At 27.4% G+C, this 57,671-nt stretch carries 52 protein-coding genes (2 of these 52 cut by a window edge); 33 read left to right on the top strand and 19 right to left on the bottom strand.

What is annotated here, in order from left to right; genetic code table 11:
* Positions 1-1,072 carry the end of a hypothetical protein gene (locus H5J23_RS01810; RefSeq protein ID WP_185890729.1) on the top strand. 4,595 nt of this gene lie to the left of the window's left edge, so only the last 1,072 of its 5,667 coding nucleotides appear in the window; the start codon falls outside the window, past its left edge; its stop codon occupies positions 1,070-1,072.
* Between the two features lie 63 nt (positions 1,073-1,135).
* Here H5J23_RS01810 and H5J23_RS01805 read toward each other — a convergent pair whose 3' ends face one another.
* Entirely contained in the window at positions 1,136-1,381 is a 246-nt protein-coding gene (locus H5J23_RS01805; protein ID WP_185890727.1) for a GlsB/YeaQ/YmgE family stress response membrane protein, read from the bottom strand.
* A 497-nt stretch (positions 1,382-1,878) separates the two neighbouring features.
* On the opposite strand from H5J23_RS01805, the gene H5J23_RS01800 reads away from it, so the two are divergent.
* Positions 1,879-2,721 carry a hypothetical protein gene (locus H5J23_RS01800; RefSeq protein ID WP_185890725.1) on the top strand — a complete coding sequence of 281 codons (843 nt, stop codon included), beginning with the start codon at positions 1,879-1,881 and terminating at the stop codon, positions 2,719-2,721.
* Between the two features lie 12 nt (positions 2,722-2,733).
* Complete coding sequence (locus H5J23_RS01795) at positions 2,734-3,549, top strand: hypothetical protein (RefSeq protein ID WP_185890724.1); 816 nt, start codon at positions 2,734-2,736, stop codon at positions 3,547-3,549.
* A 32-nt stretch (positions 3,550-3,581) separates the two neighbouring features.
* Here the strand turns inward: H5J23_RS01795 and H5J23_RS01790 are convergent, their stop codons facing one another.
* From H5J23_RS01790 to H5J23_RS01775, 4 genes are all read right to left on the bottom strand, one after another.
* On the bottom strand, positions 3,582-5,135 hold the full coding sequence (locus H5J23_RS01790) for a bifunctional aspartate transaminase/aspartate 4-decarboxylase (RefSeq protein ID WP_185890722.1): 1,554 nt from the start codon (positions 5,133-5,135) through the stop codon (positions 3,582-3,584).
* 14 nt (positions 5,136-5,149) lie between these two features.
* Positions 5,150-6,865, bottom strand: a complete 1,716-nt coding sequence (gene aspT / locus H5J23_RS01785) for an aspartate-alanine antiporter (RefSeq protein WP_185890720.1) — start codon at positions 6,863-6,865, stop codon at positions 5,150-5,152.
* Between the two features lie 249 nt (positions 6,866-7,114).
* Complete coding sequence (gene fdhF / locus H5J23_RS01780) at positions 7,115-9,775, bottom strand: formate dehydrogenase subunit alpha (protein WP_185890719.1); 2,661 nt, start codon at positions 9,773-9,775, stop codon at positions 7,115-7,117.
* Positions 9,776-9,791: 16 nt separating this feature from the next.
* Positions 9,792-10,043, bottom strand: a complete 252-nt coding sequence (locus tag H5J23_RS01775) for a GlsB/YeaQ/YmgE family stress response membrane protein (protein ID WP_023052056.1) — start codon at positions 10,041-10,043, stop codon at positions 9,792-9,794.
* A 149-nt stretch (positions 10,044-10,192) separates the two neighbouring features.
* Between H5J23_RS01775 and H5J23_RS01770 the strand changes: the two genes are divergently transcribed.
* Complete coding sequence (locus H5J23_RS01770) at positions 10,193-10,957, top strand: autotransporter domain-containing protein (RefSeq protein ID WP_185890717.1); 765 nt, start codon at positions 10,193-10,195, stop codon at positions 10,955-10,957.
* 21 nt (positions 10,958-10,978) lie between these two features.
* Here the strand turns inward: H5J23_RS01770 and H5J23_RS01765 are convergent, their stop codons facing one another.
* The 8 genes from H5J23_RS01765 to H5J23_RS01730 all read right to left on the bottom strand — a co-directional run bounded on the left by H5J23_RS01765 (position 10,979) and on the right by H5J23_RS01730 (position 21,412).
* On the bottom strand, positions 10,979-12,397 hold the full coding sequence (locus tag H5J23_RS01765; RefSeq protein ID WP_185890715.1) for a GGDEF domain-containing protein: 1,419 nt from the start codon (positions 12,395-12,397) through the stop codon (positions 10,979-10,981).
* Positions 12,394-15,168 carry an EAL domain-containing protein gene (locus tag H5J23_RS01760; RefSeq protein WP_185890713.1) on the bottom strand — a complete coding sequence of 925 codons (2,775 nt, stop codon included), beginning with the start codon at positions 15,166-15,168 and terminating at the stop codon, positions 12,394-12,396. Before H5J23_RS01760 ends, H5J23_RS01765 begins: the two co-directional genes overlap by 4 nt.
* Entirely contained in the window at positions 15,165-16,874 is a 1,710-nt protein-coding gene (locus H5J23_RS01755; protein WP_185890712.1) for a GGDEF domain-containing protein, read from the bottom strand. The genes H5J23_RS01760 and H5J23_RS01755 overlap by 4 nt, the downstream gene beginning before the upstream one ends.
* A gap of 107 nt (positions 16,875-16,981) precedes the next feature.
* Positions 16,982-17,326 carry a hypothetical protein gene (locus tag H5J23_RS01750; protein ID WP_185890710.1) on the bottom strand — a complete coding sequence of 115 codons (345 nt, stop codon included), beginning with the start codon at positions 17,324-17,326 and terminating at the stop codon, positions 16,982-16,984.
* A 57-nt stretch (positions 17,327-17,383) separates the two neighbouring features.
* The gene (locus H5J23_RS01745) at positions 17,384-18,979 is read right to left on the bottom strand and encodes a HAMP domain-containing sensor histidine kinase (protein WP_185890708.1); all 1,596 of its coding nucleotides are present in this window, start codon (positions 18,977-18,979) and stop codon (positions 17,384-17,386) included.
* Between the two features lies 1 nt (position 18,980).
* Complete coding sequence (locus H5J23_RS01740; RefSeq protein ID WP_185890706.1) at positions 18,981-19,628, bottom strand: response regulator transcription factor; 648 nt, start codon at positions 19,626-19,628, stop codon at positions 18,981-18,983.
* Positions 19,612-20,367 carry a glycosyltransferase family 2 protein gene (locus H5J23_RS01735; RefSeq protein ID WP_185890705.1) on the bottom strand — a complete coding sequence of 252 codons (756 nt, stop codon included), beginning with the start codon at positions 20,365-20,367 and terminating at the stop codon, positions 19,612-19,614. Before H5J23_RS01735 ends, H5J23_RS01740 begins: the two co-directional genes overlap by 17 nt.
* Positions 20,368-20,395: 28 nt before the next feature.
* Positions 20,396-21,412, bottom strand: a complete 1,017-nt coding sequence (locus tag H5J23_RS01730; protein WP_185890703.1) for a polysaccharide deacetylase family protein — start codon at positions 21,410-21,412, stop codon at positions 20,396-20,398.
* Between the two features lie 214 nt (positions 21,413-21,626).
* Between H5J23_RS01730 and H5J23_RS01725 the strand changes: the two genes are divergently transcribed.
* The gene (locus tag H5J23_RS01725; protein WP_185890701.1) at positions 21,627-22,919 is read left to right on the top strand and encodes an ATP-binding protein; all 1,293 of its coding nucleotides are present in this window, start codon (positions 21,627-21,629) and stop codon (positions 22,917-22,919) included.
* Positions 22,920-22,986: 67 nt separating this feature from the next.
* On the opposite strand, the gene H5J23_RS01720 is transcribed toward H5J23_RS01725, so the two are convergent.
* Both H5J23_RS01720 and H5J23_RS01715 read right to left on the bottom strand, forming a co-directional pair.
* Positions 22,987-25,611: an autotransporter outer membrane beta-barrel domain-containing protein gene (locus H5J23_RS01720; RefSeq protein WP_185890699.1), complete on the bottom strand. Its 2,625-nt coding sequence runs from the start codon at positions 25,609-25,611 to the stop codon at positions 22,987-22,989.
* A gap of 21 nt (positions 25,612-25,632) precedes the next feature.
* The gene (locus tag H5J23_RS01715) at positions 25,633-26,577 is read right to left on the bottom strand and encodes an omptin family outer membrane protease (RefSeq protein ID WP_185890697.1); all 945 of its coding nucleotides are present in this window, start codon (positions 26,575-26,577) and stop codon (positions 25,633-25,635) included.
* Between the two features lie 211 nt (positions 26,578-26,788).
* On the opposite strand from H5J23_RS01715, the gene H5J23_RS01710 reads away from it, so the two are divergent.
* From H5J23_RS01710 to H5J23_RS01680, 7 genes are read left to right on the top strand one after another with little or no spacing between them, the layout of a single operon-like run.
* Positions 26,789-27,880: a glycosyltransferase family 9 protein gene (locus H5J23_RS01710; protein WP_185890695.1), complete on the top strand. Its 1,092-nt coding sequence runs from the start codon at positions 26,789-26,791 to the stop codon at positions 27,878-27,880.
* Positions 27,877-29,043 (top strand): glycosyltransferase, encoded by a 1,167-nt coding sequence (locus H5J23_RS01705; protein WP_185890694.1) that lies wholly within the window; start codon positions 27,877-27,879, stop codon positions 29,041-29,043. The genes H5J23_RS01710 and H5J23_RS01705 overlap by 4 nt, the downstream gene beginning before the upstream one ends.
* A 22-nt stretch (positions 29,044-29,065) precedes the next feature.
* Positions 29,066-30,154 (top strand): glycosyltransferase family 9 protein, encoded by a 1,089-nt coding sequence (locus H5J23_RS01700; protein ID WP_185890692.1) that lies wholly within the window; start codon positions 29,066-29,068, stop codon positions 30,152-30,154.
* Complete coding sequence (locus H5J23_RS01695) at positions 30,132-30,872, top strand: lipopolysaccharide core heptose(II) kinase RfaY (RefSeq protein WP_185890690.1); 741 nt, start codon at positions 30,132-30,134, stop codon at positions 30,870-30,872. Before H5J23_RS01700 ends, H5J23_RS01695 begins: the two co-directional genes overlap by 23 nt.
* 3 nt (positions 30,873-30,875) lie before the next feature.
* Complete coding sequence (locus H5J23_RS01690) at positions 30,876-32,066, top strand: glycosyltransferase (protein WP_185890688.1); 1,191 nt, start codon at positions 30,876-30,878, stop codon at positions 32,064-32,066.
* Between the two features lie 6 nt (positions 32,067-32,072).
* Positions 32,073-33,158, top strand: coding sequence for a glycosyltransferase (locus H5J23_RS01685; RefSeq protein ID WP_185890687.1), 1,086 nt, complete (start codon positions 32,073-32,075; stop codon positions 33,156-33,158).
* Positions 33,151-34,359: an O-antigen ligase gene (locus H5J23_RS01680; protein WP_185890685.1), complete on the top strand. Its 1,209-nt coding sequence runs from the start codon at positions 33,151-33,153 to the stop codon at positions 34,357-34,359. Before H5J23_RS01685 ends, H5J23_RS01680 begins: the two co-directional genes overlap by 8 nt.
* Here H5J23_RS01680 and H5J23_RS01675 read toward each other — a convergent pair.
* Genes H5J23_RS01675 through H5J23_RS01660 form a run of 4 tightly spaced genes read right to left on the bottom strand, consistent with a single transcriptional unit; the run spans position 34,356 to position 36,206 of the window.
* A complete protein-coding gene (locus tag H5J23_RS01675) occupies positions 34,356-35,276 on the bottom strand; it encodes a hypothetical protein (RefSeq protein WP_185890683.1) in 921 nt (306 codons plus the stop codon). The genes H5J23_RS01680 and H5J23_RS01675 overlap by 4 nt on opposite strands.
* 21 nt (positions 35,277-35,297) lie before the next feature.
* On the bottom strand, positions 35,298-35,705 hold the full coding sequence (locus H5J23_RS01670; RefSeq protein ID WP_185890681.1) for a hypothetical protein: 408 nt from the start codon (positions 35,703-35,705) through the stop codon (positions 35,298-35,300).
* The gene (locus H5J23_RS01665) at positions 35,692-36,006 is read right to left on the bottom strand and encodes a hypothetical protein (protein ID WP_185890679.1); all 315 of its coding nucleotides are present in this window, start codon (positions 36,004-36,006) and stop codon (positions 35,692-35,694) included. The genes H5J23_RS01670 and H5J23_RS01665 overlap by 14 nt, the downstream gene beginning before the upstream one ends.
* Entirely contained in the window at positions 36,006-36,206 is a 201-nt protein-coding gene (locus H5J23_RS01660; RefSeq protein WP_185890677.1) for a helix-turn-helix domain-containing protein, read from the bottom strand. The genes H5J23_RS01665 and H5J23_RS01660 overlap by 1 nt, the downstream gene beginning before the upstream one ends.
* 224 nt (positions 36,207-36,430) lie before the next feature.
* On the opposite strand from H5J23_RS01660, the gene H5J23_RS01655 reads away from it, so the two are divergent.
* The 21 genes from H5J23_RS01655 to rfbD form a co-directional block, all read left to right on the top strand.
* Entirely contained in the window at positions 36,431-36,742 is a 312-nt protein-coding gene (locus tag H5J23_RS01655; protein WP_185890675.1) for a hypothetical protein, read from the top strand.
* 4 nt (positions 36,743-36,746) lie between these two features.
* Positions 36,747-36,902 carry a hypothetical protein gene (locus H5J23_RS01650; RefSeq protein WP_185890673.1) on the top strand — a complete coding sequence of 52 codons (156 nt, stop codon included), beginning with the start codon at positions 36,747-36,749 and terminating at the stop codon, positions 36,900-36,902.
* Positions 36,903-37,068: 166 nt separating this feature from the next.
* On the top strand, positions 37,069-37,986 hold the full coding sequence (locus H5J23_RS01645) for a Wzz/FepE/Etk N-terminal domain-containing protein (protein ID WP_185890671.1): 918 nt from the start codon (positions 37,069-37,071) through the stop codon (positions 37,984-37,986).
* 14 nt (positions 37,987-38,000) lie between these two features.
* Positions 38,001-39,848 (top strand): polysaccharide biosynthesis protein, encoded by a 1,848-nt coding sequence (locus H5J23_RS01640; protein WP_370523805.1) that lies wholly within the window; start codon positions 38,001-38,003, stop codon positions 39,846-39,848.
* Entirely contained in the window at positions 39,832-40,452 is a 621-nt protein-coding gene (locus H5J23_RS01635; protein WP_185890669.1) for a sugar transferase, read from the top strand. The genes H5J23_RS01640 and H5J23_RS01635 overlap by 17 nt, the downstream gene beginning before the upstream one ends.
* On the top strand, positions 40,452-41,663 hold the full coding sequence (locus H5J23_RS01630; RefSeq protein ID WP_185890667.1) for a DegT/DnrJ/EryC1/StrS aminotransferase family protein: 1,212 nt from the start codon (positions 40,452-40,454) through the stop codon (positions 41,661-41,663). The genes H5J23_RS01635 and H5J23_RS01630 overlap by 1 nt, the downstream gene beginning before the upstream one ends.
* Positions 41,663-42,487: a glycosyltransferase gene (locus H5J23_RS01625; RefSeq protein WP_221892776.1), complete on the top strand. Its 825-nt coding sequence runs from the start codon at positions 41,663-41,665 to the stop codon at positions 42,485-42,487. Before H5J23_RS01630 ends, H5J23_RS01625 begins: the two co-directional genes overlap by 1 nt.
* A gap of 1 nt (position 42,488) precedes the next feature.
* Complete coding sequence (locus H5J23_RS01620) at positions 42,489-43,949, top strand: oligosaccharide flippase family protein (RefSeq protein WP_185890665.1); 1,461 nt, start codon at positions 42,489-42,491, stop codon at positions 43,947-43,949.
* Positions 43,946-45,106, top strand: coding sequence for a CDP-glycerol glycerophosphotransferase family protein (locus H5J23_RS01615; protein ID WP_185890663.1), 1,161 nt, complete (start codon positions 43,946-43,948; stop codon positions 45,104-45,106). The genes H5J23_RS01620 and H5J23_RS01615 overlap by 4 nt, the downstream gene beginning before the upstream one ends.
* Complete coding sequence (locus H5J23_RS01610; protein ID WP_185890661.1) at positions 45,103-46,194, top strand: glycosyltransferase; 1,092 nt, start codon at positions 45,103-45,105, stop codon at positions 46,192-46,194. Before H5J23_RS01615 ends, H5J23_RS01610 begins: the two co-directional genes overlap by 4 nt.
* Positions 46,188-47,309 carry an EpsG family protein gene (locus H5J23_RS01605; protein ID WP_185890659.1) on the top strand — a complete coding sequence of 374 codons (1,122 nt, stop codon included), beginning with the start codon at positions 46,188-46,190 and terminating at the stop codon, positions 47,307-47,309. The genes H5J23_RS01610 and H5J23_RS01605 overlap by 7 nt, the downstream gene beginning before the upstream one ends.
* Positions 47,309-48,307 carry a hypothetical protein gene (locus tag H5J23_RS01600; RefSeq protein WP_185890657.1) on the top strand — a complete coding sequence of 333 codons (999 nt, stop codon included), beginning with the start codon at positions 47,309-47,311 and terminating at the stop codon, positions 48,305-48,307. Before H5J23_RS01605 ends, H5J23_RS01600 begins: the two co-directional genes overlap by 1 nt.
* A gap of 26 nt (positions 48,308-48,333) precedes the next feature.
* Complete coding sequence (locus H5J23_RS01595; protein WP_185890655.1) at positions 48,334-49,659, top strand: Gfo/Idh/MocA family oxidoreductase; 1,326 nt, start codon at positions 48,334-48,336, stop codon at positions 49,657-49,659.
* Positions 49,660-49,747: 88 nt separating this feature from the next.
* Positions 49,748-50,665, top strand: coding sequence for a winged helix-turn-helix transcriptional regulator (locus H5J23_RS01590; protein ID WP_185890653.1), 918 nt, complete (start codon positions 49,748-49,750; stop codon positions 50,663-50,665).
* Positions 50,662-51,396, top strand: coding sequence for a phosphocholine cytidylyltransferase family protein (locus tag H5J23_RS01585; protein ID WP_185890652.1), 735 nt, complete (start codon positions 50,662-50,664; stop codon positions 51,394-51,396). Before H5J23_RS01590 ends, H5J23_RS01585 begins: the two co-directional genes overlap by 4 nt.
* Positions 51,397-51,398: 2 nt before the next feature.
* Positions 51,399-52,400, top strand: a complete 1,002-nt coding sequence (locus H5J23_RS01580) for a putative 2-aminoethylphosphonate ABC transporter substrate-binding protein (protein WP_185890650.1) — start codon at positions 51,399-51,401, stop codon at positions 52,398-52,400.
* Between the two features lie 11 nt (positions 52,401-52,411).
* Positions 52,412-53,356, top strand: coding sequence for an ABC transporter ATP-binding protein (locus tag H5J23_RS01575; protein ID WP_185890648.1), 945 nt, complete (start codon positions 52,412-52,414; stop codon positions 53,354-53,356).
* 8 nt (positions 53,357-53,364) lie between these two features.
* Positions 53,365-55,566, top strand: coding sequence for a putative 2-aminoethylphosphonate ABC transporter permease subunit (locus H5J23_RS01570; RefSeq protein WP_185890646.1), 2,202 nt, complete (start codon positions 53,365-53,367; stop codon positions 55,564-55,566).
* A 579-nt stretch (positions 55,567-56,145) separates the two neighbouring features.
* The gene (gene rfbA / locus H5J23_RS01565; protein ID WP_185890644.1) at positions 56,146-57,012 is read left to right on the top strand and encodes a glucose-1-phosphate thymidylyltransferase RfbA; all 867 of its coding nucleotides are present in this window, start codon (positions 56,146-56,148) and stop codon (positions 57,010-57,012) included.
* A 2-nt stretch (positions 57,013-57,014) separates the two neighbouring features.
* A complete protein-coding gene (rfbC, locus tag H5J23_RS01560; protein WP_185890642.1) occupies positions 57,015-57,596 on the top strand; it encodes a dTDP-4-dehydrorhamnose 3,5-epimerase in 582 nt (193 codons plus the stop codon).
* Positions 57,593-57,671, top strand: the start of a protein-coding gene (rfbD, locus tag H5J23_RS01555; protein WP_185890639.1) for a dTDP-4-dehydrorhamnose reductase. Its footprint extends 776 nt past the window's final position; 79 of the gene's 855 nt are visible here — the first part of the coding sequence; it begins with the start codon at positions 57,593-57,595; the stop codon falls past the right edge of the window. Before rfbC ends, rfbD begins: the two co-directional genes overlap by 4 nt.

Here is a 57,671-nt window from a genome sequence, read left to right as displayed (position 1 = left end):
TACAAAGCTTTATAGTGAGATAAAAGCTGGACTTAGTAATGCACTATCTCTAGGTGCTGAAAAAAGAATAAACGATAGATTAAAAGTTAATGGTAGAACCTCTTTTGGTGATTCAGGAAACTACTTTGAGCTTGGAGGAGATTATCAACTTTTCGATAACTACAATATCTATTCAGGGTATAGTTCAGATGGAGAGATATCTAGAGATAGATATACTGTTGGTCAAAGAGCTAGAGTTGGAGAGAGAACTAGTATTTACCAAGAGAACCAGTTTGTAAAAGAGCGAGGCAAAAATGCTACTCTTCAAGGATATGGTATAGATTATGACTTAAGAAGAGGAGTAACTTTAGGTGGATCAATTCAACATGGTGAGTTAATTTTACCAAATGATGAGAGAAGTCGTCGAAGAGGTGGGTCACTATATCTAAGAGCTGAGTTAGAGAGCTTAACTTTAAGAAATAGAGTTGAGTATAGGGAGGACAAAGGTTCAGAGGATATAGAGCAGTATTTAACAACGAACTCTTTTACATATAAGTATAATAAAGAGTATACTTTTGCAGGAAAAATAAATTACTCATTTACAGATGATAGTTATAAAACTAGTTATTTAGAGAGTAGTGTGGGACTAGCTTATAGACCTATAGCCAATGACAGATTAAACTATCTATCAAGATATACAGTGATACTAGATAAGGATAGTAAAACTAATAAGGATTTTAATGCTCATATAGGGGAGTTTGAAACAATCTACTCCTTTACAAGGGACCTTGATATATCTATGAAAAATGGATATAGACGTGAGAAGAATAACTATTTAAATGATCTTTATATGTTAGGATTTAAGGCTAACTACAGTGTAATGAATAGTTGGGAAGTTTTTGGACAATATCAGTGGTTAGTGGACCGAGCTAATGAGGATGTTTTAAGTGGGGCTATCTTTGGAGTTTATAAAAATATAGATAGAAACATGAAGCTAGGAGGGGGATATAACTTCTCTGGATTCAAGGACTCTTTGGGAGAACAGGACTATAAAACTACAGGGTGGTTTTTAAATATAATAGGAACTATGTAAAAAAATTTTTTAAATTAAAAAAAGAGAGATCTCGGGGAAGGGGCCGAAATCTCTCTTCTTTGTTTATCTGAATTTATTGAAAAGCCATAAAACTACAATGGCTCCAAAAGCTGCAGTAAAGATACTACCAATATTTAATCCATGAACAGAACCAATACCGATAACACTACCTAAAAATCCTCCAACGAAAGCTCCGACGATACCAAGTATCATAGTGGCAATTATTCCTCCACCTTGAGCACCAGGCATGATGAACTTAGCTAAAGCACCAGCTAAAATACCAAGGATAATCCATGTTAAAATTCCCATTTTACAACCTCCTTTTAAAACAATTCTATTTTCTAATCATTTATTCTGCGATACTTTAGGATTTCTTTTTTTATTTTAAAAAATAAAAAGGCAAGGTTTTATCCTTGCCAGAAACTAGGTGTCCAATCTAGTTTGTACAGTTTTTCTCTTTTCTAGTAGATATATTTAGAAACTAGAAAGAAAACTATAATAACAGAAATTTTTAACATTAGTAAACCTCCTTTCTACGAAAGGCTAGTTTTCCAAGAGTCAAACTGCTTTAATAGTATAACATCTAATGCAAAAAATAAAAAGAGGGCAACTGGACATGTTACTCCTCTTTTTGGTTTACTAATAATTTCTGTTAATTGAATTATACGCTTTTTCCGTACAAAAATCAAGTTATATAGGATTTCTTTTTTTATTTTAAAAAATAAAAAATAATTAAAAAATAGTAAATATGATACAATAAAAAGGGTTTAAACGGGTTTTAAGGGAAAAAAATTAAGGGAGAAAGCATGAAAAGAACAACGGGATTATTATTTTTACTACCACAACTGGTTTTAGCACAGGAGTATTGGAATGGAATTCCATATCCAATGAATCGTTGGGGTATATCGGGATTAGGAGTAACTCAAACAGAGGCTGGGAAGATAAGCAACATTGATATAAACATAAAAAAAATTCCCATTGGAAACAATGAGGTAGATTTGGAAATTGTAAATCCAGATTCTATAGAAGTAAAAGCTAAAGTTAAGGGAGTTAAGCTTGATTACTTTGTATTACCATTTTTATCTATTTATGGAATCTATGGACAACTAGAAGCAGATGTAGATATGAGAGCTGGAAACCCTAAAATAGGAATACCAGGAACAGGAAACAATTTTATAGATGGAATAATAGGTGGCTACGAAGATAAAATAAACAACCATTTAGAAAAAGTAAAATTAAATGGAAAGTTTAAAACAGAGGGAGATATCTATGGTATAGGAGGTATTTTAGCAGGAGAGTACAAAAATGTTTTTGGAATGCTTCAATATACTTATACGGAAATTCATATGAAAGATGGTTTAGCTAAGAAAAAAGCTGAGGTTTCAAATGCGAGATTAGGTTACAGCTTTAAGCCAAAAGATACCTTTATAACTAATATAACTCCATACTTAGGAGCTACTTATCAACTTATGGGAACACAAGTTAAAGCTGGAATTGGAGATTTAAATGCCACTATAGATTTAGAATTAGATGAAATATCTCCTGCAGCTGGAGTATTTATTCAACTTTCAAATAATATGACTTTAATGGTAGAAACAACTTGGGGAACAAAAGATTCAGTAGCCATAGATATAGGATATAGATTTTAGGATGGTGGTAAAATGCTAGGGCTTGTTTGTATGTTAGATGGAAAAGGTATGAAAAAGGGTGTAAATGCACTTAAAAATTTTAACTTAGAAAAAGTTAAAGAAGCAGCACTATTTAATTTAGATTACACTTTAGAGTGTATAAAGTTTTGCTTAAAAAACAACTATATCTATAGAGTTTCATCGTCTGTAATACCATATCCTGATCTTTGGAATTGGAGAGAGGATAGAGATATTTTAGAAAAATTAAAACTTATAAAAGAGTATAGTTCTAAGATAAGGCTCATAATTCATCCAGATCAATTTGTAGTTTTAAATAGTGATAGTGAAAAAGTTATAGAAAACTCCTTGAAAATACTGGAAAGCCAAGTACAGTTTGCAAAGCTTGCAGGGATAAGCGAGTTAATTCTTCATATAGGAAAAAAAGATGGAGTAGAAAAATTTATTCAAACATATAAAGAACTAGACAGCTATACAAAGAGCATATTAGTTTTAGAAAATTGTCACTACTATAAAGCTAGTGAAGTATTGAAGTTGTGTGAAAAAATAGAGACACCCATGGTCTTAGATGTACATCATGCAAGAGTTACAAAGGATGAGAACTATGATGTGGAAAAAATAAAAAATAGTTGGAAAAACAAAAAACCTTTAGCTCATATATCAAGTGGAAAAGACTATATAGATGATAAATCTCATAGTGATTACATCTCAGAGGAGGATATAAAAAAATATATCTGGCTTTTTAAAGAGTTTGACGTGGAGATTGAAGCTAAAAAGAAGGAGAAAGCATTGAAAAAAGCTGCAGATATGATAAATATCTACAGCTTATAGATGGGACTAGAGTTTAACTCTAGTCTTTTTTACTATTTAGAGTTTTCATATTGAGTATGGAACTCTTTTAATATCTGCTTAGTCTTTTTACCAATAGCTTCATATTGATACTCTTTTAAGTTAGCTAGAGAAACTCTTAAAGTTGGATGTGTGTCTCCAAATCCTTTACCAGGAAGTAGTACAACACCAGTTTCCTTAGCTAAAGCAAATAGAAAATCATTTATTTTATTGTTATCTTTAAACCACTGTGCAAACTTTTCATCAAAAAGCTCAAGAGCTATATCAGCTACATTTATAAGAGTATAGTAGCTTACAACATTTTCATCATCTTCAAAATGAGCTCCTAAAGATGAGTAAAGAAGTTTACATCTATTTCTAATAAGAGCCTTACAAGAGTTCTTGTAATATGAGTTTAAATCAACTAAAGAGTTTAGTGCAAATAGTGCCATCTGTAGTTGCTGAGGTGTAGATATACCTGCAGTATGATTTAAACCAACAGCTCTACTATCAGCAACAATTCTATCAATAAATGATAATGTTTTAGGAGTTGGAGTTATTATAGTATATCTGTTATTAACCTCATCGTCAGCTGCTTTTAAAAGTTCATCAAAAATACTATTGTGAGAGATAGATATAGTACCAAGTCTCCATCCTGTTGCTCCAAAATATTTAGAGAATGAGTAAACTAAAAGTGTATTTTTAGGGATTACTCCAAAACATGAAACAAAGTTATCACTAAATGTTCCATAAACATCATCAGTTATAATCATTAAATCTGGTCTATCTTCATCAACTAATTTTTTTAGTTTTAAAAGAGTTTCAGTACTTAATTTTGTTGATGGTGGATTGCTTGGATTAACAAGACATAGTAGTTTTATACTAGGGTCTTTAAGTTTTTCAAGCTCAGAAGTTGGAAGTTGCCAATCAGATTTAGGATCTAATTGTAACTCAATAATGTCTAAGTCATATTCAGATAATTTAGGTATCTCTAAATATGGTGTAAAAATTGGTGTAACAATGGCTATTTTATCCTTAGGTTTTATAAGTTTATTCGTAGCTAAAGAGTTAAAAATATAAAACATTGCAGCAGTTCCACCCTCTGTAGCAAATACATCAAAATCAGAGTCTAATTTATTTTGACACATCTCTTTAGTTAAATATTTTTTTACAATAATCTCTGTATTAACTAACATTCTAGGCGGAGTAGGATAGTGACTTCCTAAATAAGCTTCTACAAACTCCATTAAAACATCATCAATATTTAAACCAATTTGATCCTCTATATATGATAAATATGTTAAAATTCCATTCGCTTCAGCAGAACACTGCTCTTTTCTTAAAAATATTAGAAATCTAGTATAGATTCCCTCTTTTTTAGGAAAACCACCAATATGATTGTGAAGATATGAGTATGAAACTTCAGATTCTTCAATGGCAAATTTACCAATGAGATTGAAAACTCTACGAGGAAGAGTGGCTAAAAAATTTGGGTTTCCTCTACCAGCATTTAAAACTTCACCTTTAAAAGCTTCGTCAGCAAGTTTAATAAGTTGATCTTTTAGCTCAAATGGGCTTAACTCTTTCATAATAATACCTCCAATTAATTTTTAGTTATAATTCCAACAATAACAGGTCCCCACATAGTTAAAAATACATTTGCTACAGCATATCCAACTGAGAAGGGTAGTACTGGAGTAGAGTTTTGAGTTTTTCTAAGAACCTCAGCATAAGCGGGATTAGCACTTCTACCTCCAGCTATAATTGCCACTGAATCAACTGGATTTTTAATTTTTAAGATAAAGTAGTCAAATAGGAATGTAATAACCTGTGGAACCATAGTTACAAAAACACCAAGCCAGAATAGAGTCATACCATATTGTTCAATGGTAACAAGGGCACTCTTACCAGCATTTAAACCAACAATTACAACGAAAACAACTAGTCCAAAAACTTTAAGGAAAGAAACTGTACCAGTATCTATTCCTCCAACTTTAGGGAATCTACTTTTCAACCATCCAAAAATAAGACCTGAGAAAAGACATCCTCCACCAGTTCCTAAAGATATAGGAATACCAGCGATAGGTAGAGTAATCTCTCCAATCATGATACCTAAAATCATACCAATTGAGAAAGTGATATAATCAACAACATTTTTACTAGGAGTGGCATAACCTAAAAGTTTAAAAGAACTATCTATATTTTGTTTTCTACCAGTTAAAATAACTTCATCACCAACTTCAAATTTAAAGTCAGGTTTTAAAGGTAGTTCCTCATTCTCTCTATAAACTTGAGCTACAACAAAACCAAGAGTAGCAGCTGGAGGTAAAAGAGTTTTTATCTCTTCAATTGTTTTTCCAGCAAATTTTTTATAGTGGAAAATAATGGATTTTTTGTATTCAGTAGTAGTTGTAGAGAACTTAGTACAGTCAAAAATTTCAGTTCCTAAAACACCATCTAAACTAAGAAGTGCCTTTGTTTTTCCACCAATTACAACCCAGTCATTTTCCTTAAAAATATAGTTATCATAGTTATCAACCTTTATAGTAGAACCATTTTGAGAAACATCTAAAAGAAATATTTTTTCTTTAAAATCCTCTTCTAACTCACGTGCTGTTTTTCCTACATATTTAGAATCTTTAGTTATCTCATAAATTCTAGAAGAAACTTTTTCAAGAGCAAGAAACTCATTTTCACCTAAAACGATACCCTTAGATTGAGATTTTTCAAGTTCAATAGCTGATTTTCTAAGGTCCCATTTCATAATAAGTGGAAGAATAGTTCCAACCATAAGAACAGGCCCTAAAGTACCAAAAATATATGTAACAGAGTAACCTACAGCAACATTTGTTTGAAGTTGTTTAGTTAATTCTGGATTTAAACCTAAGTTTCCAATTGAGTTCCCTGCAGTACCAATAATAGCTGATTGAGTTAAACCACCAGCAGCAAGTCCAGCTGCTAATCCTCTATCTAAATCAAAGTAGTATGCACAAAAAAGAACACACAGTAAACCTATAACAGTCATAAAAAAGGATGAGATTACAAACTTCATAGAAGCTTTATTGTTTAGTGCTCCGAAAAATTTTGGTCCACCTTCATATCCACAAGCATAGATAAATAAAGCAAAGAAAGCTGTTTTTAAAATACCAGGAACATTAAACCCAAGTTGTCCAATTATAACTGCAATGATTAAGCTACCAGCAATTCCACCTAATTGGAATTTTCCGATTTTGATTTTTCCTATAGCATAACCAATACCAATAGATAGGAAGAGTGCAATTAAAACGTTAGAACGAATATAATCTGCAAAAATATCCATATATGATACCTCCTTAAAAAGATTTTTTAATTAAGTCAATCTGGCTCAAATATACTAATTAAAAAGAACAATTCCTTCAAATTTTTTCAAAAAATAGAAAAGAGATTAAAGTCTGGTCAGAACCCTTAATCTCTTTTCCATTTATTTAAATTTTACTTAACAGGCTACTCCAAAAATTACATCTAAAATTATATCTAAAAAATATATTCAAAGAGTTTTATAAAAATCCTCTTTAAAAAATTATTTTTTTTACATTAATTTCACTGGACAAATTTTATACTCAGGAGTTTTAGAGATTGGTTCTAAAAACTCGCTTCCAGTGAGCTCATTAACTAAAGCACTAGAGAAGTGGAATGGAACAAAAACTACTCCATCTTTAACTCCTTCACGCTCTTTTATTTTTAAAGTAATCTCTCCACGACGAGATCTAATTGTTATCATATCCCCATCTTTTTTAGATATTTTTTCTAAAAGATTGGAGTTCATTTCAGCATAAGGTTCAGGACATTTTTCATTTAATCCATCAACTCTTCCGCTCATAGATCTAGTGTGATACTGATAAAGTACTCTTCCTGTAGAAAGGTAGTAAGGATACTCATCATTTATAACCTCTACAGAGTTAACTAACTCCACAGGAATCAGTGAGAACTTTCTCTTTAAGTTTGAAAGATCCTCATATAAGAACTCAGTTCCTTTTCCATTTATAACTGGCCACTGAACTCCCTCATTTTCTATAAGTGAGTAACTAAATCCATTATAAAGAGGAGTAACTTCGCAAAGTTCATTGAAGATAGTTTCAGGAGTTCTATTAATCTGTTTGTATCCCATTCTATCCATTAACTCTAAAATTATATCTAAATCCATTTTAACCTCACCAGGAGGTGTAACCACTTGTCTAACTCTTTGAACTCTTCTACCTGTATTGACAAAAGTTCCAATTTTTTCAGCAAAACATGTAGCTGGTAGAACAACATCAGCCATAGCAGCAGTTTCAGTTAAAAATATATCTTGAACTACAAGGAGATCTAAGTTTTTAAGAGCACTTCTAACATGGTTTAAGTTAGGGTCAGTCATAAGTGGATTTTCACCCATAACATATAAAAACTTCATCTCATTTTTAGATATTTTATCTATCATTTCAACAACAGTTATTCCTGCAAAAGGTGAAAGGTTTTCCACATTCCAGAACTTTTCCATCTTCTCTTTAACTTTAGGATCATCAACTTTTTGGTACCCTGAATATATATCTGGGAATGCTCCCATATCGCAAGCACCTTGAGCATTGTTTTGCCCTCTTAAAGGGTTAACTCCCCCTCTTTCTTTTCCAACATTTCCACAGATTAAAGCTAGATTTGAAAGAGCAGTTACATTGTCAGAACCATTTATATGTTGAGTATTTCCCATACCTAAGTATGTTGTAGCAACATCGCTAGAGTAGATTCTAGCAGCTTTAATAACATCATCTTTTGAAACTCCACAAATTTTTTCAGCGTACTCAGGAGTATAATCTTTAACACTCTCTTTAAGTGCTTCAAAACCTTCAGTGTTCTCATCAATATACTTTTTATTATAAAGTCCTTCTGAAATAATAACATTTACCATAGCATTAGCTAAGGCTATATCAGTTCCAGGATTTATTTTTAAAAATACATCAGCAATTTCAGAAAGATCAATATCTCTAATATCTATAATTATAAGTTTAGCACCACTTTGAACAGCGTGCTTAACCTTAGCACCTAAAACAGGGTGTGTTTCTCTTAAGTTTTCACCACTTATTAAAATAACTTTAGATTCAAAACCTTCATGAACACTATTTGACATAGCTCCATACCCCAGAGTTTTACCAAGAGCTGCAGATGATGAACTATGGCAAAGTCTTGAGCAGTGGTCCACATTATTTGTTTTTACAACTCCTCTAAAGAACTTTTGAAACAAATAGTTTTCCTCTGTTGTACACTTACCAGATGAAAAAGCACCAATAGCCTGGCCACCATAGGCATTCATAGTATCACTTAATTTTTTAGTAATTAGTGAGAAAGCCTCATCCCAAGTTGCTTTTCTAAAGATACCATTCTCTTTAATAAGAGGATGAGTCAAACGATCAGGGTGATTTACATATGAAAATCCAAATTTACCCTTAACACAAAGTAGCCCAACATTTGGTTTAACTAAAGCAGGGTGGGCTTCAACGATAACATTATCTTTAACTTCAAAGTTAATTTGACATCCAACACCACAGTATCCACATGTAGTTTTTACAGTCTGAGTTTCCCAGTGTCTAAACTGATGCTTATACTTTGGAAGTAACCCAGCAGTTGGACAAAAGCTTACGCAGTTTCCACATGAAACACAAGTTGAACTATTTATATTATCAGCTTTATTGGCCCAAGTATGCATTTTTCCATTGGTATTTTTTAATTTTAAAGCGTGATTGCACTGAAGATTTCTACAAATCTGAGCACACTTTCCACACCCAATACATTTATTTGGATCTATTACAAAAAATGGATTAGAATCATCAACAGGTATTAGATCTAAGCTATTGGGAATAGTTTTATCTATTCCATATTTATAGCAATACTCTTGAAGTTTACACTGACCTGATTTTTGGCAAACAAGGCAGTTCACATGATGATTATCTATATATTTTTGAAGTAGTTGCCTTCGATTATTAATAACTTCAGGGTCTTGGGTATCTATAACCATACCTTCAGTAGGGAGAGTCTTACAACTCTTTGTAACAGTCCCATTAATTGAAACAGCACACATTCCACAAATACCAAGTTTTTCTTCAGATCTCTCATCTCTACAAAAAGTTGGAATCTCTAATTTTAGTGATTGTAAAATCTCTAAAACTGAGAGTTTCTCATCAACAGAGCAGTTTTTTCCATTAATAGTTATATTTACCATGAACCCCTCCCTAATCTTATCTTCCTCTAAATTTTATAAATAGGAACAGAACAACAAAAGCACCAATTACAGATAAAAAGATACTTCCAAGGTTAAGCCCAGTAACAGAACCTATCCCAAGAAGACTACCTATAAATCCACCTACTAATGCACCAACAATTCCAAGAATTGTAGTTGCAAAAAGCCCAGCTGTATATACCTCTGGCATCATAAGTCTAGCTAATGCTCCAGATAAAAGTCCTAAAATAATCCATGAAAATAATCCCATAGAACAACCTCCCATAAATACGTTTTCGTTACTTTTATATTCGTGATAAATTAAAAATTTCTTTTTAAAAAAATATATAAGAGAAAAAATTCAAAAGGTAAAATAAAAAAAATTTAGTATAAATAAAAAAAGTACAAAGGAGGGGTTAAGTGGTGAAGTTTTTTTTCCTATTTTTTATTTTAATTTTTCAGCTATTATATAGTTTTGAGAAAAATGAAAATAAACTATTTATTGGGAAAAGATATCCACTAAATCTAAAATTAGATTCAGGTTGGACTATGAGCTATATAAAAATGGATACTAATTTAAAAAGTGGTCTAAAAACTCCTCAGTTTAAAACAGACCCCAAGGTAAACATTGCATATCTAAAATATAGTGAAGATTTAATAGGATTTAATTGCCAAAATTTAGATGACGCTTTAAATTCTAACTTGAAGAATCATTTTTTTGGTGGAATGGGAAAGGTATCTAAAAAGATAGATATTGATTCAATATATTTTGAACCCATGGGAAAGCTTCAATCTGTAGCAGTTTTTCAAAGAAGTATCAATGAAAACTATGGAAATTATAATGTGAATTTAGATAATCTAAATGGAGTTTTAAATACACTGTATTTAGGAATGGGAGTTGGAAAACAATATTTTCAAGAGAGTCATATTGTTGATGTTTCTATGAGTGCTGGAGTAAAGCAGGAATTAAATAGAATAGATGAAGAAGTAAAATATAGAGCTCGCCTTTCAGAAGAAAATGATGAAGGAGATTTAAAGGATAAAAATAGTTTTTCTCAAGAGTTAGGACTTAATGGAGCTATTGGAAACCCTGCTACAGGAGTATCCTTTTATACTGGATATAAATATTTTTTTTCAGAAAATGAGTCATGGAAAGTAACTGCTGGAGTTAGCTATATATTTTAAAAGAAAAGTAGCATTCTAATTTTAGAATGCTACTATTTTATCTCTACCAGTTTTTTTAGCAGTATATAGATTTTTATCAGCTTTAGAAACAGTACTATAAAATGAGTTTTTATCTTCAATATCAGTGTAAATAACACCAAATGAAGCAGTTATTCTATAGTTATCAATAATATTTAAATCTTTAATTAGTATCTGAAGAGCATTAACTTTATTTAAAAGTTTTTCTTTATCAGTATCTTTAAAGATAATTAAAAACTCCTCTCCACCCCATCTAAAAGCGTCGGCACTACCAACTGAAACTAATTTTATACAATTACTTACAGCTTTAAGAACAAGATCACCTTTATCATGTCCAAAACTGTCGTTTATATTTTTAAAATGATCAATATCAAGTAGTACCACACCACAATTTTTAATAGGAAAAACCATCTCTTCTTGTAGAAAATATCTGTTATAAAGAGCAGTTAATGGTTCTCTTAAAAGTAGTTCACTTTTAATTTTATTTAACATTTTCAAAGAGAGTAACTCTTTTTTTAGTTTCTCTTTTTTATTTATATAAAAAATTAGAAGTATAATAAAAGTTAGTATAAAAATCTCTTTTGTTTTAATAAGTTGAAATACCCCCTCTTTTTCAATTAAGATTTTATAGTTAGTTTTTTCAAGGGGAAAAACATAAAAATCTTGAATGTTCTCTATAGTTTTAGAATACTTTTTATCTGTTGAATAAACAACTTTATACTCTCCATCAATAATATAAGCATTTAATCCTAAAATACTTTTTAATCTATTTGTATTTTTAGCAAAGAAGTTAGGATCAAAGTCAAAATACCAAAGAGCACGAAGTTTTTGGGAGTTATTAAAATAATCATATTCTGGAAATATTATTGTAAACATCTCTTTTTCATGAGCTCTATCAGTATAGAGATTATAAAGAGCAAATTCAGTGTTATTTCTAGAGATACTTCTCTTATTTTGGAAAACATCAAAACTTAGAGCTCCTTTTTGTAAAACTTTAACCCAAGTTTGACTAAAATCATCAGTATAAATAACTTTTCTATCGTTTTTTAAAGAACGTATATTATTATAAACAATGAAAAGAAGAGAGTTATTAAACTTAGAGTTCAGATTTTCTTTGGCTTCTTTTAAATTATAAAAATTAAATTGATTGGGATGTGAAGTAATATTTTTAAAATAAACTCCACTTCCATCTATATCAAAGTATATTATATTTTCAGCAACAGTGTAATTTTCAAAAGGTAAACTTTTTTTAGTAGCATCTAAAAAATCAATCTCATTTTTTAATGTTTGTATATCCTTATTAAAACGAATATTAAAATTATCAACAGATGAGTTTATGTCATTAAATAGATTATTTTTGTTGATAAAAGTTGAGATAAAAAATAAAATAATCAACAAAGGATAAACAAGTTTAAAAATCATAGTGTCTTAACCTCCGTAGTAAATTCATCTTTTGAAATAGGCTTACTAAAGTAATAACCTTGAGCATAATCAACACCTAGAAATTTTAGAAACTCTAACTGCTCTTTTGTTTCAACTCCTTCAGAAACAATCTTAAAGTTTAAATCCTTTATTAAAGAGGTTAAATTTTTATAAACAATCTTACCTTTTGATTTATTTACTTCAAGAGAATCTAAAAGAGATTTATCAAACTTAACTACGTCCATTGGTAAAAGAGGTAGAAGTCCTGCTGTAGAGTGTCCCGCTGTAAAATCATCAAGTGATATTTGAATACCTAAATTTTTAAGTGCTTTTAATTTAGTAATTAAGTCTTTCATATCTAAAATAAAGATAGACTCAGTAATCTCTACTTCAATATATTTTCCAGGAACTTTAAAGTAATTAAGAAGTCCAGTAAGTACAGTTATTAAGTCATCTCTTTTAAAAGTTTTCATAGAGATATTAAATGAGATTCTGAAATTATCTAAAGACACTTCATTTTCAAGAAGATCCCTAATAAAAACAATAGATTCTTTAGCAATTTTATAATCAACTTTATGTATAAAGTTGTACTTTTCAGCTATTGGTATAAATTCAAAGGGCCCTATTGGACCAAGTTCTAATGAACTATATCTAGCAAGAGCTTCAGCACCAATAATTCTATTGGTTTTAATGCAGTATTTAGGTTGAAACATAGGGTATATTCCACTGATATCCTCTTTTAATAGAGAAAGTATAGATGATTCCCTATCCATTTTTTCAATAAATTTATCATCTGCAATTTTATAAAATTTGCTTTTTTCTTTTTTAGTTTCAAGCATAGCTAAATCAGAGTATTTAAAACTAGTAGCAAGTGAAATATTTGCTGTTTTATGACTTACTCCTAAATTAAAGGTAATATTATATTTTAAAAGTGTAGGACAAAAATCTTTATATTTTTTTAATTTTCCAATAATCTCTTCATGACTTTCAAAAGAGAAACCATAGAACTCATCTCCAGAGATTCTAAAAATATGGGAATCTATAAAACTATTTTTTAAGAAGTTGGCAAACTCTTTTAAAATAACATCTCCAAACTCATGACCTAAAGAGTCATTTATATTTTTAAAGTTATTTAAATCTATAACAAAAGTAGAACCAGTAAGTGAGTTTTCCTCATTACAAAACTTATCAAAAATAAATCTATTGGGTAAGTTTGTTAATGAATCTTTTAGTAGATTCTTTTTATTTAGACGCTCTTTATATAAATTAACTGAAATAGCTAAAATTATAAAAATAAAAAGAACAGAGGAAAGAACAAGAATATCTCTAGTCTCTTTATTTTTTAAATAGATAGCTTTATTCTCAGCATCTCTTTCAAGTTGTGATAGTTCAGCAAAACCTTTTAAATCGATAGAGTATTCAAAAGCTTTATTAATAATATCTCTCAAAACTGTATTATTTTTGTTAAACATAAAGTTAACAGGAATAGTTTCAAAAGGAACAATATTATATTTATTAGAGTCAAAATCCTCTTTATTAGTAACAAGAAGATTTCCAACCTCACCATCATTTAAAGCGTTTACCATGGAATTAAAATCATTAAATACAATGATATTATTATCAACATCATATCTTTGAGCTAGATGCTCCTCTACATTATCTTTTAAAACTCCAATAGTTCTACTAGAAGCTGGGGAGTTATCTAGATTGATTATATAAGTTCCAATCTCATATATTTTTTTAGAAAATATAAAATCTTTACTACGTTTTTGCGTTTTAGAAAGAACTGTAGTATCAAAATCATTATTCTTAAGATCATTAATTGTTTTATAATCAGTATTTGTAATATCTATAAAATCAATTCCTAGGTTACGTTTTAAAATTTTAAAAATATTTGGAGCAATTCCCTTGTACTCTCCATCAATTTTAGACTTATATGAAACAAGAGAATCAGAATCTTTTTCATATGCAACTTTAATTGGTTTATGAGTTTTCAAATACTCTTTCTCCTCAGAAGTTAAAGAGGTATAAAAGTTATTATAAGATATAGAACGATTTAAAGAATCTAGTTCATTTAAAAATATTTTTCTATATCCACCACTTAAAGCATTGTTAATAAAGGGAAGTAGATCTTTATATTTATGAGATAAAGCTATAGTAATTCCAGATGAATGCCCTATTTTAATTCCATATTTAGGTTTATATAAAACAGGATTAGTTGTTAGAATATATTTATCATCATATTTTTTTAAATTCTCAACTGGAATAGGACAAGCATGTAAATCATTATTATCTAAAATAGCTTTTAGAATATTTGTATAGACATCGATATATGATGTATATATTATTTTATTATTCAAATCATTTAATGAATATATTGGTTCAGTTTTAGAAATAACATAAAGCTCTTCAGAGAAGATACTCTCACTAAAATCAAGTTTATTATCAAAAGATTTACTTTTAGGAGTAAAAGCTATTCCATCAATAACGCCAGAATTAATCTCAGATTGTAGATCTTTATATGTTACCTTTTTAAAAGTTATATCTAGTTGCATATAGTTTTTTAAAAACTTTTCTACAGTTGTATTTAAAGAGCTAGTCTTTGGATAACTTAGATTATAAAAAGGATCATCTACTAGTGCTATAGTTATTTTTTCTTTTTGTAACTTATTAAACTCCTCTTTTTCTTTAAGTGTTTCTGGTGTGTAAACTTCACTAAAAGCAAAGTTAAAAACTACAAAAAAAACAAGGATAAACAATCGGTAAATCATTTAACATCTCCTTCATTTATATCTTGATATATAATCATGTTTTTTCCAGAGCCTTTAGCTTTATAAAGTCTTTTATCACACTGAGCATATGTGTTTTCCGTAGCCTTGGAAAAACCGCCACTTATAGTAACTGTAATTGGGTACTTCCAGTGGATATTCTCTACACTTTTTCTGATATATTCGCAACTTTCCATAGCAAAACTTTCGTTAAAGTGAGTAAATAAAATAGCAAACTCCTCTCCACCAACTCTATATATAGAGATCTCTTTATTCTCAATAGTTTTAAGAATTTTACCAATGGTAGATAGCACTTCGTCACCAAATTCATGTCCATAAGTATCATTTATTTTTTTAAAATTATCTATGTCAAAAAGCAACATAGAGTATTCATTACTAGATTTTAAAGAGTTTATATCCTCTTTAAAAGCAAGCCTGTTTCCAATAGTTGTTAGCGCATCAATTTTAGCTTTTTTATCAAGGTAAAGCATACGTTTATATGCAGCACCTAAAATTAAAACCATAGAGATAATAAGGAAAGCTATGTTTTTATATAACTTTTCATTTTCTCTAGCAAAACGCTCATGTTCAATATTTTCAATAAGATACAAACTAAAAACTTTGTTGTTAGCTACACTGACTCTTTCTAAATACTCATCATAGTCTTTAGCTAAATCACTATAGGCTTTAAAACTATTAGTATCATAATAGTATTGAAATAATAACTTAAAAGCTATTTTTAAAAATGTAATATCTCCATAAAAATCAGAAGTTTCTATAAAGTTTTTCAGATTAGTTGGAGAAAATTTTTCAGGTTCATATTTTAAATAGTAGCTCTCTAAAGTTATTAAACGAAGATTTTCAAGATCAGTGAAAAAGGCTTTATCTAAGTTGTCTAATAGAGGATTAGCAATGTTTAGACAATTTAAAGCAGCTTCTTTATTGTCAGATATTAAATATAGTCTAGCTTCTAAAAGGTTTTTTAGAATTAAAATATTTTTTTGATAACTTTCAGGTTGATCTTTTAATAGAGGTGTAATTTTATTCAAATATTTAAATCCCTCTGTAGTGTTATTTAAAAAACCAAAATTTTCAACTAAATATAGATATATAGAGATTTTAGTTCTTGAAGCATTGGGAAAATCTTTATTTTCAATATCAATATCTTGAAGTATTTTAATAGAGGTATCATGTCCACCTAAGCTATTAAAAATAGAAGCTAATGATATTTTTGCTCTAATGACATCATGCTCAGAATGGAGTTCTTCAGCCAAATTTAGATATTCCATAGTAAGCTTTATAGAGTTAACTATATTTCCAGATGTAGCATCTAAAACTCTAAGTTTATTTAAAGTAAAAAGTCTAGCTTTAGGAGAGAGCTCTCCACTATTTAGAACTTTTTTTAGAATATAAGCTCCAATATTTTGTCTAGAACGAAGATTTAAAAGAACTCTATTATTTTCAGCAATCTCCTCATATTTAGAAGAGTATTGATTTTTAGGTATTTTTTGAAATTTATCCCATACCTCTTTTTCTAAAGGAATAAGTTTATCAAAATCAATAGAACTGTTACTAACAGTAATTCTTTTTAAAAAAGATGATTCTTCCTCTTTTAATCTATTATTTTTAATTACTAAGTAAAAAATTAGAGAGATAACTACAAGAACAACAGACAAAGCAGCAAAAATATTATAAGATTTTATTTTCATAGATAACTTAAAACTCCTTTAAAATTAGATAGTCGATTAGATTAGTATAGCATATTAAATAAAAATAGAAAACCCTCTAAATTGATTAGAGGGTTATAAAAAAAGTGTTATTTTTTAAAGTATTGAGAGAATAGAATTTTGTCTTCTCCCACAGCACTATCGTGCTTTATAACAATGTATATATCATCAATTGAACTGTCTGTTCCTAGGTTTTTTAAGATATCTTGTGCAACTTGATCAAAGTTTAATTTAGGAGTTGTAAGACTTTCAATCTCTACTTCGATATTCATACTGTTATTAACAATTGTAACATCATAATCAGCTTTTTTAATAACAGAAGCCATTCTAACTTTTAAATGATCCTCAATACGATCTTCTAAAACATCATTAGGTGAATCCTTTGCAAAAGATAGTGCTGAAACTATAGTCATTAAAAGTAATAATTTTTTCATAGGTAATCTCCTTTGTTAATATATTTTATATCTTATATTAACCTAGGAATATCTCTTTTATATCCCCTTTTTTAAAACTATGAAAAATCTAACACCAAGATCACTATTTTCAACTCCATAGTTAAAGCCATGAGCATCTAAAATCTCAGAGGATATATATAATCCAAGACCTCTATCACCACTATTAGATGAGAAAAATTTATTCCAAACTTTATCTAAATTATTCTCTAAAATATGTGGTCCATCATTTTCTAAAAATAAAACTACTTCACCATTACACTCTTCAATATAGATTTTTATCTCACTTTTAGCATACTCTAAAGCATTTTTTAAAATATTTAATATAACCTGCTCAAGTTTCTCTCTATCACCATAGATTAACATGTTTTTCAGATGAGAGATATCAATATTTATATGTCCACTTTCAGTTTCTAAAATCTTTAATGATAGTTCAATTAAAGATATTAAACTAAATGTTTTTTTATTTAAAATCATCTCACTTTGAGAGTGACGATTTTCCTCTAAAAGTGTGTTAGCCATTTTTAAAATTCTTTTACTTTCACTGTTTATAATTGCAATCTCCTCAGTGTGCTCATCCTCTAAAAGCATATCACTAAACCCAATAATAGCTGAGAGAGGAGTTTTAACTTCATGCATAAAGAGTTTTATACTTTCTTCTAACTTTATTTGAGCTTCCTTATTTCTAGATACTTTTCCTTTATATAGCTCAATTATATTTTCAAGTTTTTCACTCATTTTAAAAATATCTTTATAAAGAGTTCCAATCTCATCTTTACTTTTATAATCAATCTCCTTTATAAAGTTAAGATTAGCTATTTTTTCACTAACTTTAGAAAGATTAACAATGGGATTCACTATAATTTTTTCTAAAACTATTCCTATAAGCATCGTTAAAAGAATGATAATAATAGCTTTCATATAAAAATATAGCTTTAAAGATGGAAAGATATCTTTGATATTTTCAAAAGAGTAGAAGATAACAACCTTATAACCATTTCGATTAAGGGTAATAAGTTGAAACTCATCATCTCCATCTACATCTTTATACTTTTTTTTCTGAGGATTTAATACATCAATAGTTAAAAGAGATTCTAAAAAATCATCTCCTAAGCTAGATTGAGTGTAAGGAGTATTAACCTCTTCAACCCTACCATCTATATTATAGATATTTTTAGAACGATAACTAAATTTGTAATCTTTAAAAACATCATTATTTTTAATTAAAGTTGTAGGAAGATAGTAGTTATCTAAAACTTTAATAGCAGTTATCTCAACTAAATCTCTATTTTCAATTTTTAGAGGAGTATTTGAGTAAAGGTTATCTAAAAAGGCATCAAGTAGCACAAAGGCATCTCCAGTTTTAGTTTTAACCTTTATATAGTAAAAGTTTTCAAGATTTACAATTTTATCATCTTTATATATCATAACTAAAGCATTTTGAGTTTTTTCATAGTTTTTAAGTTTATCATAATCAACTTGATCACCATTTATAAAATCTATCTTTTCAAGTTGAAGAACCTTACTGTATCTAAAGTATTTTTCAAAATAAAGATTTCCAAAGAATCCCTCTAAAAATAGAAAAATTAACAGTACTAAAGATAGAATTAAAATTAGTTTATTTCTTAATTTCATATTAAACCTCAAACTTATAGCCAAGAGCTTTAACAGTTTTAATAAATCTGTTAGATTCTCCAAGTCTATCACGGAGTTTTGCTATGTGTTTATCAACAACTCGATCATTTCCATAGAAGTCATAGCCCCAAATAGCATCTAAAATCTGCTCTCTAGTTTTTATAACCCCTTTATTTTCCTCTAAATAAAACAGTAGCTCACGCTCTTTAGTTGGAAGGTGTATCTCCTTTTCATGAATGAAAACACCACGGCTAGATTTGAAAAGAGTTAGCTCATCATAATGCACTGGCTTTGATGATTTTTGCTCAAATCTTTTAACCATAGAAAGAAGTAGTGCTTTTGAAAAAGGCTTAGTCAAATAACCATCAGCACCATTTTCATAAGCAAGAACTTGACTACGTTCATCTGAAAGAGCTGTTATAAAAACAACAGGTACTTCAGAAAAAATTCGTAAATTTTTAATAAATTCCATTCCATCCATTTTAGGCATCATTATGTCTAAAAGTATAAGGGAGTACTTAGTTTCTCCACTTATCTTTTCAAGGGCAATCTCTCCATTTTCAGCTTCATCTACAGAGAAACCCTCTTTTTCTAAAATTTTTCTAGTGAGTTTTCGCAAACTCTCAGTATCTTCAACAATTAGTATCATTTTTCCTCTTCATCTCCCGAAGCTTTAAATACTTTACACTTGTGTAAAGAGCGCTAAAAGTTGAAAGAGCTAGTCCTTCAACACCATCTAAAAATCCAAATCTAAAAATATACATTCTAAGGAATTTAAATATAGGATTTAAAACTATATTAAAAAGTCCTGCACTTTTATTTTTATTAAAAGCAACAATAGCTCCTTCGCTAGTATATCTATTGAATTTATGAAGATAATCATAGTAATCTTCATACGTGTAGTGATCTATTCTGTGGTGAAGTTTTCCAATTTCATCACCAGTTAAAAACTGTTCGTGTACAGCATCTAAAGAGTAGTGACCACTAGTTTTTTTAAATAGTCTAACTCTAGAGCTTCCACTCCATCCACCAAAACGGATACGTTTTCCAAAACATACAGAGTTAAATGGAATCTCATAGACATAATAATCACCATGTTCCATAACCTCTTTAATCTCTTTTGCCAACTCAGGTGTAATAACCTCATCAGCATCTATAAGTAGTATCCAATCCTTAGTACATCTTTCAATAACATTGTTCTTTTGCATCCCATATCCAGGCCAAGATATCTGCTCCACCTTAGCTCCAAAAGACTGTGCTATCTCAACAGTACCATCTGTACTAAAGCTATCTACAACAACAATCTCGTCTGCCAACCCTTGAACTGCTTTTAAAGTTCTTTCTAATCTTAATTCTTCATTAAACGTTATTAGCCCCACTGACAACATCTAAAAATCCCTCCTGTTTCCCTTGTACCTACGAAAGCACTTGATAAATTTTTCCTAATAAGTAGTTTCTACAAATTAATAGGTTAAGTTTAAACTTTAAAGGTGAAAACACTCTAAGTTCAACTCTTTTAATATTTTCTAAATCCAGTTTTAAACCATTAGTTCCCTTACGAGTAGTTACAAATCCTGCAATTCCAGCACTTTTTAAAATAGCTATAAACTCAGGTGATTTGTGTCCCCAAGGCCAACAGAAAAAGTTTGGTTTGTATCCTGTATGTTCCTCAATAAGGGAGATATTTTTATTTAGATCATTTAAAACTCTAGTTTTAGCCTCATCTAATGTTTCAAAAATTAGATCTTTATGTAACTCACTATTTATAAAATCCTGAATAAGTTTCTTATTTCCTTTTTCTTCAGTTGATAGATTTTCATAGAAGTTTTTGAATTTTTCAGCAGCTTCTAAAGGAACAATAACTCCTGTGCTAGAGAACTCCCCTCTTTTTCCAAAAATAGGGAATCCAATTTGAGCGTTACCACCATAAAGGTGTTGAATATCTCTATCTAAAAGGTCGTTACTATCTGCAACTCTATCAAAAGAGGTATTTACAAAAATAGGCATATGTCTGTGAGAGTGTAGTTGGATATCGAAAATTCCAGAACCACTCATCTCTTCAATCTCTTTCCAGCTTAAATATTTAAAAGCTCTATTTTCCTCATTTTCCACATAAGCGGTATTAAGATATAGAGTTGCTTTCATCTTATATTTTTTAAGCAGTGGAAAAGCGTGCCTATAGTTATCATAATAACCATCGTCAAAAGTTAAAGCCACACTATTTTTAGGTAATTTTCCATGCTTATCAAGAGATTCTAACATCTCTCTATTTGTTAAAGTTTTCATATTTAAAAACCATATATTTTTTAGGTGCTCCTCAAACCAATCTGTGGGAACTCCAGATTCTCCAATGTGATGATATAAAAACCAGGGGTTTCCCTTTTTGTTGTAGTACACACATGCTATTAAAAAAGCATACATAAAAAATGACATATTAACCTCCTAGAATAACAGAATTTTTTATATTACATTGAAAAAGTATATCATATTTTTTACAATTCTGCATCTCTTTAGGTTCAAATAAGGGGGAAAGAAAAATTATGAGGTAGAATAAAAATTTTATTTTTATTTAAAAAATGTATTCAAGACACACTTTTTATTGTATAATAATGTGATATAAATACATTTTTTGAAAAGGAGTGGAGATATGGAAAGAAAAATAAAAACCAATCTTATAAATTGGAAGAGTAGTAATAATCGTAAACCTTTAATTATAGATGGAGCTAGACAAGTTGGGAAAACATATATAGCTTTATCTTTTGGAAAAGAGTTTTATAAAAATAGTGTTTACTTTAATTTTGAAAATTCCACTGAACTTCAAAAAATTTTTGATAAAGATTTAGAACCTGAAAGAATAATAAAAGAGCTTGCAATATTTGTAGGACAAACAATTTTAAAAGAGGATACCTTAATAATTTTTGATGAAATTCAAGCTTGTGAAAGAGCTTTAACATCACTAAAATACTTCTGTGAAAATGAACCTAATTATCATATAATAGCAGCAGGAAGTTTATTAGGAGTTGCTTTAAATAGAGAAAAATATTCATTTCCAGTGGGAAAAGTAGATATGATAAAAATGTTTCCATTAGACTTTGAAGAGTTTTTATGGGCTTTAAATAGAAAGGACTTATCTGAAGCTATAAAAGATCACTATGAAAGCAATGAGATGTTTAATCTTCATGAAATAGCAATGGATTACTATAAAAAATATTTGGTTATTGGAGGAATGCCTAGAGTTATCTTAGATTACTTAGAAACAGATGACTTTAACTTTGTTTTGGCATCTCAAAAAACAATAAATGATTCCTATATAGCTGATATGGCAAAATATGCTACTCCAATGGAGACAATAAAAATTTTAAATGCGTTTAATACAATTCCTAGTCAATTAGCTAAGGAAAATAAAAAATTTCAATATAAACTTATAAAAACAGGAGCTAGAGCTCATGAATATGAAGTACCAATAGAATGGTTAATTTCATCTGGTATAGTTAATAGATGTACTAAGATTACTGAAGGAAAACTTCCATTAAAAGCTTATTCTGAACCATCATCTTTTAAATTATATTTAGGAGATACAGGATTATTATGTTCAAAGTTAGAGATTCCAGCTAATCTTATAATAAGTGGAAATAGTAAGTTTAATGAATTTAGAGGAGCTTTAACAGAAAACTATGTTTGTGTTGCTTTATCATCAAACAACTATAGCTTATACTATTTAGAAAGAAATCAAAATATGGAGATAGATTTTGTAATTCAAGATAAAGAGGGAAATATTATTCCTATTGAAGTTAAAGCTAGTGAAAATGTAAGGGCAAACAGTTTAAATAGTTTTATAAAAAAATATAATCCAGCATATTCTATAAGAGTTTCTGGTAAAAATTTTGGATTTGAAAATAATATAAAAAGTGTTCCTTTATACGCAGCATTTTGTATATAATTGGATAAAAATATCCAAGTAAAAAGCCCACAGAAACTCTGTGGGCTCTTTACTATTTAGGGGGTACTTAAAATTTATAACCAATACCTAATGCTAGGTAGTTGTTATCTCTTTTTCCAAACTCTTTTCCAATTTCAAAAGTGATTTTGAAATCTTTAATCTCAGTAGATACTCCAGTATTTAACACTAAATTTGCCTTCTCTAAAGAGTCACTATTTAGTTTATAATTAACTTTATCTCCTAAAAGAGACATACCTTGTTTTTTATTCAGATCTCCTAATTCGTATGAATAGATAGCATTTGAGTAGATATCTACAAATTCAAAGTTTTTACCAACTTTAAATCCAACACTTGGTAATACAGAGAAATAGTTTTCCTCTTTAACAGTTAACCCTAAATCACCAGCATTTTTCTCAGAGAACTTTTCATATTTTCCATATCCTAAGTTTAACCCAAGAGTAGGTTTAATATATAATGAATCTCCGTAAACTCTACTAATTTCACCATTAGCTCCTAAAGTATATGAGTTATACTTTCCTTTAGCTTTTTTATCAAAGCTATCAATCTCTCTATTTGTTTCATGGAAGTTATACTCTCCATTTAATCCAAGTTTAATATCAAACTCATTTAAAAGTAGTTTTTTATAGATTCCAGTATGGATAGATTGAATAGACCCTTTAGAACCCTCATTATGTTTAACACTGCTATTCTCATAACCAATTGTTGCATATATATCATTTTCAAATCTCTTTGTTCCTACAAACCCCTCTGATGTAGTTTTATATCCAGAGATATCCCCCTTATCTTTAACTGATGATTTATCTCCAAAGAAGTTAAAGTTATAACTATATTCATTTAAGTTATCTATAAGCTTACCATCCTCTTTTATAAATCTATCTTGAATATCAAAAATCTGTCTAGGAAGGTTAGCGTAAATCTCTCCAGATAAATCTTTTACAACTTTTTTAATCTCATTAACATTGTCAGATTTTAAAATTTTATCTACAACTAACTTTTCATCCTTAGATAGTTCCATTCCTTCAACATCTAAGTAGCTATCTAAAGAGTTAGTTAAAGAGCTAAACTCTGTACTTTCATAACTTTCTTCAATAGTAGTTTCATTTCTATAAACAACCATATCTACATTTTTACTCTCATTAAGCTCTAGCTTAGAGTTATAAAACATAGAAACAGCCTTTGAATCTGTACTTCTAGCTAACTCAATTTTTGGAGCAGAGAATACATCTTTATAGATAATCTCTTTTTTGTTATCCTCTATTAAATCTTTAGATGCTACAACATCTCCATCTATTTTTAAACTTCTTTTTGATCTAACTCTAGAAACATCTCCAGAAGCCTCTTTTCCAACAATAAATTTACCTTTATCCTCAGTTTTTATCTCAATACCATCTTCACCAAGTATTTTACCTTTGTTAACATAAGTACCATTATCAGAAGCCCAAATAGCAATTTTATATGGGTTTGAATCACTAAATATAATCTCTCCTTCGTTAACAATAGTACTAGTTTCATATTTATCAGAGTTTACTCCAACGTTTCCAGCATACATACCAATAGATTCACCATTTAAAAATATTTTACCTTTATTTATAACTTTACTTCCATTTGTAGCACTCATAGCAAAAGCATTTTTACCATCTATTTTAATAGTACCTGTTGTTTCATTTATTCCAACAGCACCTTCAGTTACACTAATTCCATGTGAATACGGTCCTGTAACATCAATCGTACCTTCATTTATAACTTTGATATTTTCACCTGAAGCTCTCATACCATTACTATCTTCACCGTTAGTTTTAATAGTTCCCTTATTGACAAGAGTTATATTTTTACCATTGGCAACCATACCAGCACTATGTCTTCCACTTACATTTATATTTCCATTATTCAAAAGGTTATCCATTACCGTAGAATCTTTTGGAGTAGTTATACTCATACCTTGGATATACATAGATGATACAGCAGTTGGATTTAAAAGATGAAAATTATTGTAATGGATATCTATATCTCCATTGTTAATTAAAGTTGCTTTTTCTTCAACATCATCTTTTTTCATGTATTTAATAGCTTCCATACCAATAAGGCTAGTAAAGTATAAGCCCTCTTTATTTTCAATACCATTTAATACAATTTCTCCATCATTTGTAGCATTAATCTCTTCTCCGTGATATGAACGATTAGACATTGCACTAATGGCAGAACCAGTTCCTTTTAAGGTCCCAATGTTGTGTAATCTTCCTCCGTAGATTCCCTCCATTAATTTCATATCCGTGTTAGGGTCTGTTTGAGTACCATTTATAGTTCCGTGATTAACTCCAAGAGAGTTTTTTCCCACAGATAATACTCCAGTGGCATATTTAGAATTTATATTAATAGTTCCATTAATTTCATTTGTTGCCATTTTCCCATCAAGAGCTACAACACCAACCTCTCCTTCATTATCAAGAGAGATAGTTTTATCATTTTTAGTTGGTGGTTCTGGCATTGGAGGATGTTCTTCATTGTCACTTTCTTTTGAAGAGGGTACAATTGCGGGAAGCTCTGGTTTAGCAATGTTCGTTGTAGGTGCAGGTGAAAAACTACTACCACCGCCACCTCCTCCACTTCCACATGCTGTTACTAATGCAGAAAGAATTCCGATAAATAGATATTTTTTATTGTATATTTTCATTTTTAATTTTCCTCCAAATTTTTAGAATTTATATGTAGCACCAATGGATACTACATAACTACTATTTTTAATACCTGATAGATTTTTAATACCACTGATTTTTTCTCCATCTTCAGTTGTGAAATCAGTAGTAGACTTTTTCTTATGGAAATACTTTGAGTATTCTAAAGTACCGTTTATATCGATAGATTGAGTTAATGGGTATGTAGCCACAAGTTTAACTCCTAGATTTTTAACATCCTTATATTTTTCATTAGATTCCATAGGTCCTCTTTCAAGGTGTTTATCGTTAGCTTTAGCTTTTCCATAGAGACTACCTTTAACTTCTAAATCTAAAACTAGTTTTCCATAAGTGTAAGTAGCTCCATAACCAATATATGGTGTGAAAAATTTCTGAGAGTACTCAATACTTTTTTTAGAGTAATCATCCTTATATATAGTAGTAGAACCATCTAACATATAGTTATATTGATTTCCACCTTTAGCATAAAACTTAAAATAATCATATTTAAAACCTAACATAGGTCCAGATTTTAAGTTTTCAGTGTGAGCAAACCAGTATTTGATATTTGTATCAAACATTAAAAGATCTTCTACATAGTTTTTATTGTCACTGAAGTTTGAGAGCTTACCATAATCATTAGAGGTAGCTCCATCTTCAGTATCTTCAGATGAGTACCAGTCATAATCTTTCATAGATCCACTTGATGTAGAGTTGAAATTTTTCTTTAATCCCATCTGAAACTCTATATTATTAAATGTATGTGTGTAACCAAGTATAAAAACAGGAACATTTTTAATTTTCCAATCTAAGTAACTAATTTTTTCACCAGTTTCTGGGACGTATACATACTCCCCAGCTTTGCCATTAACAGTTCCCAAAGAAAAATTAAAAGCATTAGATGTTTGTGCAAAAATTCCAGTAGAGGTAGCAGTAAGCAGAATTAAAAAATTTCGTTTTAACATAAAAAACCTCCTAAGTCTTATAAATTTATTTTCTAAAAACATTTTAGTATACAGAATGCAAAAATTATTTTTTATAACATGAATTCTTAAAAAAAATACATGAAAAAACAAAAAAAATTTAATTTGGAAAAAGGTTGGAATATTATAATGTTAAAATTAAGGTTGAGATGTGTTATAATTAAAATAAAATGCAAATATATGAGGGGAAAAAATGATCCGTAAATTAAATAGGATAGTTCAGGATTTTCTAAGACCAATAAGGCTAAATATAGGTAGAAAACTTTGGGATAGAAAAGATGAAAAGCATCCAGAGTTACTAAAAAACAGTAGAGTAGATATGAGTAGAGTAAAGTCTATTCTTTTTTTACGTTATGATGGGAAAATAGGGGATATGGTAATAAATACTCTTATGTTTAGGGAGATACAAAAGAGATATCCAGATATTAAAATAGGGGTAGTAAGTAGAGGTGCAGCTACAGATATTATAAAATTCAACCCCCATGTGAGTGTGATTTATAACTATAAAAAAGGAAAAGAGAGTGAATTAGCTACTGAAATAGCTAAGGAAAACTATGATGTATTAGTTGACTTTTCTGAGATGTTAAGAGTCAATCAGATGAAATTTATAAATCAGTGTAAGGCGAAAGTAAATATAGGATTAGATAAAAGTGATTGGAATCTTTTTGATATAAGTTATGAAAAAAATTATAGGCAACATATAACAGATATGTATAAAAATATTCTAGGTATTTTTAATATAGAAAATCCAGATCTGAGTTATGAGATACATACAGGAATAGTTGTAAAGGATGAGCTTAAAAGAAGATTACGTGAACTTGGAAACCCTGAGAGCTTTGTAGTTTTAAATCCATATGCAGCTAGTAAACATAGAAGCTTTAATAAAGAGAAGATTTTAGAGATAAGTTGTAAAGTCTTAAAAGAGAGTAAAAGTATGCTGATCTTTATTGGTGAATCTAGTAAAAAAAGTGAGATAGAAGAGATTATAGATGTTTTAGGTGATAGAGATAGAGTTAAATATCCAACTCTTTCTGGAATATTAGAAGTAGTAGAACTAATAAGACATGCTGATTATGTAATAACTCCAGATACTTCAATTGTACATATTGGTGTAGCAGAAAAACTTCCAATGACAGCAGTTTATAGACTTGATACAGGAGATAATAACTCGGTAGTTTGGGGACCAAACTCACCGTTAGTTAAGCAGGTATTTTCAACTGATGTACCAGCAACTGGAGAGGAAGCAGATATAAACAAGTTTGATGTGAAGGAGATAGGGGTATGAAAAAAAAGATAGCTATATATAATGGTCAACTATATATGGGTGGAATAGAGAGAGTTCTAATAAACTATTTAGAAAAATTAAGTAAAGAGTCAGAGTTAGATATAACCTTAATTATAAAGCAAAATATACCTGAGGATAATGTTTTTTTACCAGAAGTTCCAAAAAATATAAAGATTGTTTATGTTAAATCTGAAGAAATGTGTAGAAGAACTGATCAGTTAAGAAAAGATAAGAAAAATATAATTTCAAGACTTCAATATCAATGGGCACTTTTTTATGAAAGAATTGTAATGAAGCAATGGGTAAAATCGTTTTTTGAAGAAAATAGATTTGATGTTGTAATAGATTTTGATATGAGTTTAATGAAATATTTAGATTGTATAAAAGCTCCAATAGTAGGGTGGTTACACTATACATTAAAAGGAAGAAAGACTAAAAAAATAGACTTATATAGAAAGACTTTTAAAAATTACAGAAATATTGTAGTAATATGTGATGATATGAAAAAAGAGTTAGAAGAAATATTTCCAGAGTATGCTGAAAAGACTGTAAGAATCTATAATCCAATGGATTTTGATATAATAAAAGCTAAAGCAGAAGACTATTCAGACATTACTTTAGAAGATGAAAAGTTTTTAAAAGAGGATTTTTTTATAGCTGTTTCAAGATTAGTAGGGGTAAAAAATAGGGTTGGATTAGTTGAAATATATGGGGAGCTTAAGAAAAAAGGAATTAAAGAAAAACTTTATATATTAGGAGAGGGTGAGGATAGGACTAATATAGAAAGAAAAATAAAAGAGCTTAATTTAGAAGATGATGTAGTACTTCTAGGTCAAAAGAAAAATCCATTTCCATATATGAAAGCAGCAAAAATGTTTTTACATACTTCAATGGGCGAGGGATTACCAACTGTTTTTATAGAAGCAATGTTATGTGATACAATTGTTGTAGCCTATGATTGTCCTACTGGGCCAAGAGAGATTTTGGAAGATGGTAAAGCTGGAGGTTTAATACCATTAGGAGATCAAAAAACTTTTGAGAAAATTGTTGTAAATATATTAAATGATAAAAATTTAGAGGACTCAATAAAGAGTGAGATGTATAAAAAAATGGATGAATTTACTTATGAATATATAAGAAAAGATTTGTTTAAATTGTTTTAAATATATAAAAGGGAGAGGGATTATGGTTAGGGGATTAGCTATAAAGTTAATAGGTAAAAAAAAGAGAAAAGAGATTAAAAAAGAGAATATTAAAAGAATAATTATAGATGGGGGAAGGATAGGGGATATTGTTGTAAAAACTCCTATGCTTGAAGCATTAGCAAAATTAAATAGTGATGTAAAAATTGATATTAGTATAGTTAAAGGTGCAAGAGATTTAGTAGAAAATATACCTTATATAAATGAAATTATAGAGGATCAAAGTAAACCAACTAGAAATAAAATTATAAAGGGGTATAGAGAATTAAAGGGAGCTTTAAAAAATAGAAAAAAATATGATTTATACTTTGATTTTACAAATAATAATAGATTTATTCACACTTTAGCTTTAAAACTTATGGCACCAAAATATCTAATTGGAAGATATAGATTAGAAAAGTTTGGTATAAAAAAGGATGAGCTAACACTCTTTGATAGCTATATAGATGTAAAAGATGATGCTCATGCGGTTGATATAAATATGGATTATTTAAAGCCTTTAGGATTACATAAAGAAAATAAAAAATATAAATTATACTTAGGTGAAAATGAAACAAAGTATAAAAATTATTTTGAAAATCATAAGATAAATATTATTGTTAACCATAAAGCAAGTTCAGAACCAAGAAGCTTAACATTAGAACAATTGGAGGAATTAAGTTTAAAGCTAATTAAATTAAATAAAGATATTGTTGTGTATTTAATTAGTATTCCAAGCGAATATGAAATTTTAAAAGATTTGGTAGATAAAATAGATGAAAAAAATATTAAATTACTTCCAAAAACAAATGGAATTGGAGCAGCAGCAGGATTATTAAAATATAGCGATATGTTGGTAAGTGTAGATACAGGTATAATACATGTGGCATCAGCATATAATATACCAATTGTCGGAATATATCCTTTAACAGAGAATAGTGCAAAGCTTTTTGAACCTAAAACTGAAAGATATGAAATTGTAAGGGGTACAAAAAATGGATATACAATAGAAGGTGTATCTTTAGAAAAAGTTGCAGAAAATGTAAAAAAAATTTTAGAAGAGAGAATTTATGATAAGAGATGTGTTGTATAAAGAGTTTAAAATATATTATAAAGATGAAGAGAGCAGAAGGTTAGCGGAAATAGTTTTAGATAAAAACTATAAAGTTATTGAAGAATATAAAAATACTGAAAGAAACTATGTAGCAAAAATAGAGATAGGTGGGAGATTTTATGTTTTAAAATCTCCAAAGGCTGAAACGATTATACCTCAAAGAAAGATACAAACAGCTTTTAAAAAAGGAGAGGGATTGACAAGCTTTATAAATATAAATTTAGCGAAAGAGATGGGGCTTGACTTCTTTATAGAACCATTAGCTGTAATGGTTAAAAGAGGTCTTTTTCTAAAAGAAAGCTTTATACTCATGAAGTATGTCTCTGGAGAAGCTATAAAAACTATAGAAGATATAGATATAATTATGGATATGGTAGAAAAAATTCATGAAAAAGGTATTTATCATGGAGATTTGAATACATCAAACTTTATAAAAACTGCAGATGGTATAAAAATTATAGATACTCAAGCTAAAAGAGAGAACTTTTGGCACTTTAAAAGAGGATATGACATATTAACAATGAAAAATGATCGTTTGACAATAGAGTTAAATTATGAAGTAGAAAAAAGATATAAAGTAAAAAGAGATATTGGATATCTGTTAGCATATACTATAAAAAACTTTAAAAAGCTTCCAATTGTTGAAAAAATAAGAGGTCTAAAAGTTAAATTAAGAAATAAGGGGTGGAAGATATAAGTTATGAAAAAAAGATTTGTTCATATATGCGAAGAATTTGAATACACTTGGATAGGTAAAGACAATGGTATGTTTCCGATATATGCCCATGAAGTATTAGGCTATGAAAGTAAGATAATAACTTGTAACTTAAAAAATGACTTACCAGATGAAGTTAGAGGGATTGAGATTGTTAAAATCCCTAGGTGGTTTAAAAAAGTTAAAAATTTTCTTCCTTTTATAATTCACTTAAAAAGGATACCTTTATATAGATATATTTGTAAAAACGCTAAAGATATAGATATATTAATGTTATTTCATATAACAAAATGTAGTTATTGGAGAGCATATTTTTATAAGAAGTTTAATCCAGCTGGAAAAGTTTATATAAAGGCTGATTTTAATTTAGATGACTATAAAAAAGAGATTGCTAGAACAGAGATGAAGCCAAAAAATATAAGAGAGTTTTTTAGAAAAAGTAGAGAAACAAAAGAATACGCCAAAAGAAAAAAGTTAGTTCAAATAGCTGATTTAATTAGTTATGAAACGGAATATGCATATGAAGTTATGAAAGACTCTTATGCAGGAGTTTCAACTAAAGGAAAAACAATGTATCTAGCAAATGGATATGACGATTTATTAATTGAACAAAAATATAAAATTAAAAAATATGAAGAGAAAGAAAATATATTTTTAACAGTAGGAAGATTGGGGACTTTTCAAAAAAATACAGAGTTTTTATTGAAAACTTTAGAAACTTTAGATTTAAAAGATTGGAAGTTTTATTTTGTTGGATCTATTGAAAAAGATTTTAATAAAGAAATCGACATATTTTTTGAAAAATATCCAGAAAAAAAAGAAAAAGTTATCTTTACTGGAGAGATAAAAGATAGAGATATACTATATGATTATTTTAATAGATCAAAGGTTTTTGTTTTACCATCTAGATGGGAAAGTTTTGGAATAGTTATGGTAGAAGCTCTAGCTTTTAATAACTATATATTAACATCAAATACAGCAGCAGCAGAGGATATAACAAATAAGCAAGAGGTTGGACAGATATTTTCAATAGACAAAACAGATGAATTGGAAAAAATGATGTTAGAGGTAATAGGCGGAAAAATAGATTTAAAAAATAAAGAGGAACAGATATTAAAGCAAAAAAATAGATTCAAATATAGTCAATTAATAAAAAAGATAAAAGATATAGGGTAGGATTCTATGAAAAAGATATTATTTTGTATAAATTCATTGACAGTTGGTGGTGCAGAAAAGGTTTTAGTTCAAGTTGTTAAGATGCTATCAAAAAATAAAGAGTTTGAAATTGAGGTTTTGACAATGAAAGAGACTAAAAATTTTTTAGTGGACGAAATAGAAAAAGTTGCAAACTATGATTTTATTTTATCAAATGAAGAACTAAAAAAAGGATTTAAAATTGTTAATTCTTTAAAGAAAAAATATAGAATTGAAAAAAAAATAAAAGAGTTTGATATAGTAATAGATTTCTTAGATGGAGATTTTTATAGATATTTAAAAAATATTAATAAGAAAAAAATAGTGTGGTTACACTCTTCATATAGTTCCCTTTTAAAAAGAAAAAGAGATATAGCTAAAAAAATAAGAGGGTATGATAAAATTATCACAATATGTGAAGAGATGAAAGAGGAACTATTAGAAATAGAAAAAGATTTAGATAAATCTAAAGTAGTAAATATATATAATCCTTTTGATTTTAATGAGATTTTAGAAAAGTCAAATGTAGAGTTTTTACCTGAAGAGTTAGAGGATAGTAAAAGAAGGTACTTTGTGACAGTTTGTAGATTAAAAGAGGATGAAAAGGATGTAGAAACACTGCTTAAAGCCTATAGTAAATATAAAGGTAAAGAATACTTATATATAATTGGAGATGGCCCAGATAAAGAGAAATTAGAAAAATTATCAGAAGAGCTATGTTTAACTGAAAAAGTAAAATTTTTAGGAATGAAAAAAAATCCATATAATTGGGTAAAAAATTCAGAAGCTTTTATATTATCCTCTAAATTAGAGGGATTTGGTTTGGTTTTAATAGAAGCTTTAACTTTAAATAAAAAAGTGATTTCAAGTAGTTGTAAAACTGGGCCTAAAGAGATTTTAAATAATGGTGAGTTTGGAATGTTATTTGAAGTTGGAAATGAAAAAGAACTGTTAAAAAAAATAGAAAATGTAGATAAATTAGATTTAAATTTGGAAAAATTGAGTAAGCATTTAGAAAAATTTGAAGAAGAAAAAATAAAATTAAAAGTGGAGAGTTTACTAAAAAATGAATAGCATATTAAAAAAAATAACATTAGATAATATAATTTCAATTGTAGGCATAGTTTATTTATTTCTTCTTTTTAGAAGAGGGGGAGATAGCAAGTATTTATTTTCAATTTTATTAGTTATATTATCTGTATTTTATTTATTTAAAAATAGATTTGAAATGATAAAAAAGTATAAATATATGTATATTTCAGGATTTTTTTATTTAATATTTCTTGGGATTATATTTAAAATTTCTGTAAATAAAGAAAATGAAAGAATAGAAGACTTGTTAGGGATGACTCTGTATTCTGTGCTCTTTTTTTTAAGCACTATAAATATCAGCTTAGATTTGAAAAAATATAAAAAAATTATTCCAATAATAACACTATTTTCCTTAGATGCTTTATACAGAGGAATAATGGATATCTATATTAATTGGAATCACCTAAGTTGGTATAGAATAAGCGGAAAAACTTATACTACAATATATGCAGGTGAAATAGGAATTTATGTTGTAATTGGTATAATCTCAATATTTATATATAAAAATATATATTTAAAAATAGGATATACAGTATACGCAGCTATTTCTATTTTTGTTTTATTTTATACAAAATCAAGGAATAGTATGTTAATGATTCCATTAGCTCTAGCTTTAACATATTTTATAAAAAATATTAAAAAGGGAAGTATAGTAATATTTTTAACACTATTATGTTCCATATTGATAATAAAAAATGCAGATAAAATAGAAGGTTTAGAGAGATTATCAACAATATCAACAATAAAAAAAATAGAAGAAGATGCAAGGGTTGATATATTTAAAAAAGGGATAAAAAATGGGATTGACAACATTTTTATAGGAGAGGGATTTTATAAATATAAAGAAGGTACATTAAAAGTGATTAGAAATGCAGAAGAATTACATCCACACTACCACAATATATTTATAGAAACTTTTGCAACACAGGGCATATTAGTTTTAATATCTTATATATTGTTTTTATTTTCGTTTTTTTATTATATAATTAAGGACTATATTTTTGAAAAATCTAGTAAAATAAAAGAAGTAAAGTTATTAGTTATAGGAGTAACAATATTTACTCTTCTTTATGGTTTGGCTGAACCTATATTTTATTTCACAAAACTTTACATGGTTTTATTTACAATAATGACAGTTGGGTTTATTCAAGTTAAAGAAGAAGAAAAGCTAGAGTCAGATTAAGACTCTAGCTTTTCTTTCAACTCCTGGTAATAAATATCAACTAAATCTTGATTATATTTTTGACATTCATTTAAGAATTTTCCTAAAATCTCTTCTTTAGATGGACTAGCTATTTTGTAATAATCTACATAGTAATTGAGTTTCCCCTTTAAAACTCTATGAACCTTTAATTCGTCGTTATTAACAATGTTATAACGAAAGCTCCATTTTCCACTTGCAGCTTTAACTAAACAAGCATTTACACTATTACAAAATCCTCCTTTAAACTCAAGATTAGCCATTTCATAGAGATTTTTAAACTCATCAATAGTTAGATCAGGTTTAACTCTAAGTAGATTAACAATTGTAGTATCATCTAGAATTTCTTTTAAATAGGTTCTTATAGAAAGATTATTAGTTAGTATAGTTTCTTTTTTATTATCTTCTTTTTCTATAATATCTTTATAATTACTAGTATTATTATGTGATGTATTTTCCATGCTAGGAGTTTCCACCACTGGAATATCCAGTGATGGAGTTAGCATGCTAGGAGAATCCACAGTGGGAAAAGTGGACAAGTGTAGCTGCGGGGTAGTTGCAACACTTCTAAAAGGTTCGGTAGTCTTATTTAGAAGTTCCTTGTCATCAGAAAAATAATATATATTTTTAAGTTCACCTCTACGAACAAAGGCAATCTCTTTTTTATGGCGATACATATATCCAAGTTCAATCATACAATTTATAAGTCTTAGCAGCTTATCTTTTCCAATGGTAAGTTCATACGATAGGTGATTTATGTTGATAACCCAGTTTGGTGGTTTATTAAGAAGATAGGTTCCTAACCCTAGTAACTCTAAGTTTAAATTCTTATCTTGTATAAACTTATTATAAATCACTGTATAGTTACTCTTATGTTGATTTTTTATTATAAAATCCATAAATACCTCTCTTTTGTAGTTTTATAATTTTATTAAAGTTAATAAAGTTCTCATACAAATAAATTTTTTTAATCCTACTTTAATAGATGATTTCATTAAAAAAAGTTTGTTGTTTAAAGGTGTAGAAAATGTAGATGGTATTAATTTTTTGAAAGTATTATATTCGGGATAAAAACCGAAAGTTGAAAAACTTTTTAAAAGATTTTTTTCGCAAGGGGGAGTAAAGTTTAAAATTAAACTATCAACATGAATAAGATGAGTATTACTAGTAAACGTAGAATATATACAGTTTCTTTTTAAATACCTGCGAATTGTTTTAATAGACACATTAGATATAATAGAAAGATTTTTAATAGGAATAACATACTTATATCTTTTTTTTATTTTGTTATAGAATTTCAAAAAAGGATATCTTCTACTTAAAGTCATTGCACACCTCTAAAAATCTCTTATATTGAGAAAGTATTAGAGGAGCAAAACAAGAGGTTTTAACAGAGATTCTATTTCCTATTATTAAAAAGGGAAACTCACCTGATGTTATAGAGTTTTCATATTTATAAGGTTTTATTTTAAAAATTTTTGAAACATAGTATTTAGGAATCATAGTTCTATAGTTTTTATTTAGAATTTTTTCTAAAACTTTAATTTGTTGTTCTTTATTTTTACATCTAGTTAAAATAGAATAGTTATTTTTTAAGATATCTTCAATTGCAGGAAACTTATGAGACATTAAACTCCTCCTTTAATAAGTTTTTTAGCACTAGATAGTTTTATAGCATAGTAACCTCCGATTTTGAAACTATCAACTTTGTTACTTTTAATCATTCTATAAACTGTTTTTTTTGAAATAAGGAGAGCATTAGAGAGTTCTGTAACTGTAATTAAACCATTTTTACCATTTAAATGTTCTTTAATAAACCTTTTTTCCATAAATTCCTCCAGTTTTTTTATTTTGTTAGTATATTTGTACTATTTTAATTGAAAAAAATCAATATCTAGGCGTAATATTTATAAAAGTAAGTGGACAAAAAAATACTAAAAATATAGTAAAGTAAGTGGACAAACGCACTAAAAAATTTTTTTTGTTTATGTTATCATAAAATCATCTCGAGATAAGTGTGAAAAATAAAAAATAAAAATCGCAGGAGGTAATTATGAGTATGACAGTAGCAGGAGCAAAAATAGCGTTAGAAGGAGTTATAGCAAAAACAGAGAAGAGTATTGAAAGAGAAGTTAGTTATTTAAAGGAATTAGCAGATGATAAGGCAACACTTTCTCACATTGAGCAGTTACAAGCTGATGGAGAACCATTACCAGCAGAAAATCCATATGGATCATATTCAGAGTGGAGAGATCAAGTTGAAAAAGAGATAAAAACAGGACAAAACTCACTTGATAGAATAGAGATTGAAAAAGCTGAGCTAATGGCATTTAACTACTTCATGGAAAATGCACCAGAGGCGTAGGCCTATGATAAAAACTATAAAAATAATTTATACTGTTTTAACTCTCATAGGAATGTTAGTAACAGGAAATAATACCCTCGTTTTAAGAAGTGTAGGTAGCAAAATTGAGAGAATGACTATCCCCCAAGTTACATCTCATTCACAAATAAATATAAATTAAAATTAAAGGTCTAGATGTTTTCTAGACCTTGTCTTATTATAAAAAAAAGCATTTTAAATATATACACTTTTGAAGAAAATATAAAAAAAATTAAAAAAACTTCTACTTTTTTTCACATTAAAAAAGTGATATAATAACATGGATAAAAAATATATAGGGGGATAGAATGAGCAAGGAGTTAAGAGTAATGGAACCAAAACAATATGATGATGAGATTGATCTTTATGAATTAATTGAGATACTAGTGAGACATAAATGGAGTATAGTAATAACTACAATACTTTGTATTATCTTATCACTAGGAGCAGCCCTTTATGTACGTAGTAATACACCAAATTACCTGATAAAGAGCATTCTTATACAACAAGATGATTATGGATTAAAAGGCGTAAACAGGATAAATGTTGATACTATTCTGCTTCAAGATAGAAATGTTGAGAGAATTTTAGAAATAGAACCTATAAAAAAAGAGTATTTAACAAGAGTTTCAAAAAATATGCAAAATATGGCATCAGAGAGAAAATTTTTACAAGACATAATAACAGTATCTAAAAATGAAAAAAATCTAGAAGAGGTATCAGTAAAAACAGAGATAATAGTTGATGAAAACAGTAGTAGAGATGTTATAAATAGATATATAGATATTTTAAGAGAACAGGATAATCTATCTGATATTGTAGAAAAAGAGAAAAAGCTAAAAAGTGATTCATTAGAAAAAACTAAAATAGAGATTGAAAATATTCAAAATGAGATTTTAGACATTTTTAAAAATGATGGTGATTTAAGAGCTTTAAAACCAGAAGAGAAAATGAACTATATAGCTTCTAAATATCCAGAATTAAATTTAAGAAAAAGTGAGCAGGAAAGATATTATAACACTTATGTTAATGAATTAGTAAGACTTGGTTCATTAAATGATAGAATAGATGTTATTAAAGAAACTACAGATATATATTTTTTAAAAGGTCAAAGTAAAGCTAAACTTATTTTAACAGTTGGAATAGTGATAGGACTGTTTTTAGGAGTGATGGTAGCGTTTTTAAAAGAGTTTATAGATGGATATAAAAAAAGATATAAAAAATAACAGGGGGAATAAAGGTGTTTAGAGAGAATGCAATAACAGAGCTATTTTCTAATAGAAGAAATATAGTTAAGTTAATAATAGACCTAGGATCAGTATTTGCTGGTATCTTTCTAGGCCTTTTAGTAAGATTTGAAGGGAAATGGGAGGAAAATTCATATAGTAGTTATTTCATTGTGTATGGAATAGCATTTTTGTGTTTTTATCTATTTCGTAAAAACTCTATGAAAAGTTGGAGTTATACAAACTCTTTAGATGTTTTAAATCTGACTTTTACAAACTTAATAGCGCTTATGGTAACATTGGCATATTATGCAGTTACAAGGGAGCAATATTCAAGGACAGTTGTATTAGTAGGATTTGTATTGGTAGTTATGTTACAACTTCTTTGGAGATTTTTCTTTAGATTAAATAGATCATATAGAGTTGTGCTTGGAAAAAGTAAGCCAAGACCAAATACACTAGTTTATGGTGCTGGTGAGGCAGGAGTTGCTTTACTTCGTGATGCCTTAACTAACCCAAACTATCCATATCATATTACAGCTATTATAGATGATGATAGACGTAAGCGTGGAACATATATAAATGGTGTAAAAGTTTATGGAGATTTTTACGATTTAGAAACAGCTATAAAAGAGTTAAGTATTGAAACTGTGGTTATAGCTATACCAACTATAAAAAGAGCTCGTATAAAAGAGATAATCGATTTAACAAAGTGTTGTAATAATGTAAAAGTAAAGATATTACCTGGACTTGATGAGATATTACAAGATGAGAATATAGCTAATCAAGTGCGTGATGTGAGTATAGAGGATCTTTTAGGAAGAGAGCAGATACTTGTTAATGGAGACAATATAAAAGAGATAATAGAAAATAAAACTGTATTTGTAACAGGTGGAGCTGGAAGTATAGGAAGTGAACTTGCTCGTCAAATAGCTAAGTACAATCCTAAAAAGTTAGTAACAATAGATGTTAATGAAAATGATCTGTATTTTTTAGAACTAGAACTAAAAAGAACATTTAAAAAGTTAGACTTGCAAAGTGAGATTTGTAATATAAGAGAACAGGATAAAGTGGAGCTGCTATTTGATAGATATAAGCCAAATATTGTATTCCATGCAGCAGCTCATAAGCATGTGCCACTAATGGAGCATAATCCTGAGGAAGCTATAAAAAACAATATTTTTGGAACTAAAAAAGTTGCAGAGATGGCTATAAAATATGGTGTAGATAGATTTGTACTTATATCTACAGATAAAGCTGTAAATCCAACTAATGTTATGGGAGCTACTAAAAGAGCTTGTGAAATAGTTGTAGAAACTATGAATAAAAAAGGTAAAACAAAGTTTATGGCAGTGCGTTTTGGAAATGTACTTGGAAGTAATGGTTCAGTTATACCAATATTTAAAAAACTTATTAGTGAGGGGAAAAACCTAACATTAACACACCCAGATATAACAAGATACTTTATGACTATTCCTGAAGCAGCTCAACTTGTAATAGAAGCTGGAGCTCTTGGAAAAGGTGGAGAACTCTTCATTTTAGATATGGGAGAGCCTGTAAAAATAATAGATCTTGCTAAAACTATGATAAAGTTATCAAATGCTAATGTTGATATTGATATAGTAGGACTTCGTCCTGGAGAAAAACTTTACGAAGAGCTACTTTATGATGTAAATGCAGCACAAAAAACAGAGAATAATAAGATATTTATAACTCATATAGACGAAACAGACGTGAATTTGGAAGAACATTTAAAAGTGTTAATGGAAGCTGTAAAATATCCTCAAAAAGATGAGTTGAAAGAGTTAATGAAAAAATTTGTAGTGACATATAAGGAGGCAGTAAATGAAAAGACTATTTGATTTAGTCTTATCTATCTGTGGAATATTGTTTTTATTACCATTTTTTATAATAGTTTCAATTTTAATAAAATTAGATTCAGATGGAGATGTAATTTTTAAACAAATTAGAGTAACTAAAAATGGAAAAGAATTTAAAATATTTAAATTTAGGACAATGAGGCCAAACACAGAGAAACAGGGACAGATAACAATAGGAGCAGATAATAGAATTACATCTATAGGTAGATTTTTAAGAAAAACAAAATTGGATGAGTTACCTCAACTTTTTAATATAGTTATAGGGGATATGAGTTTTGTTGGGCCAAGACCAGAAGTTCCAAAATATGTAGCAATGTATACTGAGGACCAGAAAGAGATATTAAAGGTAAGAGCAGGAATAACAGATTATGCGTCAATATATTTTTCTAACGAAAGTGAGATACTAGGAAAACAAAGAGAGCCAGAAAAATTTTATATAGAAAAAATAATGCCTTATAAAATTGAACTAAATAAAAAATATATAAAAGAGGCGGGGTTAATAACAGATATAAAAATAATATTTTTAACAATATTCAAAGTAGCTGGACTAATAAAAAATGATAATAAATTTGAGGAGGAGTTTTAATGGAAAAAAGAAAAATTTTATTTTCACCACCAGATATATCACAAGCAGAAATAGATGAAGTAGTAGATACATTAAAATCAGGTTGGATAACAACAGGACCTAAAACAAAGTTATTTGAAACAAAATTATCAGAATATTGTGGAACTCCAAAGACTGTTTGTTTGAATTCAGCAACTGCTGCAATGGAGTTAGTTTTAAGACTTTTTGATATAGGGCCAGGAGATGAGGTTATAACATCAGCGTATACTTATACAGCATCAGCATCAGTTATTCTTCATTGTGGTGCAACTCCAGTTTTAGTAGATGTAAAACCAGGAGAGTTTAATATAGATCCTAAAAAAATAGAAGAGGCTATAACTGAAAGAACAAAAGTTATAATTCCTGTAGATATAGGTGGAATGCCTGTAGATTTTGATGAAATATTTGAAGTTATCGAAAGAAGTAAAGACAAGTTTAACCCTAAAAAAGGAACTTATCAAGAAAAGTTAGGAAGAGTTTTACTTTTATCAGATGCAGCTCACTCTTTAGGTGCAAAATATAAAGGGAAAATGATAGGAAATATAGCAGACTTCACAAGTTTTTCATTTCATGCTGTAAAAAATTTAACAACGGCAGAAGGTGGAGCTATAACTTGGAAAGAAAACTCTAATTTTGATAATGAAGAGATATATAAAGAAATAATGCTTTTAGCTTTACATGGGCAAAATAAAGATGCATTAGCTAAATTAAAACCAGGAGCTTGGGAATATGATATTGTTATGCCAGGATATAAATGTAATATGACAGATATAAATGCAGCAATAGGTTTGGCTCAGTTAAAAAGATATGACAGTGAAATTTTAGCTAAAAAAGAGCAAATTATAAAGTGGTATGAGGAAAATTTAGGAGATATAAAAGACTTAGAGTTACCTAAATTTGAGACAATGAATAGAAAAAGTTCACTACATCTTTATATGATAAGAGTAAAAGGAGCGGATTCCAAAAAAAGAAATGAAATTATCCAAAAATTAGCAGAAAAAGGAGTTTCAACAAATGTTCATTTCCAACCCCTACCATTGTTAACAGTATATAAGAATATAGGGTTAAAAATAGAAGATTATCCTGAAGCCTATAAGATGCATGAAAATCAAATCTCCCTACCATTACATAACTTTGTAAGTGAAGAGGATGTAAGATATATAGCTACTATATTAAAAGAGGTATTAAATTAATGGAAAAAATAAAATTTTCAGTACTCTTATCTATATATAAAAATGAAAAACCAAATCATTTAATCGAATGCTTTAAAAGTATATATGATAATCAGGAATTAAAGCCAGATGAAATTGTTTTAGTTCAGGATGGGCCTTTAACAGATGAATTATATGAAGCGATAAAAAATTTAAAAAATCAATTAAATGATATTTTAAAAATAGTTTCGATAGAAAAAAATGTTAGATTAGGAAACGCTCTAAGAATAGGTGTAGAAAAATGTTCAAATGAGATAATTGCACGGATGGATACAGATGATATAGCTTATCCAGATAGATTTAAAAAACAGATAAAATATTTAGAAGCGAATCCTGAAATAGATGTTCTTGGAAGCTATATGAGTGAATTTATAGATAATATAACTAATATAGTAGCATTAAAAACAGCACCATTAGAAAATTTTAAAAATTATATGAAATTAAGAGATCCCGTAAATCATCCATCAGTAGTGTTTAGGAAAAGTAGGGTTATTGAAGTGGGAAATTATATTGAAATACTTTATAATGAAGATTCATATTTATGGGGACGAATGTTAGCAAATGGATGTCAGTTCGCGAATATAGATGAATCATTAATTTATTTTAGAGTAAATGATGATACTTATAAAAGAAGAGGAGGACTTCAGTATGTGAAAGCTGAAATTCAACTTCAAAAGGAATTATTAAGACTAGGAATAGTTAATAAATTCGAGTTTTTAAGAAATATAACTTTGAAAAATATTATTAGAATAATACCAAATCAATTAAGAAAAATATTTTACATTAAGATTTTAAGGAAGAGTTAGAATGAAAAAAAATAATTTAGTACATAATACAGGATATAAGTTTTTATTAAATATATTTAGATTTACTCTTCCAATGCTAATTTTACCATATATATATAGAATAATGGGAACGAAAAATATGGGAATTATAAATTTTTCAGAAACAATTTACTCATATTTTAATATTTTTATAATTATGGGTGTATATGAATTTGGAATAAGAGAAATTAGTAAAAATCAAAATGATGAAGAAAAGAAAAATAAAATTTTTTCAAATTTGATGATATTGATGTTTATAAATACTGTTATAGGGACAATATTTTATATAATATTGGTAAAAAATTATTTTTACACAAGTGATATACATAAAATTTTAATGGTTTTAGTAATAAAACTTATTTTAATTCAATTGAATGTTGAATGGGTTAATGAAGGAATGGAGGATTATAAGTTTATTTCGATTAAGACAATAATCTGCAGATCGATTTCTCTAATTTTAATGTTTTTATTGATAAAAAAACAAAGTGATTTGATGATATATATATATTTAAATATATTTTTTGATTTGATTAGTAATATTTCAAGTATTATTTATATAATAAGAAAAAATTATGTAAAATTAACATTTAGAACCTTAGAATTAAAAAAATATTTTAAAATAATAGTCATTATAATGATTATGACTCATTCAAATATACTTTATTTTCAATTTGATAAGATTATTTTAGGAATTTATTCTTCTGAAATAGAAGTAGCTTATTATAGTTTATCAGAAAGATTAATAGTAATAATTGCTTCTTTAATGTTAACTTTTAATCAAGTACTTTTTCCAAGATTATCAAATTATATAGTAGAAAAACGAGAAAAATATGAAGAATTATTACAAAATGCAATTGATTATGGAATTTTATTAGTAATTCCTTCAATAGTAGGTTTAATAACATTTTCTAAAGAAATAGTTGTACTATTTGCAGGAAAACAATTTAGTGAAAGTTCAAAAGTATTTATTTATTTTACAATTTATATAATAATATATTTTTATATGAATATATTATCAAAACAAATTTTATTCTTATTTTCAAAGGAAAAAATAATTATATTTGTTACGTTAATTTTAGGTGTTGTAAATATTTTATTAAAATTATTTTTAAAAACAAAGTTAACGGCTCAAAATTCAATTTTGATAACGTTAATATGTCAATTATTAATAATTGCTATAATGTATTTTTATATAAGATTAAAACTAAAATTAAAATTAAAATTTTTAAAGAAAAAATATATATATTATTTAATTTATTCATTAGTATTTCATTTTTTTTGTAAATTACTTTTAGTTAAATTAAATATGTCTTTAATTATATATATACTAATAGGAGTGTTATGTTCAGTATTTATTTATATTATGTTATTACTGATATTTAAAGATCAGATAATATATAATTTGATAAAAATGATAAAGGGAAAATGGAGAGAAGAAAAGTGAGAAAAATATTAATACAATTATTAGCTATATTATTATCTTTATTTATTAGGAAAAAAGAAGAGAAATTAATAGTTTTATATTTTGATGGAGAAAAATTTTTATTTAATACAAGAATTTTTTTTAAGTATCTAATAAATGTAAGTAAATATGATGTAAAATATATTATAAATGATAGAAAAAAAAGAGAAGATTTAGAAAAAAAATATGGAAAAAAATTTTTATCAATGGATAATTTGAAAGAAATAAAAAAAATATTAAAAGCAAAAGCTTGGCTTGTAGATGGTGGATTTCCAATCAAAACTCCATTTAATCACAAAGATAGAGTATTAATAAATTTTTGGCATGGATCACCAATAAAACATATTGGATTAGATGGGTATAGTGGTATAAATAAAATGAGAGTTTGGTTACAGTTGAAAATGTTCAGTTCAAGATATAATGGATTTTTTATTATTTCACCAAGAGTTAAAGAAATTTTTAAAAAAACTTTTTTATTAGAAGAAGATAAAATAAAATTATTAGGGCAGCCGAGAAATGATTTATTATTTAAAAAAAATGATAGAAAGATTATTTTAGAAAAATTATATTTAAACTTACCTGAGTATAAAAAAGTTATTTTATATGCTCCTACATATAGAGGAAATTATGGAGGGAAAATAATAGAAACAAAGTATTTTCCATTTGAAGATTTCGATAAAGAAAATTTCGAGCTTTTCCTAAAAGAAAATAAAATTTTATTTTTAGTAAGAAATCATCATTTAGATAGAATAAAATTTGATGAAACAGAACAAATAAAACTTTTAGGAAATGAAAAGGTTGAAGATATTTCAGAAATATTAAATATTTTTGATATTTTAATAAGTGATTATTCTGGTATGGTATTTGATTACTTACAATTAAAAAAACCTATGCTATTTTTACCGTATGATTTAAAAGAATATGAAAAAAATACAGGAATTTATTTTAATTATGAAAAAGTTTCCCCAGGACCTAAACCAAAAAATTATTTTGAATTTAAAAATGAAATTAATAAGTTACTTAATAATAAAAAATACTATCTTAAAGAACGTAGAGAAATGGAAAATTATTTTAATCAAATTGGAGATGGAAATTGTAAAAGAGCGTTTGATTTTTTAGAAAAGGAGCTTAAAAAATGAAAAAAATAGTATTTTTAACAGAGTCAATGGTTGAGGCAGGGGGAGTTGTAAGAGTTATAACAACGTGGTCTAATTATTTGGCTAGAGAAAATCAGATAGAAATTGTTTCAGTAAAGGATGGGAAACCATTTTTTACATTAGAAAATAATGTTAAGTTTACTATAATAGAATTTGATTTTAAAAATAGAATTTTAGGGTTATTAAAAAATATTTATTTAATGTATAAATTTTTAAGTGAATATAAAGATACAGTAGTTATAGTAAACAAATCATTATATATAGAGCCAATTTATTTTTGGAGAAAATTAGGTTTTTTTAGAAAAAATAAAATTTATTATTTTGTTCATGGTGGGAATTCAGATTTTAAAGATTTTTATAAGAAAAGATTGTTTACAAAACATAGAGTTAGAATGATATTTGAAAAATTTGATAAAATTATTTGTTTATATAAAGATAGAGAAAATATGGAGATGCCTAAAGAAGTTGATGCAAAAAAGATATATTATTTATCGAACCCTATTCCTTATTGTAAAAACACAGAAACAGTATTAAAAGAAAATATTATTCTTTTTTTAGGTAGAGTTACAAAAGAAAAAGGTGTTGATTGTTTAATAAGAGCTTGGAGTTTTATAGAAACTAAGTATCCTGATTGGGAGGTTCAAATTGTAGGAGAAGGAAAAGATAAAGAAGAGTTTATAAAATTAAGTAAAAATATAAAAGTAGAAAATATAAAATTTTTTAATGCGACATATGAACCAGAGAAATATTATAAAGAGAGTAAAATTTTTATACTTCCTTCACTATTTGAAGGGATGCCAATGGCAATTTTAGAAGCAAAATTTTTTGAAAATATAGTTATATCAAGTAAAACAGCTGGTGGAATTAAATTAATTACAGATAATGAAACCGGTTATTTATTTGAAATTGGAAAGGAAAAGGAATTATCTGAAAAAATTGAAGAAGCAATATTTGAATTAAAAAAATATAATCATAACTCAGAATGTAAAATAATAATAAAATCAAATATTGAAATTGAAGAATATGAAATAGATAAATTAGGAAAAAAGTGGGTTGAATTATTGTGTTAAGTTTAAAAATATTAAATTTTTATATCATAATTTTTACAGCTACACTATTATCTGCTTCTTCGAAAAAAGCAATAAGAATTTTAAGTTTCTTTTTTTTAACAATAATTGCAGGAATAAGATATAATTCTGGAAGAGATTATATGAATTATTACCAAATTTATTTAGAAAATGCTAGTGGAAGTACGCGCTTTTTAAATAATGAGTTTGGCTTTTATTATTTAATGAAAATATTAAATAATTTGGGAGTTTCTTATAATAGTTTATTGATGTTAATAGCTATATTTTTATTATTTACAATATATATATGTTTTTTTAGAAATTATTCTAAAATATATATGGGAATTTTTATATTTTTAGTTATTGAAAAATTATATTTTAATATTATTGCAGGATCAGCTATTCGACAAGGAATTGCGATTGGTTTTTTTATATTGGCGGTTGAGAATTATTTAAATAGAAAAATAATAAAGTATTTAATTTTTTGCTATATAGCTATATTATTTCATAGAAGTGCAATTATTGGAGTCTTTATTCCAGCAATATTTTTAATATCGAAAGCATTTTTTAAGTATATTCCATTAATTGCCACATCTTTAGTAATATTTCATAGATATTTTATAATGATATTAATTTTTATTTTAAATATTTTAAATTTGGATGAATATTCTAAAGCATATCTTCAAGTAGAAAGTTCATCTGATAAAATGTCAATAATTAAAATTATTTATTATATGTTATTTATATTTCAGTATTATTTTTTATATTATAATTTTTCAAAATTAGAAGGAAGAAGAATAAAAAAATATGCAAAATTACTTTTAATAGGAATGATAATAAATTTTTTATTAATTTCAAATATAGGGATATTTCATAGAATATTACCGTATTTTCAAATCTATTATATACCTATTTTACTTTCATTTAAATATAATAGAAAAGTAAAAAAAATTTATTTTATAATATTTTTTTTATTTTTATTTATAGGGAATCATTTGAAACAAGTGATGTCAAAAACAGAATTATCTAAATATTATATATATTATCAAACTTTTTTTGGAAAAGATTTAAAAAAAGATTTAGAAAGATGGAGATTAGAAGAGGAAAGGATAAATTAATGAAAAAGATAATAACATGTACTGGATATGGAACAACGGGTTCTAGTGTTGTAACGGATTTATTGAAAGAATTTGACGATGTAAGCTCTTTAGGAGATTATGAATATAGATTTTTATTTGATCCAAATGGAGTTAAAGAGCTAGAAATAGCATTAAAATACTTAAACAATAGACAGAATAGTGATTTTTATATTAAACAGTTTTTAAAATATATAGATTATCTTTCTAAAAGTCCGATGTATAAGTATTATGAAAAAACATTTGATAATAAATTTAAGATTGAAAGTGAGAAGTTTATATCAAATATTATAGAGATAAAATGGGATGGTTATTGGCATAGAGATATAATGAGCGAAAATATTTTTATAAAATCATTATATTATTTAGAAAGAGCAATACAGAAGAAAATATTAAAACAAAATGAATCAAGTGCAGTAATTTATAAAAATACAATGTATTATAGTTATTATGATGAAAAAAAATTTGTAAAAAATGTAAAAGAATATTTAAATAATTTAATATTATTATTAAATAAAAAAGAGAATTTTATTGTATTTGATCAATTAGTTCCTCCTGAAAATATAAAAGACTTTTCAAAATATTTTGATGATATAAAAGTTATTATAGTAGACCGAGATCCCAGAGATATCTACACTTTGGAGAAGTTTAAATATAAAGAAAAATTTGGGCCGTATAAGGATTTAAATAGTTATATAGAATGGCATAAGCTGATTAGAAAAAGCAGGGATAAAGAAAATGAAAATGAAAATGTATTAGTTCTAAATTTTGAGGATTTCATTTACTTTTATGAAGAAACAGTTGATAAATTATTAAAATTTTTATCAATAGAGAAAGAGAAATGGATAATGAAAAAAAAATATTTTAATCCAGATATTTCAAAAAAAAATACAAAAGTATGGGAGCAGTATAGTGAAATAAAAAAAGAAATTGAGATTATTGAAACAGAATTATCAGATTATTTGTATAGTAAATATTAAAAATATATAAATAAAGGAGAATGAGGATGAAAAAAGTTTTAACTTATGGAACTTTTGACTTATTTCATGAAGGACACTATAATCTTTTAAAAAGAGCAAAAAATCAAGGCGAATATTTAATTGTGGGTGTAACAACAGAAAATTATGATAAAACTAGAGGCAAATTAAATGTTCAAGATTCTTTGATGAAAAGAATAGAAGCTGTAAAAGCTACAAAGTTAGCTGATGAAATAATAATAGAGGAATTTGAAGGTCAAAAAATACAAGATATATTAAAATATAATATTGATAAATTTGTTATTGGTTCAGATTGGAGGGGAAAATTTGATTATTTAAAAGAGTATTGTGATGTAATTTATTTAGAAAGAACAAAAGGAATTTCTAGTACTGATTTAAGAGCTAAAAAAAATAATATTTTGAAATTGGGAATAGTTGGATGTGGAAGAATAGCAAATAGATTTATTCCAGAAAGCAAATATGTAAGTGGAATTAATGTAGAAGGAGTTTTTTCATTAAATGAAGCTAAAACAAAAATATTTCAAGAAAAGTTTGAACTGGAGTTTATGGAAATTAATTATGACAAATTTTTAGAAAAAGTTGATGCTGTATATATAGCATCTCCACACAAAACACATTTTGAATATGCTAAAAAAGCATTGGAAAGCGGTAAGCATGTTTTATGTGAAAAACCAATAACAATGGAATTGAAAAAAGCAAAAGAATTGTATGATATAGCATTTAAAAATGGTTTAGTTCTTTTAGAAGCTATAAAAACAGCTTTTTCACCAGGATTTATACATTTAATAAATATTGCTAAATCTGGAATAATAGGAGAAATAAAAGACATCGATGCGACTTTTACTAAATTATCTGTTGGAAATTTAAGAGAATTAGATAAAAATCAAGATGGTGGAAGTGTAACAGAATTAGGAACATACCCACTATTAGCGATAATAAAATTATTAGGAAAACCAAAAGATATAAAATTTTACTCTTATAAAAAAGATGAAATTGATTTATATACAAGAATATTTTTAGAATACCCAAATGCAATAGCAAGTGCTAAGGTTGGACTAGGAGTGAAGTCTGAGGGTGAATTAATAATATCTGGAACGAAAGGATATATTTATGTGCCAGCACCTTGGTGGAAAACAGAATATTTTGAAGTTAGATTTGAAAATCAATCATTTAATAAAAAATATTTTTATAAATTTGAAGAAGATGGATTAAGATATGAAATTTCAGAATTTTTAGAATTGATAAATAGAAATAGTATAGAAACATATAAATTAACCTCAAAAGAAAGTCTTATAATATGTGAAATTATAGAAAAATTTAGAGAACAATTCTAAAGTGAAAAAGGAATATTTTATTCCTTTTTTCTTTACAATAATCGTTCACTAAATTACACTTTAATTGTTCATAGGTGGAGAGTGGGTAGTGATAAAGAAAATATTAAAATTAATTTCAAATAAAAATTTAATAACCCAACGGGAAATTGCTGAATATTTAAACATATCCTTAGGAAGTGTTAATAAAAATGTAAAGATTGCTTTATTACAAGAGTTAATATTAGTTGAAAGGATTTCATATAGAGAATCTAAATATATTTTAACAGAGGAAGGGAAGAGTTTTTTAAAACAATATGAAGATGTTTTGATGGCAATTGTGTTGTTGGCTGGAAAAGTTAAAAGTTTAAATAAATCTTTAGGTGAAGTATTTTTAGAAGATCAAACCTTGATAGAAAGACATATAAATATTTTAGAAAAAAATAAAGTAAAAAAAATAATATTTGTTGTGGAAGAGAAAAATGAGTATTATTCTAATTTAGAAAAAAAATATAAAGGTATTCAATTTATTGAAAATAAGCTTTATAAAAAAACAGGAAATATGTATTCTTTATATTTGACTAGAAGCCATATTCAAGAAGATTTTTTATTGCTAGATGGTGATTTGGTTTATGAATCAAAGGTAATAGATGAAATTCTAAAAAATTCAAAAAAAAATATAACTGTAATTGACAAAAATATTGATAAAAGAGATGATATTTTATATGTTGATACAAAAGAAAATAGATTAAAGAATTTATCTAAAGATAGATTAAGCTTACAAAATATATCTGGTCAACTTATAGGAATTAGTAAAATTGAATATAAAAATTATTTAAAAATGATTAATAAATTCACTAAAATAAATAATAGTATGTATTTTTATGAATATTTTTTTTCTGATAGAGATGTATTTGAAGAGTTTTATACTTTAGAAAAAAATAATATTATTTGGGGTGAGATAGATAATTTAAAGCAATATAAATATTTACTAAAATATGTATTACCAAAACTTAGGGAGGAAAAATGAAAGTAAAAACAGCAGTAATCTTAGTTGCTGGTATGGGAACTAGATTGAGAAGTGTTACAAAGAATGAGATACCAAAACCTTTTTTAAAAATTAATGAAAAATCATTAGTAGAAAGATCTATCGAAAAATTACAAGCAGAAGGAATTGAAAATATAATATTAGTAGTTGGTCATTTAAAAGAATTTTTTAAAGAACTTCAAGATAAGTATAGAGGCATAGAATTTGTGGAGAATGCAGAGTACGCAACAACGAGTAGCATGGCTAGTTTTTATTGCGCAAAAAATCTAATAAAAGAAGATATACTTTTATTAGAAGGAGATCTGATATATGAAAGTTTAGGAATAAAAGAACTTTTAAAATTTGAAGAAAAAGATGCTATTTTATTGAGTGAAGACAAAAAAAATTCAGATGATTATTATTATGAGTTATTAGGAGATAGAATTACTCATATTTTAAAATATGAATTAACAGGAAAAGAGAAGAAAATAGGGGAATTGACAGGAATAAATAAAATATCTTTAGATTTGTATAAAGATATGTGTAATTATTTTGAAAAAATGAATAATCCTAAATTAGGTTATGAATATTGTTTAGCAGAGCTAGCAAAAAAAAGAAGAATACCTTATTTATTATTAGAAGGATTTTTATGGTCAGAGATAGATGATGAATATCAGTTAGAAAAAGTAACAAAAACAATATATCCAGAAATTTTAAAAAAAGGGGAGTTTTAATTATGAAAAAATTATTAGGAATAGTAGGAATTGGATTAGGGTTAACTTTAGTAGGTTGTGGACAAAAAGAAGAAAAAAAAGAGATAGTAGTTTACTCATCTTTCGAAGAGGATTATGTACCTAGTTATATAGAAGCATTTAATAAAGAATATCCAAATATAAAAGTAAATTTAGTAAGAGATTCAAGCGGAATAATTGCAGCAAAATTTGACGCAGAAAAAGCAAATCCTCAAGCTGATGTTATGTGGGGAGTCGCTACAACGGGAATAATATTAAATCAAGATTATTTACAACCTTTAAATTATGACATAAAGAATATAGATACTAAGTTTTATGACACGAGTTCAAAAGAACCAAAATGGGTTGGAATAAGTGCATGGATGACAGCTTTTTCATTTAATAAAATAGAAGGAAAAGAACTACAAATGCCATTAAGTTATGAAGACTTATTAAAAGATGAATTTAAAGGGAAAATAGTAATGCCAAATCCAGCATCATCAGGAACAGGATTTTTAACAGTTTCAGCATGGTTACAGTTAATGGGAGAAAAAAAAGCTTGGAATTATATGGAAAATTTAAATAAAAATATAGATATGTATGTTCATTCAGGAAGCGCTCCAACAAAAATGGCATCTCAAGGTGAAACTGTTGTTGGAATAGGAATGGGATTTGAAAGTTTAAAGGAAGAAGCAAATGGAGCACCAATAGCAACAATTTTTCCTAAAGAAGGATCTGGTTGGGAGATGGAGATAGTAGGAGTTGTAAAAAAAGAAAAAATAAAGCCAGCAGCAGAAATTTTTGCTAAATGGGCGATATCAGAAAATGCAATGAAAATGTATGCTAAAAACAGAGGGGTGGTAACTGATTCAAGAGTAAAGCCAGAGTTAAAAGGATATCCAGCAGATGTTTACGCTCAAATGATAAATAATAATTTATTGTGGGCAGCAGAAAATAGAGATAGAATTTTAAAAGAGTGGGAGAATAGATTTGGAAAGCAAAAGTAGTGGAGGATTCAATGTCTTACTTGAAAATAAATAACATTAGAAAAAAATTTGGTAAAATAGAGGTTTTAAAAGATATAAACTTAGAAATTGAAAAAGGTGAGTTCATATGTTTCTTAGGACCATCAGGTTGCGGGAAAACAACACTTTTAAGAATAATTGCTGGATTAGAAAAATGTGACAGTGGAACTGTTTATTTAGGAGATAAAAATATAACTAATGCATCTCCATCTCAAAGAAATTTAAGTATGGTATTTCAATCGTATGCTCTTTTTCCAAATATGACAGTTTATCAAAATATAGAATATGGATTGAAAAACAAAATGTCTTCTAAAGAAAAAAGAGCACAAAAAATAAAAGAAGTATTGGGACTAGTAGGGCTTCTTCATATAAAGGATAAGTATCCTGATGAAATGAGTGGAGGGCAACAGCAAAGAGTTTCATTAGCAAGAGCTCTAGCAATGGAGCCAAATATTTTATTATTAGATGAACCTTTATCAGCTTTAGATGCTAAAGTTAGAGAAAAGCTTAGATTTGAAATTAAAGAGCTTCAGAAAAAAATAGGAATAACAACAATAATGGTAACTCATGATCAAGAGGAAGCACTGACTATGGGTGATAAAATTATAGTTATGAATGGTGGAGAAATTGTTCAAAATGACACTCCCGAAGTAATTTATAATAAGCCTAAAGACATATTTGTAGCAGATTTTATTGGAAAAATTAATTTTATAACAAAAGAGAATGGGGAAGTTATTTCGATTAGACCAGAACAAATTTTATATTCAATAAATTCTAAAGAAAATTATGTTTTAGCAAAAATAGAGGATATTGAATTTAGAGGTGCTTTTTATAGAGTAACTTTAAAATATGGTAAAGAAAAAATTATTTTAGATATTATATCCAAAGACATAGAAAAAGTTAAAAACCAAAGTGAGCTATATATCAGCTTAAATTAGGAGGATTAATGAAGAAAGAACAAATTTTAAAATACCTTCTAATACTATTTGGAATTATATTCTTATGTATTGGAATTATTTTCCCGCTAGGAACATTGTTTATAAAAGCATTTTATAGTAAGGATAATATTTATATAGGAATGCAAAATTTTAGTGAGTATATAAATAATCCTAATAGTTTTAGTTCTTTAATAAATAGTTTTAAAGTAGCAGTAGTTGTTACACTTATAACAACTATTATTGCTTTACTTTTTGCATATGGATTAAATAGAAGTAAAATAAGAGGAAAAAGATTTTTAGAAGTTTTAGTATTACTACCATTATTTTCACCAACAATGACTCATGGAATTGGATTAATTTATATATTTGGAAGACAAGGATTAGTTACAAGATATTTAGGTATTAATCTAGAAATCTATGGTTTTTTAGGAATTATATTAGCTGAAATTATATTTATATTTCCAGTATTATTTTTGATGTATTCTTTAGGTTTTAAAGTAGAAGATTATAGAACTTATGAAGTAGCTGAGTTAATGGGAATAGGAAAAATAAAGCAATTTTTTACAATAACAATTCCAAATATAAAATATAGTTTAATAACTGGAATTTTTACAGCTTTTACATTGAGTTTTACAGATTTTGGAGCTCCAAAAGTTATTGGAGGAAATTTTAATGTTTTAGCAACAGATATTTTTAAACAAGTTATAGGTCAACAAAACATGTCTATGGGAGCAACAATAGGAATAATTTTATTAATACCTGCAATTATAGCATTTTGCGTAGATTTGATTTTTCAAAAAAAACAAATTAAAATTGACACAAGAGCAACAAAGTATCTGATAAAAGAAAATAAAAAAAGAGATGTTTTTTATACTATTTTTAATTATGGGATAATAATAATTAATTTAGTTTTTTTAGGAGTTATATTATTATCTTCTTTAGTAAAAAATTGGCCATATAATATGTCACTGACAACAAAATCTTATAATTTTACTATTATGGGGGAAAGTGTTTGGACAATACTATTAAACTCAATTTTTGTTTCAGTATTTACAGCAATTCTAGGAACAGTTATTTGTTTTAACATAGCTTACTTTATTGAAAGAGAAAAAGAAAATAAAATTTTAAGAAAGGTTGCATATTTTTTATCAATTTTACCTAATGCAATACCAGGATTAACAATAGGTTTAGCGTATATATTTTTCTTTAACTCAAAAAATAATCCACTAAACTTTTTATATGGAACATTTGGAATATTAATAATAGCAAATATAATTCATTTTTTTGCAACTCCATTTTTAACAATAACAAGTAATTTAAAAAAACTAGACAAGGAATACGAAGTAATATCGGATTTAATGGGAGTTTCATGGTATAAAACGGTTTATAAAGTTATAGTTCCACTTTCATTAGAGGCTTTACTAGAAAGTTTTTCATATTATTTTATTAATTCAATGATAACAATATCAGCTGTTATATTTTTATATACAACAGACACTAGATTAATTTCAGTTATGATGATTAGTAAAAGTGATTCAGGAGATATAAGTGCAGCTTCTGCTATTGCGATTATGATTATAATTATAAATATATGTTTTAAACTTTGTTTTAAAACTTTGGTAAAATACATAAAAGATATGAGATACAAAAATGTAAGAAAAGATAAGATAGAAAGAGAGAAAAAAGCTGAAAAGCTATTAATAGATGGAAGAGAGATTCTTGAAATATTAAATGGGGTTTCTAATGAAACAAAAGTTAAATATTGGTTAGAATTTGGAACTCTTTTAGGAAAAGTTAGAGATAATAATTTTATAGGTCATGATGTTAACTTTGATATTGGAATTATGAAAGATGAAATAACTGCTGATTTCTTAGTTGAAATTGAAAGCAAAGGCTTTAAAAGAGTAGATAGTTTAAGATTAGAGGATAGCTTAAAATATTTAAAGTATCTTTATAAAGAAATAGAAGTAGAGATATTTTTATTTGAAAGATTGGAAGATAAAGTTTTTACTTATTATAAAAATAATGATGATGAAATTATGGGATATAAGTTAAGTAATTCAACCTTAGAAGAAGTTAGGTTTATGGGAATAGAAACAAGAATTCCTAGAAATTCAACGAAACGATTAATAGAAATATATGGGGAAAATTATAACCAACCAGATCCAAGTTGGAAAGATGAAATGAGTCCTCATATATTTAAAATATAAAGAAGTGAATTATTTTTATTTATTAATTATGAAATTCAAGAGTCATCAATTAGAAAAGGAATTATGATTGTCTATCTAGAGGAAATAACATATAATAAAAGTTAGATAAATAACTTTTAAAACTGAGCAACTCTCTAGGAAAACATCTTATGGAGGGCACTAACTTAGTTTATAAAAAACAACCATGAATTCTTCATGGTTATTTTTATTTTATGAAATTATTTTGTGATAAAAAATTTAGTAGTTGTAGAATCTAATAAATATCAAAGAAATTTACAGAAAAAGTGGTAAGATAAGTCGATACCAATAACAGATGAAGAAAGAGAATTAGATAGAGAATTTTAAAGATTTTTTAAGACTAACTAGACTGGAATTGGATATAATCTAGTTAGTAAAGCTGAATTAATGAATATTTAAAAGTTACAAAATAAGAAATTTTGAGTTGTTTGATAAAGTAGTATTAAAAATATTTGGTAAATTTATGTGAATAATACTGTATGTAGGGCAGAATATGTATTAGAAGGAAGATGTTAAAATTACAGTAGAATATGTAATCGAATATTCAAAAGGAGAGAAATTATGAAAGGAATTATATTAGCAGGAGGATCAGGAACTAGACTTTATCCTGTAACAAAAGCAATAAGTAAGCAAATTACACCTATCTATGATAAACCACTTATTTATTATCCACTATCTGTTCTTATGTTAGCAGGAATTAAGGATATTTTAGTGATATCTACTCCTAGAGATATTGGAACATTTGAAGAATTATTAGGTAACGGAAGTAACTTAGGTCTTAAAATAGAGTATACAATCCAAGAACATCCAAATGGCCTTGCAGAAGCTTTTATTATTGGAGAAAATTTTATTGGGAATGATTCTTGTGCATTAGTTCTTGGAGATAATATGTTTTATGGTCATGGACTTACAGGAATAGTTAAAGAAGCAGCAAAAAGAGAAACTGGAGCTACAATATTTGGATATTATGTAAATGATCCTAAATCTTTTGGTGTAGTTGAATTTGATAGTAATGGTAAAGCTATATCTTTAGAGGAAAAACCAGAAATACCAAAATCTAACTTTGCAATTCCAGGACTATATTTTTATGATAATAGTGTTGTAGAAAAAGCTAAAGCTGTTAAACCATCTCATAGAGGAGAATTAGAGATAACAACACTGAATGAGATGTATCTAAATGAAGGAACACTAAATGTATTAAGTTTAGGTAGAGGAATGGCGTGGCTAGATACAGGAACTCATGATGGACTTTTGGAAGCAGCTAACTTTGTAAAGACAATTCAAAGCAGACAAGGAGTAATGGTAGCTTGTTTAGAAGAGATTGCCTATGGAAATGGATGGATATCAGCAGAAAAGGTAGAGGAATTAGCAAAGCCCTTATTAAAATCAGATTATGGTAAATATCTAATGAATTTAATAAAGGAGTAACAATGGGTAAATTTAAAAGAGTTGAAACAGGAATAAAAGATTTAATAGTAATAGAGCCAACTGTATTTGGAGATAACAGAGGATTTTTTATGGAGAGTTACTCTAAGAAAGACTTCTTCACAATTGGAATGGATGTTGAATTTGTTCAAGATAATCACTCTAAATCTAAAAAAGGTGTATTAAGAGGGTTACATTTCCAGACAAAACATATTCAAGGAAAGCTAGTTAGAGTTACAGCTGGAGCAGTTTTAGATGTAGCAGTGGATCTTAGAAAAGATAGTCCTACTTTTGGAAAGCACTACTTAGTAGAATTAAGTGCTGATAATAAAAAGATGTTTTATATTCCACCTGGGTTTGCTCATGGATTCTTAACATTAGAGGATAATACAGAGTTTCAATATAAATGTACAGATTATTACGCTCCAGAGTTTGATTCGGGAGTATTATGGAATGACTCTGAAATAGGAATAGATTGGAATTTTGAAAAATATGGATTATCAGCAGAAGCAATTTTGCTTTCTGATAAAGATAAGAAACAACAAACACTGCAAGAGTTCGTGGAAAGTGGTGTGGTAATAGGATGATACTAATTACTGGAGCTAATGGTCAATTAGGACATGATTTTCAAAGAATATTTAAAGAAAGAAATTTAGATTTTA

The sequence above is a fragment of the Cetobacterium sp. 2G large genome (assembly GCF_014250655.1).
GTDB classification, from domain to species: domain Bacteria; phylum Fusobacteriota; class Fusobacteriia; order Fusobacteriales; family Fusobacteriaceae; genus Cetobacterium_A; species Cetobacterium_A somerae.
This window is presented reverse-complemented; position numbering and strand designations above follow the sequence as displayed.

Excerpts from the sequence above, each read along its gene's own strand:
- H5J23_RS01805 (WP_185890727.1), bottom strand. The coding sequence starts at position 1,381 with ATGGGAATTTTAACATGGATTATCCTTGGTATTTTAGCTGGTGCTTTA.
- H5J23_RS01800 (WP_185890725.1), top strand. The coding sequence starts at position 1,879 with ATGAAAAGAACAACGGGATTATTATTTTTACTACCACAACTGGTTTTA.
- H5J23_RS01795 (WP_185890724.1), top strand. The coding sequence starts at position 2,734 with ATGCTAGGGCTTGTTTGTATGTTAGATGGAAAAGGTATGAAAAAGGGT.
- H5J23_RS01790 (WP_185890722.1), bottom strand. The coding sequence starts at position 5,135 with ATGAAAGAGTTAAGCCCATTTGAGCTAAAAGATCAACTTATTAAACTT.
- aspT (WP_185890720.1), bottom strand. The coding sequence starts at position 6,865 with ATGGATATTTTTGCAGATTATATTCGTTCTAACGTTTTAATTGCACTC.
- fdhF (WP_185890719.1), bottom strand. The coding sequence starts at position 9,775 with ATGGTAAATATAACTATTAATGGAAAAAACTGCTCTGTTGATGAGAAA.
- H5J23_RS01775 (WP_023052056.1), bottom strand. The coding sequence starts at position 10,043 with ATGGGATTATTTTCATGGATTATTTTAGGACTTTTATCTGGAGCATTA.
- H5J23_RS01765 (WP_185890715.1), bottom strand. The coding sequence starts at position 12,397 with ATGATTTTTAAACTTGTTTATCCTTTGTTGATTATTTTATTTTTTATC.
- H5J23_RS01760 (WP_185890713.1), bottom strand. The coding sequence starts at position 15,168 with ATGATTTACCGATTGTTTATCCTTGTTTTTTTTGTAGTTTTTAACTTT.
- H5J23_RS01755 (WP_185890712.1), bottom strand. The coding sequence starts at position 16,874 with ATGAAAATAAAATCTTATAATATTTTTGCTGCTTTGTCTGTTGTTCTT.
- H5J23_RS01750 (WP_185890710.1), bottom strand. The coding sequence starts at position 17,326 with ATGAAAAAATTATTACTTTTAATGACTATAGTTTCAGCACTATCTTTT.
- H5J23_RS01745 (WP_185890708.1), bottom strand. The coding sequence starts at position 18,979 with ATGAAATTAAGAAATAAACTAATTTTAATTCTATCTTTAGTACTGTTA.
- H5J23_RS01740 (WP_185890706.1), bottom strand. The coding sequence starts at position 19,628 with ATGATACTAATTGTTGAAGATACTGAGAGTTTGCGAAAACTCACTAGA.
- H5J23_RS01735 (WP_185890705.1), bottom strand. The coding sequence starts at position 20,367 with ATGTTGTCAGTGGGGCTAATAACGTTTAATGAAGAATTAAGATTAGAA.
- H5J23_RS01730 (WP_185890703.1), bottom strand. The coding sequence starts at position 21,412 with ATGTCATTTTTTATGTATGCTTTTTTAATAGCATGTGTGTACTACAAC.
- H5J23_RS01725 (WP_185890701.1), top strand. The coding sequence starts at position 21,627 with ATGGAAAGAAAAATAAAAACCAATCTTATAAATTGGAAGAGTAGTAAT.
- H5J23_RS01720 (WP_185890699.1), bottom strand. The coding sequence starts at position 25,611 with ATGAAAATATACAATAAAAAATATCTATTTATCGGAATTCTTTCTGCA.
- H5J23_RS01715 (WP_185890697.1), bottom strand. The coding sequence starts at position 26,577 with ATGTTAAAACGAAATTTTTTAATTCTGCTTACTGCTACCTCTACTGGA.
- H5J23_RS01710 (WP_185890695.1), top strand. The coding sequence starts at position 26,789 with ATGATCCGTAAATTAAATAGGATAGTTCAGGATTTTCTAAGACCAATA.
- H5J23_RS01705 (WP_185890694.1), top strand. The coding sequence starts at position 27,877 with ATGAAAAAAAAGATAGCTATATATAATGGTCAACTATATATGGGTGGA.
- H5J23_RS01700 (WP_185890692.1), top strand. The coding sequence starts at position 29,066 with ATGGTTAGGGGATTAGCTATAAAGTTAATAGGTAAAAAAAAGAGAAAA.
- H5J23_RS01695 (WP_185890690.1), top strand. The coding sequence starts at position 30,132 with ATGATAAGAGATGTGTTGTATAAAGAGTTTAAAATATATTATAAAGAT.
- H5J23_RS01690 (WP_185890688.1), top strand. The coding sequence starts at position 30,876 with ATGAAAAAAAGATTTGTTCATATATGCGAAGAATTTGAATACACTTGG.
- H5J23_RS01685 (WP_185890687.1), top strand. The coding sequence starts at position 32,073 with ATGAAAAAGATATTATTTTGTATAAATTCATTGACAGTTGGTGGTGCA.
- H5J23_RS01680 (WP_185890685.1), top strand. The coding sequence starts at position 33,151 with ATGAATAGCATATTAAAAAAAATAACATTAGATAATATAATTTCAATT.
- H5J23_RS01675 (WP_185890683.1), bottom strand. The coding sequence starts at position 35,276 with ATGGATTTTATAATAAAAAATCAACATAAGAGTAACTATACAGTGATT.
- H5J23_RS01670 (WP_185890681.1), bottom strand. The coding sequence starts at position 35,705 with ATGACTTTAAGTAGAAGATATCCTTTTTTGAAATTCTATAACAAAATA.
- H5J23_RS01665 (WP_185890679.1), bottom strand. The coding sequence starts at position 36,006 with ATGTCTCATAAGTTTCCTGCAATTGAAGATATCTTAAAAAATAACTAT.
- H5J23_RS01660 (WP_185890677.1), bottom strand. The coding sequence starts at position 36,206 with ATGGAAAAAAGGTTTATTAAAGAACATTTAAATGGTAAAAATGGTTTA.
- H5J23_RS01655 (WP_185890675.1), top strand. The coding sequence starts at position 36,431 with ATGAGTATGACAGTAGCAGGAGCAAAAATAGCGTTAGAAGGAGTTATA.
- H5J23_RS01650 (WP_185890673.1), top strand. The coding sequence starts at position 36,747 with ATGATAAAAACTATAAAAATAATTTATACTGTTTTAACTCTCATAGGA.
- H5J23_RS01645 (WP_185890671.1), top strand. The coding sequence starts at position 37,069 with ATGAGCAAGGAGTTAAGAGTAATGGAACCAAAACAATATGATGATGAG.
- H5J23_RS01635 (WP_185890669.1), top strand. The coding sequence starts at position 39,832 with ATGAAAAGACTATTTGATTTAGTCTTATCTATCTGTGGAATATTGTTT.
- H5J23_RS01630 (WP_185890667.1), top strand. The coding sequence starts at position 40,452 with ATGGAAAAAAGAAAAATTTTATTTTCACCACCAGATATATCACAAGCA.
- H5J23_RS01625 (WP_221892776.1), top strand. The coding sequence starts at position 41,663 with ATGGAAAAAATAAAATTTTCAGTACTCTTATCTATATATAAAAATGAA.
- H5J23_RS01620 (WP_185890665.1), top strand. The coding sequence starts at position 42,489 with ATGAAAAAAAATAATTTAGTACATAATACAGGATATAAGTTTTTATTA.
- H5J23_RS01610 (WP_185890661.1), top strand. The coding sequence starts at position 45,103 with ATGAAAAAAATAGTATTTTTAACAGAGTCAATGGTTGAGGCAGGGGGA.
- H5J23_RS01600 (WP_185890657.1), top strand. The coding sequence starts at position 47,309 with ATGAAAAAGATAATAACATGTACTGGATATGGAACAACGGGTTCTAGT.
- H5J23_RS01595 (WP_185890655.1), top strand. The coding sequence starts at position 48,334 with ATGAAAAAAGTTTTAACTTATGGAACTTTTGACTTATTTCATGAAGGA.
- H5J23_RS01585 (WP_185890652.1), top strand. The coding sequence starts at position 50,662 with ATGAAAGTAAAAACAGCAGTAATCTTAGTTGCTGGTATGGGAACTAGA.
- H5J23_RS01580 (WP_185890650.1), top strand. The coding sequence starts at position 51,399 with ATGAAAAAATTATTAGGAATAGTAGGAATTGGATTAGGGTTAACTTTA.
- H5J23_RS01575 (WP_185890648.1), top strand. The coding sequence starts at position 52,412 with ATGTCTTACTTGAAAATAAATAACATTAGAAAAAAATTTGGTAAAATA.
- H5J23_RS01570 (WP_185890646.1), top strand. The coding sequence starts at position 53,365 with ATGAAGAAAGAACAAATTTTAAAATACCTTCTAATACTATTTGGAATT.
- rfbA (WP_185890644.1), top strand. The coding sequence starts at position 56,146 with ATGAAAGGAATTATATTAGCAGGAGGATCAGGAACTAGACTTTATCCT.
- rfbC (WP_185890642.1), top strand. The coding sequence starts at position 57,015 with ATGGGTAAATTTAAAAGAGTTGAAACAGGAATAAAAGATTTAATAGTA.